This window comes from Kitasatospora sp. MAA4, assembly GCF_029893355.1.
Classification (GTDB): domain Bacteria; phylum Actinomycetota; class Actinomycetes; order Streptomycetales; family Streptomycetaceae; genus Kitasatospora.
Genome location: NZ_JARZAI010000007.1, coordinates 171,339 through 229,009 on the forward strand (window position 1 = coordinate 171,339; position 57,671 = coordinate 229,009).

Below are 57,671 nucleotides of genomic sequence, written 5' to 3' on the forward strand. Positions count from 1 at the left end.
ACCTCGCTCGACTGCACCAGCACCTGCCCCGCACCGACGAACTCGAACTGGTGCTCCTCGCCGGAGGCGCCGCCCAGCCCGGTCAGCCGGCGCAGCCCGCCCAGCACGCCGTGCAGGTACTGGTGGTCGTAGTGGTGGCAGGGGGCCGGGCAGTCGGCCCAGCCGACCAGTGCCTGCGGATCCACTCGAACGGGTGGCTCCATGAAATGCACCGGACCGTTCGACGCCGCGACGAACTTCCCCGTGCCCAGCAGGGTGAGGAAGCCCGGGATGATCGACTGCTTCAGCGCCAGGGTCGGCTCGAAGGCGAGCAGGTTGCCGGAGCGGACGGTGAGATTGCCCTGGTCCAGGTCGTAGGAGTTCAGGTCGAAGGCCCGGTCAGCCAGCACCATCTTGCCGCGCCCCTGGGCGACCACCCAGTCCGCCGCGTGCAGCGGGGAGTTGAACTGCTGCCCGAGCAGTCGGTCGAGCGCGCCGTGGCCGACGCCCTGGAAGCTGATGTCGCCGTAGTAGGCGACCATCTTGCCCTTCTGCAGGAAGTAACTGCCGTTCAGCTCGACCGAGAAGGCGTACGGGTTGACGTTGTCGTTGGCCGGGAGGCTGTACGCGTCGTACGTCTCCATCAGAGCTTCTCCTCGCTCGCCTGCACGTAGACGGTGCCCTGCCCGGACAGCTCCAGCTGGAACGCCTCGCCCGAGCCACGTCCGATCATGTCGCGCCAACCCAGCGCGCTGGACAGCCTGTTGGTGACCTCGCCGCGGTGCGCGACGTACGCCTGCGGGTCGACGTGGACCGGTCGGCCGGGCGTGATCGGCAGCTCGAAGACGCCGCCGTGCGCCATCACCGCCACCGAGCCGTGGCCGGACAGCCGGGTGGTGAAGAGCCCCTGGCCGGTCACCTGGCCCCGGACGATGCCCATCACCCCGCCCTGCGAGCCCATGAACAGGGTGGACTGCTGGAGCGTCCCGTCGAAGGCCAGCAGTCGGTCCGCCTCCACGCACAGCGTGTCGCCGACCAGGTCGACCACGTGGACGTGGTGGCCCCCGTGGCCGAACAGCACGGTGCCGCGCCCCTCGACGGTCATCAGCGGGGTGTCCTCGCCCGCCACCCGGCGCCCGATCATCGACATCACGCCGCCCTGGCCGCCGGTCAGGTTCGGCGTGAAGCTGACCTCGCCGCGGTAGCCGAGCATCGCGCCGCGCTGGCTGAACATCCGCTGGCCGGGCTGGATCGGCGCCTCGACCATCTTTCCGTTGATCTTGTGGAACGGCATCAGACGTCGCCCCCGAAGGTGATCTTCTCGGAGGGCTGGACGTAGACCAGGCCCTCGCCGGTGAACTCCGCCTGGACCGCCTCGCCGCCGCCCTCGCCCATCAGCGTGGTCCAGCCCGCGCCGGACCGCAGGCTGCGGTTGAGGTTCCCGGTGTGCGCGACGTACGCCCCCGGGTCCACCCGCAGCGGCATCCCCTGCGACACCCGCAGGATCACGGCGGGCCCGTTCGAGGTCACCGCCGCCCAGCCGGACCCCTCCACCCTGGTGGTGAACAGGCCGTCGCCGGACGCCATCCCGTTCAGGCCGGTGAAGGTGGTGCCGGTGCGCAGGCCCGCCTCGGTGCACAGCAGGTTGTCCGCCTCGACGTGCAGCGCCTCGCCGTTCAGCCGCACGAGGTTGATCTCGGTGGCCTGGGCGGCGAAGAAGCAGGTGCCGTTGCCCTGGACCTCCATCACCGTCATCTGCTCGCCGGTCAGCCTGCGCGTCACCATCCCGCGCAGGCCCTCGCCGCCGCCGGTGAGCTTCTTGAACGTCATCTGCCCGGTGTAGGCGACCATCGAGCCGTTGCGGGCCCTGACGGCGTCACCCGCCAGATCGACGGCGAGTACCCGGGAACCCTGGAGTCGGAACTGTGCCACCCGGTGAAGATACGCCAGGCGTCCGTCAGACGGTTCCGGCGGCCGTCTCGACCTCCAGGAAGGAGGCCGAGTGGCGCTCGGCCTCGAAGGCCTCGACGCCGCCGCGCAGGCCGAAGAGGCGCTTGGAGACCAGGATCCAGAGCACCGCGAGGACGTTGAGGAGCAGCGTGGCGATCTTGAACGCGCTGACCTTCTCGGTCAGTTCGTAGACCTCCAGGGGAAGGAAGGCGGCGGTGGCGATCACCGTCAGGTACTCGGCCCAGCGCCGGCCCAGCCACAGGCCCACGCCCTCGACCAGCTCGATCAGCGCGTAGGCCAGCAGGGCCGCGGCGACGATCACCAGGGTGTTGTGCCGGTAGTCGAAGGTCTTGCGGATGGTGTCGACCACGGGGGAGTGGTCGAGGTCGTAGTGGAAGTGGTCGGCGACCGGCTTGAAGGCCGTCAGGTCCTGGTCGAACAGGTCGCGCACGGCGTTCTGGCTGTTGGAGAACTTCCACACCGCCCAGGCGGCCAGGATGATCAGCACACCGCGCAGCACCCGCTCGACGGCGAGGAAGCGCAGGATGAAGAGGTCGCGCAGGGCCTTGCCGCGCGGGACCAGCGGGGCGTTCGCGGCCGGCCCCGAGCCGTCCGGGGCGCCGAGCGCGAAGTCGCCGCAGCGCAGGCACCGCCAGGCGTCGCCGAGCGCGGTGGCGGCGTGCAGCCGCTCGCGCAGGTGCGACTCGGACGGGGCGTAGGTGGTGTGGCCGCGCTTGGCGCAGGTCCGACGATCCCAGTCCCGCTTGAACATGGTGGTGCTCCCCCAGGTCGGTGCATGCGCGCCGGGCTCGGCCGCGCGGGAAGCAGGATAGCGAGGCGAACGCCGGGGAGCGCGCGGATGTGACCTCGCGCACGACCGGGCCCCCGGCGCACGCTCCGCCGGACGGGCCTGCCCATAATGGGCAGCGGTTTGTGCGTCTGTTCACAAGGCGCCGTTCCCACCCTGTCGTCCCCGCCCGCAGTGAGGTACCCGTCATGAAGAACAGCGCCGTCCACCGCCTGCGTCTCGTCTCCGGCCCGGAGGGACTGTCCTTCCTCCTGCTGCTGGTCGGCATGGTGTTCAAGTACAACACCAGCTTCAACCCGGTCCCGGTGCTCGGCATGATCCACGGGATGCTCTTCCTGGCCTACGTCGCGTTCTGGGGCCTGGCCTGGCAGAAGCAGGGCTGGGACCTCAAGCGGGCGGTGCTGCTGCTGATCCTCTCGGTGCTCCCGACCGGCGGGTTCTTCGCCGAGCGGATGCTCGCCAAGGAGGAGCGCGGCGGCGCGGTCCTCGCCGAGCCGGCCCGCGCCACCGCCTGAGTCGCAGCCTGGGCCGGTTCCACCATGCGGTCCGCCCAAGTTCCCTGGGCGGACCCGCCGGTACGGTGAGGGCGTGGCCAAACCTCTCGCTCTCGACTTCGACCCGATCGCCCGCGCCGACGAACTCTGGGCCCGCCGCTGGGGCGCCGTGCCCTCGATGGCGGCGATCACCTCGGTGATGCGCGCGCACCAGATCCTGCTGGGCCGGGTCGACGCGGTGGTCAAGCCGTACGGGCTGACCTTCGCGCGCTACGAGGCACTGGTGCTGCTGACCTTCAGCCGGACCGGCGAGCTGTCGCTGTCGAAGATCGGCGAGCGGCTGATGGTGCATCCCACCAGCGTCACCAACACGGTCGACCGGCTGGAGAAGGCCGGCCTGGTCTCCCGGCGGCCCAACCCGGACGACGGCCGGGGCGTGCTGGCCGCGATCACCCCGCTCGGCCGCAGCACGGTCGAGCAGGCCACCCGGGAGCTGATGGCCGCCGAGTTCGGCCTGGAATCGTACGACGCTGAGCAGTGCCGACAGGTGTTCGAGCTGCTCAGGCCGCTGCGGGTGGCGGCCGGTGACTTCACCGAACCCCCGGAGCAGTGATCGTCGGTAGGGCGGTTACCCTCGGATGAGCTCCAACCCCCCTGTCGAGCACGAAGGCTGCCCACTATGAAGTCCACCCCCCTGCTGGCCTGGTACCGGGCGCTGGCCATCGCGACCGGCTGTGCGCTGCTGATCTTCTGCGGCTTCATGATCGCGAAGTACGGCTTCGGCGCGGCCAAGGACGCCACGATGTACGTGGCGATGCTGCACGGCTACCTCTACATCGGCTACTTCGTGGTGACCTTCCTGCTCGGCCAGAAGCTCAAGTGGCCGATGGGCCGGCTGCTCTTCACGCTGGCCGCCGGCTGCATCCCGTTCGCCTCGTTCATCGCCGAGCGCCGGGTGGTCCGCGAGGCCACCGCGTCGGCAGCCTCCGCGGCGCCGCAGCCCGTCAGAGCCTGAGCACTCTCCGACGCAGGCCCCCACCGACAGGTGGGGGCCTTTTTGCGGTCTGCCATCATCGACAAGTAGTAGGACGTCCGAGTAAATTTCAAGGAGTCCTTCCAACGAGCGGGAGTGGGTCGCAGTGGACGCCGAAGAGATCGAGCGGGGCCGGCAGCGCTGGCAGCAGCGGTACGACAAGGCCCGCAAGCGCGACGCCGACTTCACCACCCTCTCCGGTGACGAGGTCGAGCCGGTCTACGGGCCGCCGGCCGGCGTCCCGTACGAGGGCTTCGAGCGGATCGGCTGGCCGGGCGAGTACCCGTTCACCCGCGGCCTGCACCCGACCGGCTACCGCGGCCGGACGTGGACGATCCGGCAGTTCGCCGGCTTCGGCAACGCCCAGCAGACCAACGAGCGCTACAAGATGATCCTGGAGGCCGGCGGCGGCGGCCTCTCGGTCGCCTTCGACATGCCGACCCTGATGGGGTACGACTCCGACGACCCCAAGTCGCTCGGCGAGGTCGGGCACTGCGGCGTGGCCATCGACTCGGCCGCCGACATGGAGGTGCTGTTCGACAGCATCCCGCTCGGCGACGTCACCACCTCGATGACGATCAGCGGGCCGGCCGTCCCGGTCTTCTGCATGTACCTGGTGGCGGCCGAGCGCCAGGGGATCGACCCGGCGGTGCTCAACGGGACCCTGCAGACCGACATCTTCAAGGAGTACATCGCCCAGAAGGAGTGGCTCTTCGCGCCCGAGCCGCACCTGCGCCTGATCGGCGACCTGATGGAGTACTGCGCGACCGGCATCCCGGCCTACAAGCCGCTCTCGGTCTCCGGCTACCACATCCGCGAGGCCGGCACGACGGCCGCGCAGGAGCTGGCGTACACCCTCGCCGACGGCTTCGGCTACGTCGAGCTCGGCCTCTCCCGCGGCATGGACGTGGACGTCTTCGCGCCCGGCCTGTCGTTCTTCTTCGACGCCCACCTGGACTTCTTCGAGGAGATCGCCAAGTTCCGCGCCGCGCGCCGGATCTGGGCCCGCTGGATGCGCGACACCTACGGCGCCAAGACCGACAAGGCGCAGTGGCTGCGCTTCCACACCCAGACCGCCGGCGTCTCGCTGACCGCCCAGCAGCCGTACAACAACGTGGTCCGCACCGCCGTGGAGGCGCTGTCGGCGATCCTCGGCGGCACCAACTCGCTGCACACCAACGCCCTGGACGAGACGCTGGCGCTGCCCTCCGAGCTGGCCGCCGAGATCGCGCTGCGCACCCAGCAGGTGCTGATGGAGGAGACCGGGGTGGCCAACGTGGCCGACCCGCTGGGCGGTTCCTGGTACGTCGAGGCGCTCACCGACCGGATCGAGGCGCAGGCCGAGGAGATCTTCGCCAAGATCCTGGCCAAGGGCGCCAAGGCGGCCAACGACTCCAAGGGCCACGCGATCGGCCCGATGACCGCGGGCATCCTGCGCGGCATCGAGGAGGGCTGGTTCATGAGCGAGACCGCCGAGGCGGCCTTCGCCTACCAGACGGCGCTGGAGAAGGGCGAGAAGCGGGTGGTCGGCGTCAACTGCCACCCCAAGTCGGTCACCCCGCCGCTGGAGATCCTGCGGGTCAGCCACGAGGTGGAGCGCGAGCAGGTCCGGGTGCTGGCCGCACGCAGGGCCGGCCGCGACGAGGCCGCTGTCCGGGCCGGCCTGGACGGCATGCTGGCCGCCGCCCGCGACGGCCGGAACATGATCCCGCCGATGCTGGAGGCCGTCCGGGCCGAGGCGACCCTGGGCGAGATCTGCAACACCCTGCGCGCCGAGTGGGGTATCTACCGCGAGCCCGCCGGGTTCTGAGTCGACGCGCACGGGCCCCGGAAGTCGACCGGATCGACTTCCGGGGCCCTGGGGGTTCAGGCGCGAAAGCCCGGTAGCGGGTTGAGCAGCAGGGTGGTGAAGCGGGAGATCCAGTCGGGCGTGACCGGCTCACCGCTGACCAGCATCCGGTGCTCCACGGTGCCCGCGATGGTGTCGAAGATGATGTCGATCTCCTCGGCCGCCGACGCCTCGTCGCAGTCCGGGTCGAGCTCCCCGCGGGCCTGGGCGTTGGCCCGCCCCTGGCGCACCAGGCGCTTCTGCGGGTCGACGATGGTCTGCCGGATCCGCTTGCGCAGCTGCGCGTCGCGGGTGCCCTCGGCGAACAGCGCGAGCAGAGCGGCCTGCGTCTCCGGCCGGGAGAGCAGCGCGGCGAACTGCGCCACCACGTCCTCGATGTCCGCCCGCAGACTGCCCAGATCGGTCACCTCCAGCTCCTCCAGCTGGGTGGCCACGGCGTCCATGACCAGCTCGTTCTTGGATGGCCAGCGGCGGTAGAGGGTGGTCTTGGCGACGCCGGCCCGCAGCGCGACCTGGCCGATGCTGAGCCCGCCCCAGCCGACTTCGGCCAGGGCTTCGCGGGTGGCGTCGAGGATCGCGCGGTCGGCGGCTGCGCTGCGCGGTCGGCCCTTCGCGCGGTGCGGTGCGGGTGGAGGGGTGGCCACCAGGGCTCCTTGCGATCTGTACTGATGAGTAGCTTGGGTGGGGGAGGCCACCGTATCCGCAGTTCGGCGACGGCGGAAGGCACGGCGGAAAGTGGGGGACGTCACGTCGTCCCGGGGGTGGGCGGGCTTGCGGCGGGGGGGCGGTGTCCAGATACGCTACGACTCGTAGCGAAAGAGCGGCAACCACGTGCCGGCCCTGTGGGAGGGGCGACGGCGCGGGGCGCGGGTGGGGATCCGCGTCGCAGCGAGAACGGCTACAGGGGAGACGGGCTCCAGCCGGAGCGGCGTCCGGCGCGCGCGCACCAGCCCGCGGCGGACTTTCCCGGCGGATGGTGCCCGGCATTCGCGCGGACGGGGGAGGATAGTGCCATGCAGCCACGGAACACGCATCTGAACAGCGCCGCCCTGCGCGGCGCGGTCGACCTCGCCGCGGTGAAGGCGGCCGGCGAGGCCGCGCAGAAGGCCGAGCAGGCCCGCGCCGAACGCGCCCGGCAGGCGGCCGCCGCCGAGGCGTCCGGCGTCGAGGTCCCCGGCCCGGCCTACCCGCTCGTCATCGACGTCGACGAGGCCACCTTCGAGGACGAGGTGGTCCAGCGGTCCGCCGAGGTCCCGGTCGTCGTCGACTTCTGGGCCGAGTGGTGCGGCCCGTGCAAGCAGCTCAGCCCGATCCTGGAGCGTCTGGCCGAGGAGTACGCCGGCCGGATCGTGCTCGCCAAGATCGACGTGGACCGCAACCAGCTGATCGCCGAGCAGTTCGGCATCCAGGGCATCCCGGCCGTGATGGCCGTGGTGGCCGGCCAGTTGGTCCCGCTCTTCCAGGGCGCGGAGAACGAGGCGAACGTCCGCAAGATCCTCGACCAGCTGATCGCGGTGGCCGAGCAGCGCTTCGGCATCGTCGGCGCCTCGGGGGCGGCCCCCGCTGAGGGCGACGGCGAGTCGGCGCGTCCGCAGGCCATGTCCCCCGAGGACCTGGCGCTCTCCGCCGCGCACGACGCGCTGGACCAGGGTGACCTGGGCGGCGCGATCCAGGCGTACCAGAACGTGCTGGCCGACCAGCCCGGCAACGTCGAGGCCCAGCTCGGTCTGGCCCAGGCGCAGTTGCTGCGCCGGGTGGAGACGCTGGACCCGCAGGCCGTCCGGGCCGCCGCCGCGGCCGACCCGGCCTCGGTGCCGGCCCAGCTGGACGCCGCGGACCTGGACCTGGTGGGCGGTCATGTCGAGGACGCCTTCGGGCGCCTGGTGCAGACCGTCGGACGCACCTTCGGCGCGGACCGGGACACCGTGCGGCTGCGCCTGCTGGAGCTCTTCGAGGTGATCGGTCCGGACGACCCGCGGGTGACCGCGGCCCGCAGCGCACTGGCCCGCGTGCTCTTCTGACGGGCCTCCGGTGGCACGGCAGGTGACCTGCGGTGTCGTCGGTGATTTGACGACAATCTGATGAATCGGCGTAGGTTTATCAAATCTTGACAACACCGCCGGGTGGTCACCTCAGGTGACCGCCCGGCGGTGTTTCCGCCGTGTTTCCACGAGATTTCCCCGGTGCTGACTCCGCATATGATCACTCTGCGTTGATGTCATGGCCAGCTCAGATGCAAACCACTTGGCTGTTGGATTACCCGTCAGTAATGCACCTCTTGTGCTTCGGCCGGGATTCCAGCACGATCGGCCACGCCTGGTCCCTCACTTCACCCTCCGGCAGCCTGTCGGACACGTGCGGTGCGGGATCCCCACCGGGTAGTCGTCGGAGCAGTCCGGCGGCTGGGAGGACAGGGGGGTATCCGCACCCACGGCGGATCCTGTGCTTCCTCCGGTCGCGCACTCCGCGCGGTCGTTTGGTTGTCGCTCGGGGGTGATCGCCGGTCGTTCGGCTCTGCCCGCGATGGCGCTCTCCGTTACCGAGGACGTAGTTCGTCTCCCATCCCAGGACGGGACCAGCGCTCCCCGCGCCGGACCTGCCCGGAGATGTACGTCCGAGAAGGAGGACACGCATGTCCCAGACTTTTGGCAAGACCCGCTGGAAGCGCTTCGCCCTGGTGATGCTGCCCAGCATCGCCGCGACCGCCGCGATCGGCATCAGCCTCGCAGACAGCGCGCTGGCCGCGTCGTTCAGCGTTTCCGGCCAGAGCTTCAAGGTCACCACCTCTGACCTCAAGGGCACGAACTTCGCCCAGTTCGGCTCGGTCGACGTGGAGACCAACGGCACCCCGCACGTGGTCGCCGTCTCCGCCTTCGACAAGGCCACCATCCAGAACCTCTGCCAGTCCGTGGTCACCGACCTCGGCCCGCTCGGCAAGTGGACCCTGGTGCTGAACGCGGGTCAGGACGCCGCCAAGCCGGTTCAGGCCAGCAACCTGCTGATCGACCTGAACCAGCTGAAGGCCGACGCCACGTTCACCAACATCAACATCGGCCAGGACGCCTCCACCCTCAGTGGCTCCGCCACCGCGGGCTGGAAGGACAAGATGGGCCACGGCCTGCCCACCGGTGCCCAGGGCTTCGCCCAGGCCGCCGACGCGGCCGAGCTCAGCAACGTCCAGCAGACGGCCTACGCCACCTCGGCGGGCACCTTCGTGCTCAACGGCCTGAACCTGAACATCAAGCAGGGCTCCGGCGCGGGCGTCGAGTGCTACTGAGCCGTCACTGACGATCCGTCAGGCCGCACGCCGGCCCAGGGGATCCGTGGGGACGGCCCGAGGCCGGCGAGAGCCGGTCCGGGCGGTCGGGGGGCGGCGCGTACGAGCCGCCCCCTGCCGCACATCCAGACTTCTTCACCTCGGACAGACCATCGAGGAGTTCCATCGTGACCAGCGCAACCGCCCAGGCTTGGCCCGAGCCCGCAGACGGCTTCTCCAGACTGCGGCTGCGGTTCCGGGCCTGGCGCCGCACCCGGCCCTTCTGGGGTGGCCTCCTGGCCGTAATCGGTGGCCTCCCGATCCTCTACTTCCCGTACGCGCACCTGACGCTCGGCGGCCTGACCGTCGCGATGTCGACGACCGCGGGCGCCGGCTCGATGATCATCGGCCTGCTGATGATGGTGCTCGGGATCAGCGCGTGGTTCCAGCCGCTGGTCCGGGTGTTCTGCGGCGTGGGTGTCACCATCCTCGCGCTGATCTCCATCCCGGTCTCCAACCTGGGCGGCTTCGGGATGGGCCTGATCCTGGGCCTCCTCGCCGGTGGGCTGCTCTGCTCCTGGGCCCCGCTGAAGGAGCAGCCGGCCGTCGCCGCCGCCGCCGTCGCCGCCGCCGCTGACGAGGCGGCCGCCGCTTCGGTCGCGGCCGAGGAGGAGCCGCTCGGCTACCAGGTGGTGCCGTACCAGGCCGAGGCGCCCGAGTCCGAGGCCGCGCCCGTTCAGACCACCGAGGCCGGCCCGACCTCGCAGCCGGGGGAGCTCCGGTGAGCGGCGGGGACGAGCAGCCGACCGCAGGCGCCCAGCGGCGTGCCGGCGGCCCTCGCCACGCGGCCCCGCGCGTCAGCGGACGCAACCGCGCGCGGCTGCTGGCTCTCGCTGCCGTGCCGACCGCTCTGCTGATGAGCAGCAGCGTCGTCCCGAACCTCGCGGCGGCCGCCACCACCAGCGGCAAGACCTGTGCGAGCGCTCCGGACAGCGCGCCGGTGACGGTGACCCCGGTCCCCAAGAGCCAGCTCACGCCCGTCCCCGACCCGACCCGGGCCTCGACCAGCACGACGGCGGGCGGCACGGCGGTCAGCGCGGCCTTCGTCACCCCCGTCGCCCCCGTCGCCGCCGCGAAGGTCGCCCCGACCGCGAGCACGGCGCAGAAGACCGCCGCCGCGACCCAGGTGGTCCAGGCCGCAGCCGTCGCGCCGGAACAGAGCCAGGACCTCCTCGGCGGCATCATCAACGGCATCACCGGGATCTTCGACCCCAACCACCAGAACAGCACCAACAGCACCAGCACCCCGAACACCACCAACGCGCCCACCGCGACCCCGAAGGCGACGCCCACCCCGCCGCCGGCCACCCACTCGCCGACCTCGACGCCCACCGCGGCGCCGACGACCGCGGCACCGACCACGCAGCCGACCTCCGCTGCGCCGTCCCAAGCGCCCGTCGCGCCCGCCGCTCCCTCGTCCGCCCCGGCCGCCGCCCCCTCGTCCGCGCCCACCACCGCGCCCGCCGCGGGCAGCGCGCACAGTGCTCCGGCCACGCCGGGCGCCACGCCGCTGCCGACCGGCACCGCCGCGCCCTCGGCCGCCGCCCACGAGCTGGCGGCCGGCAACGCCGCCCCGAACTGCGCCGTGGACAGCAGCCGGGTGGCCGCCGCCTCCGCGCAGTCCGGCCAGGTGGTCCCCGACCAGAACTGGACGCTCGGCACGAGCCGGCTCTCGCTCTACGGCGCGGTCTTCGGAGGTGTCTACGAGGTGAAGACGCCGACCACCACCAAGCGGGTGCTGAAGTTCACCGTCAGCTCGGTGGACATCGAGAACCTCGACATGTCGACAATCGAGAACACCGCGATCAACGGCCACGCCCAGACCTTCCACGTCCAGGGCGCCCCCGGCAGCACCTCGACCATGCGGCAGGGGCCGATCGTGATGTACGTGGAGAGCCTGAGCGGCGACCTCGCCTCGCTCTACGGCATCCCGCTGCCGGACCTCGGGGCGATCACCATCACCCCCGACACGCTGCCCACCTGGCTCTTCAACCTGATCGGCGCGGTCCCGATCCCGATCGACATGGCGCTGACCAAGGTGACGGCGATCCAGGCCGGCCAGTTCGGCGGCACGCTGCACATCCCCGGCATGCACCTCTACAACGACGACACCCCGTACGGCCATTGATCCGTCCGTACGCGAAAAGGGCCCCCGCCACGACGTGGCGGGGGCCCTTCGCGTGGGTCAGCGACCGGCGCGCTGCCCCAGGTGGTGCACCTGGACCATGTTGGTGTTGCCGGGCACGCCGGGGGGCGAGCCGGCGGTGACGATGACGGTGTCGCCCTCGTTCAGCTGCTTGAGGGCCAGCAGCTCCTGGTCGACCTGGAGCACCATCGCGTCGGTCGAGCCCACCTGCTCGGTCACGTACGCCTCGACGCCCCAGCTCAGCGCGAGCTGGTTGCGGGTGGCGACGTCCGGCGTGAACGCGATCACCGGGATCGGCGAGCGGTAGCGGGAGAGCCGGCGGGCGGTGTCACCGGACTTGGTGAAGGCCACCAGCGCCTCGGCGTTCAGGAAGTCGCCCAGCTCGCAGGCGGCGCGGGCGATCGAGCCGCCCTGGGTGCGCGGCTTGCGGCCCGGGTTGAGCGGCTGCAGGCCCTGGCTGACCATCTCCTCCTCGGCCGTCTCGCAGATCCGGCTCATGGTCTTGACCGTCTCGACCGGGAACTTGCCGACGCTGGACTCGGCGGAGAGCATCACCGCGTCCGCGCCGTCCAGGATGGCGTTGGCGACGTCCGAGGCCTCGGCGCGGGTCGGCCGCGAGGCGTGGATCATCGACTCCATCATCTGGGTGGCGACGATGACCGGCTTGGCGTTGCGGCGGGCCAGCGTGATCAGCTGCTTCTGGACCAGCGGCACCCGCTCCAGCGGGTACTCGACGGCGAGGTCGCCACGGGCCACCATGATGGCGTCGAAGGCGAGGACGATCTCCTCCATCGCCTCGACGGCCTGCGGCTTCTCGATCTTGGCGATGACCGGGACGCGGATGCCGACCTCGTCCATCACCTTGTGCACGTCGTCGATGTCGCCGGCGTTGCGGACGAAGGAGAGCGCGACCATGTCGACGCCCAGGCGAAGCGCGAAGCGCAGGTCGTCCTTGTCCTTCTCGGAGAGCGCGGGCACGTTGACCGCGGCACCCGGCAGGTTGATGCCCTTGTTGTTCGAGAGCACGCCGCCCTCGACGACCACGGTCTTCACCCGCGGGCCGTCGACGCTGACGACCTCCAGGGCGATGACGCCGTCGTTGATCAGAACCGGGTCGCCGGGCTTCACGTCGCCGGGCAGGCCCTTGTAGGTGGTGCCGCAGATGTGCTGGTCACCGGGGACGTCCTCGGTGGTGATGGTGAACGTGTCGCCGTTGTCAACGGTCACCGGTCCGTTGGCGAAGGTCGCCAGACGGATCTTGGGGCCCTGCAGGTCGGCCAGCACACCGATGGTGCGGCCGGTGTCCTCGGACACCTGGCGGACCTTGCGGTACCGCTCCTCGTGCTCCGCGTGGGAGCCGTGGCTCATGTTGAGGCGGGCGACGTTCATGCCCGCTTCGACGATGGCCTTCAACTGTTCGTAGGAGTCCGTCGCAGGACCCAGGGTGCAGACAATTTTCGCTCGGCGCATATCGATGATCCTATCCGTACGAGTTATTCCCGGGGATTGGGAGAAACCTCCGATTCCGGACCCGCTAGGCCGTGCGGACCAGGGCGAAGGCCTGCTGGGCGATCTCCAACTCCTCGTCGGTGGGCACCACGGCGACCGTGACCCGGGCGTACGCGGGCGAGATCACCCGGGCCTCGCCGGAGCGGACCGAGTTCAGCTCGGTGTCCACCGCGATTCCCAGGCTGTCCAGGCCCGCGGTGGCAGCCTCCCGTACCGGAGCCGCGTTTTCGCCGACCCCCGCCGTGAAGGCGATCGCATCCACCCGGCCGAGCACCGCGTAGTAGGCGCCGATGTACTTGCGCAGCCGGTGCACGTACGCCCGGAACGCCAGCTCCGCCTCGGCGTCCCCCTCGGCCGCGCGGCGCAGCACCTCGCGCATGTCGTTGTCCCCGCACAGGCCCAGCAGCCCGCTGCGGCGGTTGAGCAGGTCGTCGATCTCGTCCACGCTCAGGCCGCCGACCCGGTGCAGGTGGAAGATCACGCCCGGGTCGACGTCGCCCGAGCGGGTGCCCATCACCAGGCCCTCCAGCGGGGTCAGGCCCATCGAGGTCTCCACGCAGACGCCGCCGGCCACCGCCGAGGCCGAGCCGCCGTTGCCCAGGTGCAGCACGATCACGTTCACCTCGGCGGGGTCCCTGCCGAGCAGCCGCGCGGTGGCCCGCGAGACGTACTGGTGGGAGGTGCCGTGGAAGCCGTAGCGGCGCACCCGGTGCTCGTCGGCGATCTTCCGGTCGATCGCGTAGCGGGCCGCGTACTCCGGGACGGTGGTGTGGAAGGCGGTGTCGAAGACCGCGACCTGCGGCAGGTCGGGGCGCAGCGCGCGGGCCACCTCGATGCCGATGATGTTGGCCGGATTGTGCAGCGGCGCCACCGGGACCAGTCGGCGGATCTCGGTCAGCACCTCGTCGGTGACCACGGTCGGCGCGGTGAACCGCTGCCCGCCGTGCACCACGCGGTGGCCGAAGGCGGCCAGCTGCGGGGAGTCCAGGCCGACGCCGTCCGCCGCCAGCTCCTCGGCCATCGCCTTGAGACCGCTGGAGTGGTCGGGGAAGGCCTGCACCGACTCGCGCCGCGGGCCGCCGCCGTGCGGGGTGTGCACCAGCCGCCCGGCGCTCTCGCCGATCCGCTCCACCAGCCCGGCCGCCAGCCGCTCGCCGTCGACCATGTCGATCAGCTGGTACTTGACGGACGAGGAACCGGCGTTGAGCACCAGCACCCGGGTCGCCTCACTCATGCGGACCCCTTCGAGGGCTGGGACTGGATGGCGGTGATCGCCACGGTGTTCACGATGTCCTGCACCAGGGCGCCCCGGGACAGGTCGTTGACCGGCTTGCGCAGGCCCTGCAGCACCGGGCCGACCGCCACCGCGCCGGCCGAGCGCTGGACGGCCTTGTAGGTGTTGTTGCCGGTGTTCAGGTCGGGGAAGATCAGCACGGTCGCCCGCCCGGCCACCGCGGAGCCCGGCAGCTTGGTCTGCGCCACCCGGGCGTCCACCGCCGCGTCGTACTGGATCGGGCCGTCCACCAGCAGGTCGGGGCGCAGCGCCCGGACCAGCTCGGTGGCCTTGCGGACCTTGTCCACGTCCGCGCCCGAACCGGAGGTGCCGGTGGAGTACGAGAGCATCGCGATCCGCGGCTCGACGCCGAACTGCGCGGCCGTCTCGGCGGACTGGATCGCGATGTCGGCCAGCTGCTGGGCGTCCGGGTCGGGGTTGACCGCGCAGTCGCCGTAGACCAGCACCCGGTCGGCCAGGCACATGAAGAAGACCGAGGAGACGATCGCCGCGCCCGGGGCGGTCTTGATCACCTCGAACGCCGGGCGGATGGTGGCCGCGGTGGAGTGCACGGCGCCGGAGACCATCCCGTCGGCGATGCCCTCCTGGACCATCAGGGTGCCGAAGTAGCTGACGTCGGTGACCACGTCCAGGGCCAGCTCGACGGTCATCCCCTTGTGCGCGCGCAGTTCGGCGTAGAGCTCGGCGAAGCGCTGGCGCAGCGGGCTGGTGGCCGGGTCGACGATCCGGACCCTGGACCGGTCGGCGGCCTCCTCGCCGGCGGCGTCCTCCTGGGGCAGCGCGATGCCCAGGCTCGCGGCCTTGCGGCGGACCGCGTCCACCTCGCCGAGCAGCGTGAGGTCGCAGATGTTGCGGCGCAGCAGGATCTCGGTGGCCCGCAGCACCCGCTCCTCGGCGCCCTCCGGCAGCACCACATGTTGCCTTCGCGCGCGAGCCCGCTCCAGCAACTCGTGCTCGAACATCATCGGGGTCACCCGCTCGGACCGGCTCAGCTCGATCCGGTTGGTCAACTCGGCGGTGTCGACGTGCAGTTCGAACAGGCCCAGCGCGATCTCGGCCTTCCGCGGGCTGGCCGCGGTGAGTCGGCCCTCCAAGTGCGTCAGGGTGGCGGCGGTGGGCCAGCTGCCCTCGGGGACGACGGCCACCGGCGTGCCGGGGGCGAGCCGGGCGGCCAGCGCCATGACGTTCGGACCGGGGTGCTGGCCGAGCGTCAGCAGAACGCCGGCGATCGGCGGGGCGCCGGCCGAGTGGGCGGCGAGCGAGCCGATCAGCAGGTCGGCCCGGTCCCCGGGGGTGACCACCAGCGCGCCCTCGGTCAGCGCGGGGAGGAAGCTCGGCAGCATCGCGCCGCCGAAGACGAAGCTCCGGACGTCCCGGGCCAGCCCGGCCGCGTCGCCGAGCAGCACCTCGGCGCCGGTCGCCTCGACCAGCTGGGCGACGGTCGGCGCGGCGAGCGCGGGCTCCTCGGGCAGCACGTACGCGGGGACCGGCAGCTTGGCGACGAGCCCGCGCAGCACCTGCTGCTTGGCGCTCGGCGCGACCCGGTTGGCGACCATGGCCAGCGTCGAGCAGCCGAGGTCGGTGTAGGCGCGGTGCGCGTTGCGCACCTCGGCGACCACGGCCTCCGGGTCCTGGTGGTGGCCGCCGACCACCGGCAGCACCCAGGCGCCGAACTCGTTGGCGAGCCGGGCGTTGAAGGCCAGCTCGTCGGGGATGTTGGTGTCCGCGAAGTCGGTTCCGAGCACCAGCACCGTCTGGCAGGAGCGCTCCACCGCGCGGAACCGGTCGACCAGGGTGCTGACCAGCTCGTCCTGTCCCTGCGCGGCCTGGAGCGCGGCCGCCTCCTCGTAGGTGAGGCCGTAGAGCTCGGTGGCCGGCAGGTCGAGCCGGTAGCGGGCCCGGAGCAGTTCGACCACATGGTCGGTGCCCGGCTCGCCCGGTGCCGCGGCGTGCACCAGCGGGCGGAAGATCCCGACCCGGTCCACCTGGCGGGTGAGCAGCTCCATCACGCCCAGCTCCACCGCCTGTCGGCCGTCGCCGCGGTCGATCCCGGTCACGTACACGCTGCGGGCCACGCGAGTCTCTCCGTTCGGAATGCCGGTCGGTCAGACCCGACCATACCTTTGGGGGACTTTCAGGCCGGGCGCAGCCAGAGGGTCGCCAGCGGAGGCAGGATCAGTTCGGCGCTGCGGGCCTGGCCGTTCCAGGCGACGGCCTCGGCCTTGACGGGGTGGGAGTTGCCGACGCCGCTGCCGCCGTAGGTCTCGGCGTCGGTGTTGAGCACCTCGGTCCAGAGCTGGTCGGCGGTGCCCAGGGTGGGCAGGCCGACCCGGTAGGCGTGCCGGACCACCGGCGAGAAGTTGCAGACCACGACCAGCGGTGAGCCGTCGGCGGCGTACCGGACGAAGGAGAGCAGGTTGTCGTCGGCCGCGCCGCCGTCCAGCCAGCGGAAGCCGTCCGGGGTGGTGTCCTGCTCCCAGAGCGCCGGGTTGGCGAGGTAGACCCGGTTGAGATCGCCGACCAGGCGCTGCGCGCCGCGGTGCTCCTCGGCGGCCGGCCAGCCCTCCTCCAGCACCCACCACTGCGGGCCGCTCTCGTGGTCCCACTCGGCTCCCTGGGCGAACTCCTGTCCCATGAAGAGCAGTTGCTTGCCCGGGTGGGACCACATGAAGCCCAGGTACGCCCGGTGGTTGGCGCGCTGCTGCCACCAGTCGCCGGGCATCTTGGAGACCAGCGCCTGCTTGCCGTGCACCACCTCGTCGTGCGAGATCGGCAGCACGTAGTTCTCCGAGTAGGCGTACACCATCGAGAAGGTGATCTCGTTGTGGTGGAACTTGCGGTGCACCGGCTCCTTGGAGATGTAGACCAGCGAGTCGTGCATCCAGCCCATGTTCCATTTCAGGCCGAAGCCCAGGCCGCCGCTGTTGGTGGGCCGGGTGACGCCGTCCCAGGCGGTGGACTCCTCGGCGATGGTGACCACGCCGGGGCAGCGCCGGTAGACGGTGGCGTTCATCTCCTGGAGGAACGAGGCGGCGTCCAGGTTCTCCCGGCCGCCGTACTGGTTGGGCGTCCAGGCGCCGCCCTCGCGCGAGTAGTCTAGGTAGAGCATCGAGGCGACGGCGTCGACCCGCAGGCCGTCGATGTGGAACTCCTCGCACCAGTACACCGCGTTGGCGACCAGGAAGTTGCGGACCTCGGTGCGGCCGTAGTCGAACTCCAGGGTGCCCCAGTCGGGGTGTTCGGCGCGCAGCGGGTCGGCCGGCTCGTAGAGCGGCTCGCCGTCGAAGCGGGCCAGCGCGAAGTCGTCCTTGGGGAAGTGCGCGGGCACCCAGTCGACGATCACCCCGATGCCGGCCCGGTGCAGCGTGTCGATCAGGTACTTGAAGTCGTCCGGGCTGCCGAGCCGGGCGGTCGGGGCGTAGAAGCCGGAGACCTGGTAGCCCCAGGAGCCGCCGAAGGGGTGCTCCATCACCGGCATGAACTCCACGTGGGTGAAGTTCAACGACCGCAGGTACTCGGGCAGTTGTTCGGCGAGCTGGCGGTAGCCCAGGCCCGGCCGCCAGGAGGCGAGGTGCAGCTCGTAGACCGACATCGGCGCCCGGTGGTGGTGCATCCGGGAGCGGCGGTCCAGCCAGTCGCCGTCCTCCCAGTGGTAGTCGGAGGTGTAGACCCGGGAGGCGGTCTCCGGCGGGCACTGGGCGGCCCGCGCCATCGGGTCGGCCTTCTGGATCAACCGGCCGTCCCGGGTGCGCAGTTCGTACTTGTACACGGCGCCGTCGAGGACCCCGGGCAGGAACAGCTCCCAGACGCCCGAGGAGCCGAGCGAGCGCATCGGGCAGCCGGTGCCGTCCCAGTGGTTGAAGTCGCCGACCAGCCGCACCCCGACCGCGTTCGGCGCCCAGACGGCGAACGCGGTTCCGGTGACGCCGTCGACGGTGCGCACGTGCGAGCCGAGCGCCTGCCAGAGCTGCTCGTGCCGGCCCTCGCGGATCAGGTGCAGGTCCAACTCGCCCAGCGTGGGCGGCATCCGGTAGCCGTCGTCCTGGGTGAGCGGCTCGCAGCCGGGGTAGCTGACCCGCAGCCGGTAGGCCGGGATCGCCGAGCCGGGCAGCATGCCGGTGAAGAGGCCGGCCTGCTGGTGCGTCAACTCCGCCGGTCCGTACGCCGTTTCGAGCGTGACCCGGTCGGCCAGCGGGCGCAGCACCCGGATCGCGGTGCCGCCGGTGACGGGGTGCGCGCCGAGCAGGGCGTGCGGGTCGTGATGCGAGCCGCTGACCAGGCGGTCGATCTCGGCGGGCGGCAGCGGGGCCTCGGCCAGCCGCAGCGGGCGTACGGCGGCCGCGACCGCCGGACCCTCGGGCTCCGGTACGGCGGGCGCGGGCAGCACGGGCGCGGGCGGCGTCGGCGTGGGTGCGCTCTGCCGGGGGCTCTGCGCGCGCGGCCGGGAACCGCCCTCTGGGAGGAAGGTGGCGGGCACGGTCGGGTTGGTGCGGTCGAGCGGAGCCACGGCGGGGTCCTCCAGGCAGGGGGCGGGTTTCCGGTGGTTGGGCAGGTCAGGGTGCGGTGGCGAGCCGGTGGATCGCGGTGAGCGGGATCGGCAGCCAGCCCGGCCGGTGCCGCGCCTCGTACACCACCTCGTACACCGCCTTGTCGATCTCCAGCGCCCGCAGCAGCTCCGGGGAGCTCGCCGGATCGGTCCCCCCGGCGGCGGTGTAGCCGGCGCAGTACGCCGTCCGGTTGCGCGCCGCCCAGCTGGCCGCGAGGTGCGCCAGCTCCGGATCCGGCTCGGCCCCGGCCAGCAGGTGCGCCGCCGCGTAGTCGAACGAGCGCAGCATCGCCGCGACGTCCCGCAGCGCGGGTTGCGGCAGCCGACGCTCGGCCACCGACTTGGCCGGCTCGCCCTCGAAGTCGAGCAGGACCCAGCCGTGCGGGGTGCGCATCGCCTGGCCGAGGTGCAGGTCGCCGTGGATCCGCTGGACCGTCAGCCCGGTCAGATGATCGGCCGTCAGCTGGCGGAAGGCGGTGTGCAGGGCGGGCCGGTAGCGGCGCAGGGCCGGGACGGCCGCCGCCGCCACGTCCAGGCGCTCGGCCATCGCGGTGGCCAGCCGGACGGTCTCCTCGCGGTCCAGCCGGGCGACCGGCAGCGCGCGGGCCAGCACCCGGTGCACCTCGGCGGTGGCCCGCCCGAGCCGGTGCGCCTCGACCGCGAAGTTGCCCGGGCTCGGATCGCCCTTGAGCCTGGCCACCTGGTCGAGTGCCAGCTCCCAGCCGTCCTCCGCGTCCGGCAGGAACCGCTGCAGCAGGCCCAGGGTGGCCGGTTCGGTGGCCTCCATCCGGCTCTCGAACCAGGCCGCCACCCGGGGGATCCGGGTGCTGCCGGCCCGCGACAGGGCGAGCGAGAGTTCGAGGTCCGGATTGGTGCCCGGGCTGATCCGGCGGAAGAGCTTGAGGATGAAGGAGGTGCCGAAGATGACCGAGGTGTTGCTCTGTTCGGCGGTGCCCGCGCGGCCCGGCAGGTCGCTGGGCAGGCCGGGGCCCGGGGTGCGGCGGAACGCCAGTGGGCCGAAGCGGTCGGCGGTGGCCAGATGGCCGAGCAGCCGTCCGGTCAGCTCCGGGTCGTGCACCGCGTCGTACAGCGCGGCGCCGTCGTACGGTCCGTGCGTGAGGCCGCCGAGCAGCGCGTCCGGACCGAGTCCGGCCGGGGCCTCGGCGCGCAGGCCGAGCAGCAGTTGGTAGATGTCCGCGTTGCTGCCGTGCTCGACGCGCAGCAGCAGGTGGACCATCGCCGGGTCGCCGGTGAGCAGCGGCGTGGCGGAGAGCGGGCGCAGCCCGGTGATCGCCTGCCCCTTCCCGGCGTACCACCGCTGTCCGGGCAGCCAGGCGGCGATCAGTGGCAGAGCGGCTTGAACCAGTTCTCCGACCGCGAGCGAGCTGCTGCTGCGCGGTCTGCTGCCGTACGTACCGGGGGCATATGCCCCGGCACCGCGGGGCGCGGCACCGTGCGGCCCGCCCGGACCGCGTGGCGCGGTACCCGCGTCGCGGTGGACGTGGGCTTGAGAACGGGAGATTTCCGACATGGCTCCCTTTCCCCGGAAACGGGCTGACGACCCGACGGGTCTGGCCGGGCCCGCCAGTCTTCCGGATTTCGGCGGTGCTGCTGCGGCGGCACGCGAGGGAGACTCGGGTGTCACGCCTGAGAGTGGGTACTCGTTGGGCTGTTCTCCGTACCTGCTGGCGCGCGGCCCGTTTGGGGGCGTGCGACGGAACTCGCGCGCCCCCACGGTGAACCAGGAGCCAGCTGGATCGTTACTGCGCTCCGGGCTTGCGCAGCTGGAACCAGTAGAAGCCGTGGCCCGCGAGAGTGAGCAGGTACGGCCACTCACCGATCGACGGGAAACGCACCCCGCCGATCAGCTCGACCGGGTAGCGGCCTCCGTACTGCCGCAGGTCGAGCTCGGTCGGCTGAGCGAACCGGGAGAAGTTGTTCACGCACATCACGAGATCCCCCTCGTGCTCGCGCACGAAGGCCAGCACGGCCGGGTTGCTCGACGGGAGTTCCGTGTAACTGCCCAGGCCGAAGGCCGGGTTGAGCTTGCGGATCTCGATCATCCGACGCGTCCAGTGCAGCAGCGAGGACGAACTGCTCTGCTGCGCTTCGACGTTGGTCACCTGGTAGCCGTACACCGGATCCATGATGGGCGGCAGACTGAGCCTGCCCGGGTCGGCGGAGGAGAAACCCGCGTTGCGGTCGGGCGTCCACTGCATGGGAGTTCGAACGCCGTCCCGGTCGCCCAGCCAGATGTTGTCGCCCATCCCGATCTCGTCCCCGTAGTAGAGGACCGGCGAGCCGGGCAGTGACAGCAGCAGGGCGGTGAAGAGCTCGATCTGGTTGCGGTCGTTCTCCAGCAGCGGCGCGAGCCGGCGGCGGATGCCCACGTTGGCCCGCATCCGTGGGTCCTTCGCGTACTCCGCGTACATGTAGTCGCGCTCCTCGTCGGTGACCATCTCCAGGGTCAGCTCGTCGTGGTTGCGCAGGAAGATGCCCCACTGGCAGCCGGACGGGATGGTCGGCGTCTTGGCGAGGATTTCCGACACCGGGTAGCGGCTCTCGCGCCGCACCGCCATGAAGATCCGCGGCATCACCGGGAAGTGGAACGCCATGTGGCACTCGTCGCCGCCGGAGCCGAAGTCGCCGAAGTAGTCGACCACGTCCTCCGGCCACTGGTTGGCCTCGGCGAGCAGCACGGTGTCCGGGTAGTCCGCGTCGATCTCCTTGCGGACCCGGGCCAGGAACTCGTGGGTCTCCGGGAGGTTCTCGCAGTTGGTGCCCTCGCGCGCGAAGAGGTACGGCACCGCGTCCAGCCGGAACCCGTCGATGCCCAGGTCCAGCCAGAACCGCAGGCCGCCGATCATCTCCTCCTGGACCCGCGGGTTGTCGTAGTTCAGGTCCGGCTGGTGGGAGAAGAACCGGTGCCAGAAGTACTGCTTGCGGACCGGGTCGTAGGTCCAGTTGGAGGTCTCGGTGTCGACGAAGATGATCCGCGCGTCCGGGTACTGCTTGTCGTCGTCGGCCCACATGTAGAAGTCGCCGTACGGGCCGTCCGGGTCGTTGCGCGAGGCCTGGAACCACGGGTGCTGGTCGCTGGTGTGGTTCATCACGAAGTCGATGATCACGCGCATGCCGCGCTTGTGGGCGGCGTCCACGAACTCCACGAAGTCGGCCAGGTCGCCGAACTCGGGCAGCACCGATTTGTAGTCGGACACGTCGTAGCCGCCGTCGCGCAGCGGGGAGGCGAAGAAGGGGGGGATCCAGAGGCAGTCGACTCCCAGCCACTGCAGGTAGTCGAGCTTCGAGGTGAGCCCCTTGAGGTCGCCGACACCGTCGCCGTTGCTGTCCTGGAAGGACCGCACCAGCACCTCGTAGAAGACCGCACGCTTGAACCACTCCGGGTCCAGGTCCTTCTTCTCGGTGTCCGCGAAGGTGTCGTGGACGGGCTCATTCACAATCACTGAGGGTTCCTCCGAACCGTGAGGAGGTGGGCCGGCGCCGTCGAGGGGTCGAGCCGGACGTAGTTGTGGCGGTGCCAGATGTAGGTCGCGCCTGTCAGTTCGTCGTGCACGGAGAGGGGGTCGTCGCCGTCGAGGGTGACGGTCGCCTCCTGCGCGGTGTTCGGGTCGAGGTTGACCACGCAGATCACGTGGTCCTCGCCGGTGCGCTTGGAATAGGCGATCACCTGGTCGTTGTCGGTCGCGTGGAAGCGCAGGTTGCGCAGTTCCTGGAGGGCCGGATGGCGGCGGCGGAGCCGGTTGAGCGTGGTCAGCAGCGGGGCGAGGGAGCCGGTGCGGCTCCAGTCGCGCGGGCGCAGCTCGTACTTCTCGGAGCGGGCGTACTCCTCCGAGCCCTCGCACGCGGGGGCGTTCTCGCACAGCTCGTAACCGGCGTAGACGCCGTAGCTGGGCGAGAGGGTGGCGGCCAGCACGGCACGCAGCGCGAAGGCGGCGGGCCCGGCGTGCTGGAGGTGGCGGGGCAGGATGTCGGGGGTGTTGGCGAAGAAGTTGGGCCGCATGTAGGCCGCGCTCTCGCCGGACAGCTCGGTCAGGTACTCCGTCAGCTCCTGCTTGCCGGTGCGCCAGGTGAAGTAGGTGTAGGACTGCTGGAAGCCGACCTTGGCCAGCGTGCGCATCATCGCCGGGCGGGTGAACGCCTCGGCCAGGAAGATCACGTCCGGATCGGTGCGGTTGACGTCGGCGATCACCTTCTCCCAGAAGACCACCGGCTTGGTGTGCGGGTTGTCGACCCGGAAGATCCGCACGCCGTGGTCCATCCAGTACCGCAGCAGCCGCAGGGTCTCCTTGACGATCCCGTCGAAGTCCTGGTCGAAGTTGATCGGATAGATGTCCTGGTACTTCTTCGGCGGGTTCTCGGCGTAGGCGATGCTGCCGTCGGCGCGGTGGCTGAACCATTCGGGGTGCTTGTTGACCCAGGGGTGGTCGGGGGAGGCCTGGAGGGCGAAGTCCAGGGCGATCTCCAGGCGCAGCTCGGCGGCGCGGGCGACGAAGGCGTCGAAGTCCTCGATGGTGCCGAGGTCCGGGTGGATCGCGTCGTGGCCGCCCTCGGGCGAGCCGATCGCCCACGGGGAGCCGACGTCCTGCGGACCCGCCGTCAGGGTGTTCTCCGGGCCCTTGCGGTAGGCCAGCCCGATCGGGTGAATCGGCGGCAGGTAGACCACGTCGAAGCCCATCGCGGCCACCGCCGGGAGGCGTTCGGCTGCGGTTCGGAAGGTACCGGAGCGTGGGGGATCCAGGGTCGCGCCCTCCGAACGGGGGAAGAACTCGTACCAGGAGCCGAACAGCGCCCGCTGCCGCTCTACCTGCAGGGCCAGTGGGCGGGAGGCGCTGACCAGTTCGCGCAGCGGGTGGCGCGCGAGCACGTCGGTGACCTCGGGTGCCAGCGCGACCGCCAGCCGGGAGAGCGGGGGCAGCGCCGGGTCGCGCAGCGCGTCCACGGCGGCCAGTACGTGCGCCCGGCCGTCCTTCTTGGGCACGCCGGCCGCCGCGCGCTCCAGCAGCAGGGCGCCCTCCTCCAGGACGAGCGAGGTGTCCAGGCCGGTCGGCAGCTTGACGCAGGCGGTGTGCCGCCAGGTGGCCACCGGGTCGCTCCAGGCCTCGACGGTGTACGTCCAGCGGCCTGTGGCGGTGGGGGTGACGTCCGCGCCCCAGCGGTCGCTGCCCGCGGACAGCTCGTGCATGGGGGTCCACTGGCCGCCGCGTCCCTTGGGGTCGCGCAGCACCACGTTGGCGTTGACCGCGTCGTGGCCCTCGCGGAAGACGGTCGCGCTGACCTGGAACGTCTCGCCGACCACCGCACGGGCGGGGCGGCGGCCGGCGTCCACCACCGGGGCGACGTCCAGGACGGGGATGCGGCCGATCATCGTGTCGCTCTCTTTCGTCCGGCGCGGGGCGGCGGTCCTGCGCGGGGCGGCGGTTTTTGTCGTGCTGGTCGCGCGCGTAGCGGCAGCGCGCGTGCGGGCGGGAGTGGGAGTGGACGGTTTCGTCGATTTCTTCGGCGCGGATTCGGCCGTCCGGGGGGCGCGAAGCGCAGACGCCCCCGTTATGGCCGAATCTGACAGGTAGGCGCCGGACGGCTCCAACCCCTCGGTTACCAGTGCGGACTGATCCCGTGTGTCGCCGTGCATGCCAAACTCCTGCCCGAGATCGGCGGCAGCTCCCACGACGGTTCCAGGGCCGGGGAGTACCGGGAGGACTGCTGGGTGGGGGACTGACAAGCGATCGGAGCCTGCCCGTACCACCGTGTCCGGGGGACCGGTCGACTCCGGGCGCCCACGATGGTCCGGAACGTGCGAGACGGCGCACGTCCCGGCGCGCGGCCTCGCGGCCCGCCCGGAGGGCGATCCGACCCACCCCGGGAACGATCCGGGCAGGTTTGAGGACACGCATTGGCACACGCGGGAGGACGCCGCGTCGGCCGAGTGGGCTAATGGGGGGTCAGGGGGAGGTGTTGCGCACAGAGCACCGGCCGCGCCGCACGAGTTTCGCCACCCATGCCGCACCCGCTTCGACAGCGGCCTGTGCACATCCTCGCACTGTTCGTAGCTCTTACCACTCGGTCGGGGCTCAGTTCCGGGAGGAGCGGGGGAGCAGACAGGCCATCATCGGCCGTGAAAGCACGGGGGTGGCGCGCGCCGGTGGTGCGCGGGCGGGAGTGCGCGCGCCTTATGCGCCCCCCGTGCATCCACATGCGCCGGTTGCGATCTTTCCCATCGCCCGAATGGCGCTCAGATACGAGAGTTGACGCCCCATCATCGCTGTGGGGCGGTCTACGCTTCGGGCCGTGAAGGCCATCCGCAGATTCACCGTCCGCACCGTCCTGCCCGAACAACTCCAACCGCTGCACGAGCTCGCGCTCAACCTGCGCTGGTCCTGGCACCCCGAGACCCGGGAGCTGTTCCGCTCGGTCGATCCCGGTGTGTGGGAGGCCGTCGGCGAGGACCCGGTCCGGTTGCTGGGCGAAGTCCCGGCGGCCCGCCTCGCGGCGCTCGCCGCCGACCGGCGGTTCCTGCGCAGGCTCGGCGACCTCGCCGACGACCTGCACGACTACCTGAGCGCCCCGCGCTGGTACCAGAGCGCGCAGCCCCTGGGCGAGGGAGTCGGCCCGCTGCCGAGCGCCATCGCCTACTTCTCGCCCGAGTACGGCATCACCGCGGCCCTGCCGCAGTACTCCGGCGGCCTGGGCATCCTGGCCGGCGACCACCTGAAGGCCGCCAGCGACCTCGGCGTCCCGATCATCGGCGTCGGGCTCTTCTACCGGCACGGCTACTTCCGCCAGTCGCTCAACCGGGACGGCTGGCAGCAGGAGCGCTACCCGCTGCTCGACCCCGACGAACTCGCCGTCAGCCTGCTGCGCGAGCCGGACGGCACGCCGTGCCGGGTCGACCTCGCGCTGCCCGCAGGCCGCACGCTGGCCGCCCAGATCTGGAAGGCCCAGGTCGGGCGGGTCCCGCTGCTGCTGCTCGACTCCGACGTCGAGGCCAACGCCGCCGCCGAACGCGACGTCACCGACCGCCTCTACGGCGGCGGCAGCGAGCACCGGCTGCTGCAGGAGATGCTGCTGGGCATCGGCGGGGTGCGCGCGGTGCGCACGTTCTGCCGGCTCACCGGCCACCCGGCCCCCGAGGTGTTCCACAGCAACGAGGGCCACGCCGGGTTCCTCGGCATCGAGCGGATCCGCGAGCTGGTCGCTCCCGGTTCCGACACCCCGGACTTCGCCGCCGCGCTGGAGGCCGTCCGGGCGGGCACCCTCTTCACCACCCACACCCCCGTCCCCGCCGGCATCGACCGCTTCGACCGCGAGCTGGTGTCCCGGCACTTCACCGGCGACGCGGCGCTGCCCGGCGTCCCGGTCGACCAGGTGCTCGCGCTGGGCGTGGAGACCTGGCCGGGCGGCGACCCCAAGCTCTTCAACATGGCCGCGATGGGCCTGCGGCTCGCCCAGCGCGCCAACGGCGTGAGCACGCTGCACGGCGAGGTCAGCCGTTCCATGTTCAGCGCGCTGTGGCCGGGCTTCGACGCCGCCGAGGTGCCGATCACCTCGATCACCAACGGCGTGCACGCCCCGACCTGGATCGACCCGGCCGTGGTCCGGCTCGCCGCCGCCCAGGTCGGCGCCGAGCGGGCCGACAACGCCATGATCACCGGCACCGACCAGCGCTGGACCGGTGTCGAGACAATCGGCGACGCCGAGATCTGGGAGGTCCGGCGGGCGCTGCGCGCCCAGCTGGTCGACGAGGCCCGCCGCCGGGTCCGCGCCTCCTGGCGCCAGCGCGGCGCCGGCGACGCCGAACTCGGCTGGACCGAGTCGGTGCTCGACCCCGACGTGCTGACCATCGGCTTCGCCCGCCGGGTGCCCTCCTACAAGCGGCTCACCCTGATGCTGCGCGACCAGGACCGGCTGCGCTCGCTGCTGCTGCACCCGACCCGGCCGGTGCAGATCGTGGTGGCCGGCAAGGCCCACCCGGCGGACGACGGCGGCAAGCGGCTGATCCAGCAGCTGGTGGCCTTCGCGGACGACCCGGCGGTGCGCCACCGGATCGTCTTCCTGCCGGACTACGACATGGCGATGGCCAAGCACCTCTACCCCGGCTGCGACGTCTGGCTCAACAACCCGCTGCGCCCGCTGGAGGCGTGCGGCACCTCCGGGATGAAGGCCGCGCTCAACGGCTGCCTCAACCTCTCGGTGCTGGACGGCTGGTGGGACGAGTGGTACGACGGCCGCAACGGCTGGGCGATCCCCACCGCGGACGGCGCGGGCTTCGACGAGGACCACCGGGACGACGTCGAGGCCGCCGCGCTCTACGACCTGATCGAGCACCAGGTGGCGGCCCGCTACTACGACCGCGGCCCGGACGACCTGCCGCACGGCTGGATCTCGATGGTCCGGCACACCCTGGTCACCCTCGGCCCCAAGGTGCTGGCGGGCCGGATGGTGCGCGAGTACGTGCAGAAGCTCTACGCCCCGGCGGCGCTCGCCCAGCGCGAACTGGCCGACGACGGCGCGCAGGTGCTGGCCCGTTGGAAGGCCAAGGTCCGCGAGGCCTGGCCGGCCGTCCGGGTCGAGCACGTTGACGCGGCCTGCCCCGCCGAGACCCAGGAACTCGGCAGCGCGCTGGCGCTGCGGGTCCAGGTGGCCCTGGGCACCCTGGAGGCGGTGGACGTGGACGTCCAGGTGGTCTCCGGCGCGGTGGACGAGACCGACCGGATCGGCGCGGCCGAGGTGCAGACCCTCAAGCCGGTCGGCGGACCGGACCTGGACGGCCGCCAGCGCTACGAGGGCACCCTGGAACTGAGCCGCACCGGCCCGTTCGGCTACACCGTCCGCATCCTGCCGACCCACCCCCTGCTGGCCTCGGCAGCCGAACTCGGCCTGGTCGCCCTCCCCCAGGAGACCCCCGGAATGGACGCGGGCCTACTGCGCTGAGGCTGTCACCCTGCTGCCCGGGAAGTCGGTTCGGCCGACTTCCCGGGCAGAGCGCTGCCTGGGGCTGATGATTCTCGGTGGACAGTTGTTCACCCTGGGTAGTTATAATCCGCCAATCATCAGGATCAATGGCTCGTGGGGGGCTCGATGACTGACCTGGACTTCGAACGCAGGATGAACCCGTGGCTCTTCGACGGCTCCGGAAATCTCACCGCGCAGGCGAGGACGCAGTTCCCCGACCTCGCCTCGGACCCCGCGCCGATCGCCTTCGCGGCGTCCGGCGGCGTCCTGTCGGTGCAGCCCGCGGTGCTGGTGCAGGCGAGTCAGAAGGCGCTCGACCTCCAGGGCAGGGTGCGCACCGAGTGCGATCAGCCCGAGCTGAACGCCACGGCGGCGGTCACCGCACTGACCGGTTGGGACACCAGCGCCGCACTGAACACCGCGTGGAGCGTGTGGTCGCAGCAGGTCCAGAACCTCGCCGGCGCCGTCGGCCAGATAGGCCAGAACCTGCAGGGGAACGCCACCAACTACACCAACGGCGAGCAGCGCAACCAGCGTCGCTTCGCGGGGGAGTGAGGAGTCGGCCATGGTGACTTTCGATCAACTCCGCAGCGTCGACCTCAGCAGCCTGGGGGCGGTGGCCACCGACTTCGAGCAGCTGGTGCAGAAGTGGGACCTGTCGTCCGCGCTGGCCACCGACGTGATCACGCCGCTACAGGGCTCCGGCTGGACCGGCCCGGCCTCGGATGCCGCCGCTGGTGTGCTCACCCGCACCCGGACCCAACTTGACCTGGGTTTCGACGAGGCCAGTGCGCTGGCCCGCGCCCTGCGCGACGCGCACACCCAATTCGCCGCCGCCCAGCAGGCGTTGCAGGCTGTCCTGGACGACGCCGGCAAGCAGAGCCTGACCGTGGACGCGGCTGGCGCCGTCCACTGGCCGCCGGCAGTGGCCCAGGCGGACAAGCACGATCCGGACTACGCCAGTACCTACCAGGACAAGGCGCAGGCGATCGCGCAGCGGATCACCGCCGTGCTCGCGACGGCCACCGAGGCCGACGCCGCCGCGGCGGCTGCCCTCGCGGCCGACACCGGCAGCGGCACCAGCGCCTTCAACAGCACACCGCTGGGCGGCATACCCGAGGAGGAGGCGAAGCAGGCCACCGACCTGCTGAGCCTGGGCAGTAAGGCCACGGATGCCCAAGTCGCGCAACTCGACCAGCTGTTGAAGGATCACGCGGGTGATCCCCGGTTCACCACCGCCTTCTACGGTTCGCAGGACCCGAGCACCTTCCTCAGCAACTACGCGGCAATGGCCCAGAGCGCCGACTACGCGGGCAGCGCCGCCCGTTCGGCCTCGGTCAAGGACCTGGAGGCCAACCTCGGCCTCGCCCTGGCGAACGCCACCAACACCCAGAACCAGCCGCACGTTACCGACGCCTGGGAAGCCGCCCTGCGCAAGGCCGGCGCGAGCCACCTGTCGATGTACCCGGGGCAGCCGGCGGAGGGCCAGCCGTACGGCTACCAGATCCTCTCCAACCTTCTGCGCACCGGGAACTACGACCCGCACTTCCTCGACCCGGTCGCCGAGCACATCACCCAACTCAGCATGGCCAACCCGACCATGTGGGACTCGGTGGTCGTCCACCACGCTTACCCCTTCCAGGACATCCAGTTCCTGGGCCAGGACGGCACCGGCTTCAACCCGATGAGCGGCGTCCTGGACGCCCTGGGCCACAGCCCCGACGCCGCAACGCACTTCTTCCACGACCCGGCTACGCACTACGCCCCCGACGGGACTGCGCAGGGGCCGGCGGACCCGCCGATCAAGTACCTCGACGTCCTGACCAACAACGGCCCGGGAAACCTGGACAGCGGCTCGGCGTCTGTGCTGATGGATCGGGACTCCAGCATCAACCAGCACCCGAGCACCGGCCTGCCATTCCCCGGCGAGACGACGGCGCTTGGCCACGCCCTGGAGGCGGCCACCGTCGGCATCCCGTACGACGCGACGAACGCCGCACTGCCGCCGCACACCGCGGCGATGAGTTCGGTGATGAGTGACGTGGTGAGCAAGTTCGGGCACGGAGACGGTCCGAAGATGCTGAGCGGGCCCGGCGCGCTGTTCACGAACCTGAACGGCAGCCTGGGGAACATGACGGCGGCCTACATCGGAGACGTTCAGACGGCCGTGGTGGGAGGAGTGGCCCCGATGCCCAGCTTCGGCGCCCCGGCCAACCTGGAGAACGGCGACACCGTCAAGCTGCTGGCCACCCTGGGCCGCGACCCGGACGCCTACGGCAGCATCGTCCAGGCCCAGGAGGCGTACACCCGGGCCCAGGTCCAGGACGTCATGCTGCACAGCGCGAACCATCACGACCTGACGGCGGCGGTCGGCAATGCCGCACAGCCGGGCGGGACGGTCGAGGGCATCATGAGCGGTGCACGGGCGAACGAGGTCTTCCAAAACCAGCAGGTCAAGGACGCCGCCTACAACGCAAAGATCGATCAGAAGGCCGCCTGGGGGACCAAGGTCTGGGATCTGACGGGTGGCAATGAACTCGGCAAGGTGCCAGGCGGAAGCTACGTCAGCGGTCAGATCGACGGCTCGATCCAGAGCTACGCGGACCGCTTCAAGTCGGATCACGGGGGGTCGGCCCAGGACGAGTCTCTCCAGGACCTGCTGAAGGCCGGCTCGGGAGGCTCCGCTTCCGATTCGGTATTCGCTTCCGCAGGAACGACTCTGAGCCCGACGGATGTGAGCGACCTGGCGGCCTCGGCGTCGTCCAGGTCCACAGCGGGCTTCGACCACGGCCTCCTGATGTTCAACAACGGTGTCAACGGCGGTACTGGGACCGGACTCGGTGGCCCTGGCGCCGGAAGCAAGGGGTGACGGGATGTCGGAAGCCAGCGTTTCCGCCGGGACTGCGGAGAAGCCACGCCCATGGTGGCAACGGCGGTCTGTGATCGGACTCGTGGTTGCTGTGCTGGCCGCCGGTGGTGTGGTCACCGGGGTTTGGTGGAAGCCGTGGCAGTCGGTGGATCTGCCGGACAGCGCTTGCTGGGGCTCACTCTCGACCGCCGACTACAAGGCGCTTGCAGGATCCAGCGGCAAGGTCGGTGTCGCGCAGGACGGTGAGATCGACGGGCCGGTCGCGTATGCGGCGTTCATGGGCGATTGCAGGCTCTATGAGGTCGGTCGGGCGCCTGGCTACGACATCGTCGACGTCCAAGTGGACTCGGCGGAGACCGACGCAGGGCAGGCGTACTTGGCGCCGTTCGGTGACGGAACCGCCAAGGCGGTGAGTTTCGGTGCCGATGCCGACGGATGGATCACCCCCAGCGGGTCTGCCGTTGACGCCTACCTTCGCTGTGACTACCAGGCGGCCATCGCCACGAAGGAGACAGCCAATCCCTTTGTCCGAGTACTGGTCTCCGGGACACTTGGACTCTCAGCGTCGTCGGCGGCCCAGGTCCGGCAGGCTCGCGTCGACATCGCGTGGAAGATGGCCAAGGCGGTGGCGCATCGGCTGCCCTGTTCCAACGCCGTGCGGTTCGCGGACGCACCGCCGACCGTTCCGACCGCGTAACGCTGACGGGGAAGTCGGCGTGGCCGACTTCCCCTGCCGGCTACCACCTGGCTTTCGCGCCAGGTGGCCTCAGATGGTCCAGTTGACGGGGTAGTTGACGATCGGGGCGAACGTCACGCCGGCTGCCTCCGACTCCCCGCGTGCGTCGACGACCATCTCCTTCAGCTGACCCATCTGCGCCGCGTGCTCGTCGGACTCCCAGACGCTGATGTTCACGGCCGAGCCCTCCGGCGAGACGCCCGCGTAGTAGTGGATGAGCCCCGGTAGCCGCTTGATGGCCGGGATCAGGTACTCCGAGGTCCTCGTGTTCATGGCGTCGACCTCGTCGAACCGGCTCGGGTCGAAGGTGCCGCGCGAGACGCGGACAACTGCGGTCGCGGGCAACGACTCTGTCATGGCGATCCTCCCCCTGGATGAATTACGTTCCGATGGTCTATCGTAATGTAATGAGCAATCCGCAGGCAAGGGTCGGACGGCCGAGGAACCCGGCCGTGGACCGAGCGATCCTGTCGGCCGCTGCCCACCAGCTCGGCGAGTTCGGCTACGCCCGTATGTCGATGGAATCCGTGGCGACCGCCGCAGGCACCACCACGCCCAGCCTCCGACGCCGGTACCGGAACAAGGCGGAGCTGGTCGCCGCAGTGATCGGCTCGCTACGGGTCGAGGAACCGCCCTCCGGCGCCCCGACCCCCCGTGCCCACGCGCTGGCGATCCTGGAGAACTTCCACAGCAACCTGCGGGCCATCCCCGCGCTGGCCATCCTCGGATCGTTGCTGGCCGAGGAAGAGCGCCACCCGGAACTGCTTCACCTCTTCAAGACCCGCATCGTCGAACCGCGACGGGAGTTGCTCCGGCAAGCACTGGCGGCCGGCGACCTCCCGTACTCCGCCGACCTCGACGCGCTCACCAGCATGCTCATCGGCTCCTTCTACGGCCGCTACGTCACCATCGACGGCATCCCCGACGACTGGCCGAACCGCGTGCTGTGCGCCGTATGGCCAGCCGACACCAGCCCCGCGTCACCGCACCACGACGACAGTCTGTGACCGACATAGGCAGGCCCGAACCCAGAAATGATGCTGTGGGGGAAGTCGGCGTGGCCGACTTCCCCTTGCGGCTACCGGCGGCTGAGGGCGAGCAGGATGGCCGTCACGGTCAACACGCCGGTGGCGGAGACCGCGTAGGCCAGGGCGCGGGTGGGTGGTTCGGGGGGTGTGGGTGGGGGTTGGTTGGCGGGGTCGGGGTTCACTGGCGGTCGGCCGATGACCGTAGGGCGTTCGCGAGTTGGGTGATCTCGGCGGGGTGGAGGGGGCGGAGCTGGATGAGGAGGGTTCCGGTCTCGGTCAGGTGCCAGCCGGCGCCGAGGTCGGTGGCGTCGAGGTCCGCATGAGTGAAGGCTTCCGTCAACTCTGCGAGGGAGGCGGCGGCTTGGCGGCGGATGCTGGTCATGACGCGTCCGGGGCGGGCGGCTGGGCCAGCCAGCGCTGGTCGACCTCCCACTCGAAGCCGCCGCCCGGCGGGCGGAGGTAGATGAGGGTGCCGATGCGACCCATGAAGGTGCCGGTTCGGTGGTTGAGGGTGTCGTGGACCAACTCGCCGCGCCGGGTGGGGGTGTAGGGCGTGGCGGGCGGCTTGATGCCCATCTCGCTGACCTGCGAGTAGGCCGCTGCCAGGCGAAGTAGGGCTTCGGGTCTGCCGCCGCAGTCGGCCGGGCACTGGCACTCGGGGAAGGTGCGGTCGGAGGTCGGCTGAGGGGGGTGGTGGTGGGGGGCTTCTGCGATGACCTGATTGTCCGTCATGGTCTGCACTCCGTGCGTTCGCTGCCCATCGCACGGGGGTGGCGGTGGGTCCTTGCGGGCTGCGGCGGGAGTCGTTGACGCGGGTGCGGGCATGGCAGAGCACGCCCTTCGCGTCGGCCGGCTCGGCCGCTGCGCATGCTGTTACGGTAGCCCTACGCAGCGTGAGGTGGCAAGAGTGAAGGGTGCACGAATGTAGGGGTCTGCTGACGCGGGCGGCCCCGCCGGGCGACGGGAGGGGCCGCAGGCTGCGTCAGATGCCGAAGTGGTCGAATTCCCCGCGCTTGACGCCTTCGATCCACAGGGCGAATTTCTTGGGAGAGGTGACGATGATCGAGTCCGGCTCGTCGGACTCCCGGATCTCGATCATTCCGGCACTGTTCACCGTAACCTCAACGGAGTCTCCGCCGTCCTGGGTGCTGGTCGACGACTTCTGCCATCGCTGAATCGGCATTCCTTACCTTCCCATTTCAAGGCTGTGCTTGACGTGCTGAACTACTGCCCACGAATCCCGTGTCGAGTTGGGTTGCGTGGAGATCTGTGCGCTGCCGGATTGGAGTGCCAGCCGACTGAGATCGGCAAACCTGCTCCGGTATTTCTCCAGAACCTCTGGCGAGTCTGTGAATTCAGATGCACCGGGGTGGTCGATCACTACGGTTGAAAGCTCTCGCGACCCTGGATCAGTCATCATGAACGGACCGCTGTATGGCGGTGTGGCTTGGACGCTGAACGGGTAGATCTGAATCTCAATGTTCGGCAGTTCCCACAAGTGGAGAAGGTGTGCGAGTTGGCGATGCATTGCTCCCGGCCCGGCAAATGACATCAGCAGCGCGGCCTCATGGATCACGAAAGAGAACTTGGTCTGATTCGAATCGGTGAGGATGGCCTGCCGATCCAGTCGGAACCTGACGGAGTTCTCGATCTGCTCAGAAGGGAGGGAGGTCTCGCCATTCTCGAAGAGGCGCCGAATGTACTCTTCGGTCTGAAGAAGTCCCGGCATGAAAAATGTTTGGTAGCTGAGATATTGAGAGAGTCCGCCTCCCTCCAGCTCTGCCAGGTCGAGTGCAAAGTCTGGAACCTTGCGCTTGTAGGCGCTCCACCAGCCTTTTCCATCGCTCGCACCCATCGCCACAAGCAGGTCGAGATGGGTTTCATCTGTGCAGCCGTAAGCCGCTGCCAGGGCGCGAAGCCTGATCTCGTCCAATCCCGTCCGGGCGGCCTCGATGTGGTTGAGCTGTGGGCCGCGCATGTTGATGTGTGCCGCCGCATCCTGCACTGCCAGGCCGGCGGCGAGGCGAAGTCGGCGGAGCTCGATGCCGAATCGCCGCTGACGCTCGCTGATGTGGGCTCGCAGTGCCAAGGCTGGGTCCTTCCTTTCGAGGGCAGGGGAAGTCTTGCGCGGTGGAGCGCGTCGGCGCCACTCGCTCGAAAGGTTCAACTTAGCCGCTTGCCGCGAGCGGGTTGCACGAATGAAACGGAGCCGCCGACCAGTTAGGTCGGCGGCTCCGGCAGTTGTCCCTGCTGGGTTACACCAGGCTCTCGCGCCAGGCGGTGTGGAGGGTGGCGAAGCGGCCCGTGCCGGTGATGAGGTCGGCGGGGGTGCCGTCCTCCACGATGCGGCCGGACTCCATGACCAGGACGCGGTCGGCGATCTCCACGGTGGAGAGGCGGTGGGCGATGATGACGGCGGTGCGGCCGGAGAGGACGGTCTGCATGGCGCGCTGGACGGCCTGTTCGCCGGGGATGTCCAGGGAGGAGGTCGCCTCGTCCAGGATCAGGACGGCGGGGTCGGCCAGCAACGCGCGGGCGAAGGCGACGAGTTGGCGCTGGCCGGCCGAGATGCGGCCGCCGCGCTTGCGGACGTCGGTGTCGAAGCCGTCCGGTAGGGCGGCGATGAACTCGTAGGCGCCGATCGCGCGGGCGGCCTCCTCCACCTCGGCGCGGGAGGCGCCGGGGCGGCCGATGGCGATGTTCTCGGCCACCGTGCCGGAGAAGAGGAACGACTCCTGGGTGACCATCACCACGCCGCGCCGCAGTTCCGCGCCGGTCAGGTCGCGCAGGTCCACGCCGTCCAGGGTGATCCGGCCGGACGTCGGGTCGTAGAACCGGGCGAGCAGCTTGGCCAGAGTGGACTTGCCGGCGCCGGTGGCGCCGACCACGGCGGTGGTCCGTCCGGAGGCGAGCACCAGGTCGAAGGGCGGCAGCACCTCCTTTCCCGTCCGGTAGGCGAAGCGGACGTCGTCGAAGACCACCTCGCGCCCCTTGCCGGTGGCGGCCGGCAGCGCGACCGGGGTGGTGGGTTCGGCGATCGAGGGCTGGTGGGCGAGCAGGCCGGCGATCTTCTCCAGGGCGGCGTGCGCGGACTGGTAGCTGTTGAGGAACATCGCCAGCTGGTCGATCGGGTCGTACAGCCGGCGCAGGTAGAGCACGAAGCCGGTGAGGATGCCCAGTTCGAGGCTGCCGTCGGTCACCAGGTAGGCGCCGACCAGCACCACGCCCGTGATCCACACGTTGGCGGCGGCCCGGGAGAACGCGACATAGCGGGCCATCTCCAGCAGGCCGTCCGCGTTGGAGACCGCGTACTGCCGGTTGACCTCGTCGAAGGCGGCGGTGTTGGCGGCCTCGCGGCGGAAGGCCTGCACCGGGCGGATGCCGTTCATCGTCTCGGTGAAGCGGACGATCACCGAGGCGACCGCCGTGCGCCCGCGCCGGTAGACCCGGCCGCTGCGGCGGCGGAACATCCGAACCAGCAGGTACATCGGCAAGAAGGAGGCGAGCGAGATCAGGCCCAGCCGCCAGTCCATCACCAGCAGGATGACGGCGATGTAGAAGACCGACAGGACGACCGAGAGCAGCTCCTGAAGACCCTCGTTGAGCAGCTCGCGCAGCGCGTCCACGTCGCTGGTCGCCCGCGAGATGATCCGGCCCGAGGTGTAGCGCTCGTGGAAGTCCAGGCCGAGCAGCTGGGCGTGCCGGAAGATCCGGGTGCGCAGCTCCAGCAGGATGTCCTGGTTGAGCAGGCCGGTGACCCGGATGAACGAGCGTTGCAGCAGCGTGCTGAGCGCCGCGCAGCCGAGGTATCCGGCGGTGACGGCGATCAGCGGGCCGCTGTCGTGGTGGCGCAGCGCGGGGATGCCCCGGTCGATGGCGACGGCGACCAGCAGCGGGCCGGACTGCAGCGCGGCCTGCTGGACCAGGATCATCAGCATCGCGACGATCACCCGGCGCCGGTGCGGCCCGAGCAGCGAGCGCAGCAGCACGCGGGCGGCGCCGGGTGGGACGGGGATGTCCTCGCCGTCGGCCGTGGTCGGCTCCTCCAGTACGGCGGTGGCGGTGGTCATCGGGCCACGCTCTCTTCCAGGGCACTGTGACCCGACATCAGCTCCCGGTAGGCGGGGCAGGATTCCAGCAGATCGTGGTGGGTGCCGACGGCCAGGATCCGGCCCTCGTCCAGTACGGCCACCCGGTCGGCGAGCATGACGGTGCTCGGCCGGTGCGCCACCACCAGGGCGGTGGTGGTGCCCAGCACCTCGCGCAGCGCCTGCTCGACCAGCGCCTCGGTGTGCACGTCCAGCGCGGAGAGCGGGTCGTCCAGCACCAGGAACTCCGGGTCGCCGACGACCGCCCGGGCCAGCGCCAGGCGCTGGCGCTGGCCGCCGGACAGGCTCAGGCCCTGCTCGCCGACCTCGGTGTCCACGCCGTGCGGCAGCTGCTGGACGAAGCCGGCCTGCGCGGTGCTCAGCGCCCGGTCCAGCGCGGCCTGCGGGGCGTCGGGCGCGCCCATCAGGACGTTCTCGCGGACCGTGGCCGAGAACAGCGTGGGCTCCTCGAAGGCCACCGCGACCACCTCGCGCAGCCGGGCGCGGGAGAGCGTGCGGATGTCCCGGCCGTCCACCGTGATGGTGCCCTCGGTCGCGTCGTAGAGCCGGGGGATCAGCGCGGTCAGCGTGGTCTTGCCGCTGCCGGTCGCGCCGACCAGGGCCATCGTCTCGCCGCGCCGGATGTGCAGGTCGATGCCCTGAAGCAGGTCGGGGCTGTCGGCCGGGGCGTCGGGGTAGCGGAACCGCACGCCGGTGAAGCGGATGCCGTCGCCGTTCGGCTCGGCGGCCGTGCCGTGGCCGTCCTCCTCCTCGGGGGTGTCCATCACCTCGAAGAAGCGGTCGGCCGCGGTGCCGGCCTCGTTGCTGTACGCGAGCAGCCAGCCCATCGACTCGACCGGCCAGCGCAGCGCCAGCGCGGTGGAGAGGAAGGCGACGAGCGTTCCCGCGGTCATCTCGTCGTGGGCGACCAGGACGGCGCCGACCGCCAGCGAGCAGCCGAGCGCCACCTCGGGCAGGCCGACGATCACCGCCCAGAGGTTGGCGAGCATCCGGGCCTTGTGCAGCTCGGTGCCGCGCAGCCGCTCGGCCTGCGCGCCGAAGCGCTGCGCCATGGTGCGCTGGCGGCCGAAGGACTTGAGGATCCGGATGCCGAGCACCGACTCCTCGAGGACGGTGGCCAGGTCGCCGTTCTGGTCCTGCGCGGTGCGGGCGGCCGAGGAGTAGCGCGACTCGAAGTAGTGGCACAGCACGATCAGCGGCACGGCCGGTCCCATCGCGATCAGCCCCAGCCGCCAGTCCAGCGCGAACATCAGCGCCGTACCGGCCAGGAACATCAGCGAGTTGACGACCAGGAAGACCAGCGGGAAGGCCAGGAAGAGCCGCAGGGTGTACATGTCCGAGGTGGCCCGGGAGAGCAGCTGCCCGGACGGCCAGCGGTCGTGGAAGGAGACCGGCAGCCGCTGCAGCTTGCCGTACAGGTCGCCGCGCATGGTGGCCTCGACCCGGGAGAGCGGACGGGCGACCAGGACCCGGCGCAGCCCGAAGAGGCCGGCCTCGGCCAGGCCGAGCACCAGCAGCAGCGCGACCAGCGGCCACAGCGCGCCGAGGTCGTGGTGGGCGATCGGCCCGTCCACGATCCGCCCCAGCACCAGCGGGACCACCAGCACGGTGGAGGAGGCCACCATCGCGCTGGCGACCGAGCCCGTCAGGTACCAGCGGATCGGGCGCGCGTACGTCCGGAGCCTGAGCAGCGACCGGACCGTGGACCTTGTGGGTGCGACGGCGGGCGCGGGCGAGCGGGGGTTCTGGTTCTCGTCCATCGCCGTGAGGGTAGGCCGGGGCACCGACATTTCTCACCAGGTTTTTGGCCCCTGGACGCCCCGGACGCACAGAACCGGCCACTCCCGCCCGTCACTCGCCCCCGGACATCCGCAGCAGTCTCAGCGAACGGGCCGCCAGCGCACCGGTTTCCTGGCCCGCGGTGTCCAGCAGGGTCTCGTACGGGCCGCCCTGCGGCAGCACGAACTCGACTGCGCCGGCCGAGGCGTTGAGCAGTAGCAGGAAGCTGTCGTCGCGCAGCGGGCAGCCGTGCTGGTCGCGCTCCGACATCGCGCTGCCGGCCAGCAGCATGCCGAGCACCGCGGTCGGCGTGAACCAGTCGCGCTCGGTCATCTCCGCGCCCTGCGGCGTGAACCAGGTCAGGTCGCGCCGCCCGCCGGGCACCGCGGCGCGTCCGGAGAAGAACGCGCGCTGGCGCAGTACGGGGTGCTCGCGGCGCAGCCGGATCAGCCGGGCGGTCAGCTCCCGCAGCTCGCGCCAGTCGGGCTGCTCCAGCAGCGACCAGTCCACCCAACTGGTCTCGTTGTCCTGGCAGTAGGCGTTGTTGTTGCCGCCCTGGGTCCGGCCGAACTCGTCGCCGGCGGTGATCATCGGGACGCCGGAGGCCAGCAGCAGGGTCGCCATCAGGTTGCGCAGCTGACGGTGCCGCAGCTCCAGCACGGCGGGGTCGGTGCTCTCGCCCTCGGCGCCGCAGTTCCAGGACCGGTTGTCGCCGGTGCCGTCCCGGCCGTCCTCGCCGTTGGCGTCGTTGTGCTTCTCGTTGTACGAGACCAGGTCGCGCAGTGTGAAACCGTCGTGCGCGGTGACGAAGTTGACCGAGGCGTAGGGGCGGCGGCCGGCCTGCTGGTAGAGGTCGGACGATCCGGAGAGCCGGTAGCCGAGCTCGCGCACGTCGGGCCTGGCGCCGCGCCAGAAGTCGCGGACGGTGTCGCGGAACTTGTCGTTCCACTCGGCCCAGAGCGGCGGGAAACCGCCGACCTGGTAGCCGCCGTACCCGACGTCCCAGGGCTCGGCGATCAGCTTCACCCGGCTGAGCAGCGGGTCCTGGGAGACCGCGGACAGGAACGGGTGGTTCATCTCGACGCCGTCGCTGCCGCGGGCCAGCGCCGCGGCCAGGTCGAAGCGGAAGCCGTCCACGCCCATCTCGGTGACCCAGTAGCGCAGTGAGTCGGTGATCAGCCGGACCACCTGCGGCTGCCGGGTGTCCAGGGTGTTGCCGCAGCCGGTGAAGTCGGAGTAGCCGCGGTTGCCGCGGCCCAGCCGGTAGTAGCCGGCGTTGTCGATGCCGCGCAGCGAGAGGCTGGGGCCGTTCTCGTTGCCCTCGGCGGTGTGGTTGTAGACCACGTCGAGGATCACCTCGATGCCGGCCCGGTGCAGCGCGCGGACCATCCGCTTGAACTCGCCGACCTGCTGGCCGCGGGTGCCGGAGGAGGAGTAGCCGCCGTGCGGGGCGAAGTAGCCGATCGAGTTGTAGCCCCAGTAGTTGGTCAGACCGTTGCGGCTGAGGTGGTCCTCGTGGGCGAACTGGTGGACCGGCAGCAGCTCGACGGCGGTGACGCCGAGCCCGCGCAGGTACTCGACGGCGGCCGGGTGGGCCAGGCCCGCGTACGTGCCGCGCAGCGCGGGCGGGATGCCGGGGTGGCGCATGGTGAAACCCCGCACGTGCAGCTCGTAGATGACGGTCTCGGCCCACGGGGTCTTCGGGCGCCGGTCGTCGGACCAGTCGTCGTCGTCGTGCACCACCACGCTCTTGGCGACGTACGGCGCGGAGTCGCGGTTGTCCCGGACGGTGTCGGCGACCTCCGGCTCGGGCCAGTCGCGCACCGAGCCGCCGCAGGCGTCGTGCCCGGTGAACACGCCGTCCACCGCGCGGGCGTACGGGTCGAGCAGCAGCTTGGCCGGGTTCCAGCGGGCGCCGGTCCACGGGTCCCAGCGGCCGTGCACCCGGTAGCCGTAGCGCTGGCCGGGGCGGACGCCGGGCAGGTAGCCGTGCCAGGTCTGGAAGGTCTGCTCGGTGAGCGGGTGTCTGGTCTCGCGGCCGTCCTCGTCGAAGAGACAGAGCTCGACCGCCTCGGCGCCGCCGGCCCAGAGCGCGAAGTTGGTGCCGTCGGTGCCCGAGGGGTCGTGTCGGTAGCGGGCGCCGAGCGGTTGCCAGCTGCCCGGCCAGGGGGCTTCGGGGGGCAGGTGGGCGGCGGCGCCGGCGGGCGCCGGGGAGTGACCCGGGCCGATCCTCAGTTCCTGCCCTGCCGTCATGGGCGCATCCTCCGATGGCTTCTGCGCGCTGCCCGGCTCGGCAGTCGCGACGTGCTGGTGTCCGCTGGGTGAAATCGTTCCCTCGTGTCCCAGTCGGAATCCGATGCGCCCTCGCCTTCGTTGAGCCGTCACCGAAACCCGCACCGGACCCTGCACGGAACCCCGCACTGAACCCTTCACTGAACCGGCACTCCCCTCCCGCCGAGGATTCACTCATTCGGCCCCGTTATCCTGACGCTCGCGCGGGCCCCCGAGGTGCCCGCGGAGAGCTGTCCGGCCGCTGCAACCGAGCCGGACGACCACGCGTGTAAGCAGCGTGGGCAACGGGAGGGGAGCAGCCGAGTGAAGTCGGTGGAGGCGGCCGACGCCGCGAGACGCATCGGGGCGAGACCCGAGGTGCCGTACGCCACGCGAGCGCGAGCGGCTGGATGACGAGCTGGAGCGCCTGGTAGCTCCGCGGCGACGCGGTGGCTCGGTCCCTTGGGCGGCAGGGGGCCTTCGTTCAAGGTGCAACCAATCAGCCGTCACAACGCGTTTATGAGCTGGGTACGAGAAGGCGGAGGCGACTCATGAAGTCGATACGGGTGGTTATGGCGGTCGGCGGTCTCCTGCTGGCGACCGCGTGCAGCAGTGGCGGCACCGGGGGCACCACCGGCGCGGGCGGGAGCGGGGGCGGCGGCGCGTCCGGTCAGCCCGGGACGGTGGCGTCCTCGTCGCAGGCCAAGACCTCGGCGGCGGTGGTCGACATCGAGCCCAAGGACGGCAGCACCGGTGTCGCGCCGAGCGGCGCGCTGAAGGTGTCGGTGGCCAGCGGCAAGCTGACCCAGGTGGCCGTGACGGCCCCGGACGGCAGCGCGGTGGCCGGCACGCTCGCGCCCGACGGGTCGAGCTGGACGCCGGCCGCAGGCCTGTCGGTGAGCTCGACCTACAAGGTGGCCGCGCAGGCGACCGACGCCAACGGCGTGGCGTCGACCACCAACAGCACCTTCACCACGCTGACCCCGAAGAAGACCGCGGGCAGCCAGGACAACATCACCACCGGTGCCACCTACGGCGTCGGCATGATCATCCAGATCCAGTTCGGCCAGATGGTCAAGAACAAGGCGGCGGTGGAGAAGGCGGTCACCGTCGAGGCCTCCGACGGCTCGGTGGTCAAGGGCCACTGGTTCAACGAGGACAACTGGTTCGAGCTGCGCCCGCAGGCGTACTGGAAGCCGGGCACCACCGTCAAGGTGCACCTGCGGCTGAAGAGCGTCGAGATCTCGCCCGGCGTCTACGGCGGTGCGGCCTCCGACCGCGACGAGTCCTTCACCATCGGCCGCTCGCAGGTCAGCACGGTTGACGCGGCCACCCACCAGATGACGGTGGTCACCGACGGCCGGGCCAACCGGGTCATCCCGATCACCTCGGGCGCCTCCAGCCCGGCGAACTGGGCGACCTACAACGGCACCATGGTGATCGAGCGCAAGGAGGGGACGGTCGAGATGAAGTCGGCCTCCGTTCCGAACCTCGGAGGTACGCCGTACGACGAGAAGGTGCCGGACTCGATGCGGCTGACCGACACCGGCACGTACGTGCACGGCAACTACTGGGCGGGCGGCGCCTTCGGGCACGAGAACGTCAGCCACGGCTGCGTCGGCCTGCAGGACGTCGAGGGCGGCAGCCCCGACTCGGTCGCGGGCAAGATGTACGCGGACTCGATCGTCGGCGACGTGGTGATCGTCAAGAACTCGGTCGGCACGCAGGTCGACCCGGGCAACGGTCTGAGCGGTTGGAACATCAACTGGAACAACTGGTAGCCATTCTGTGACGTTAAAAGTGTGACAATCGGTTCGGCCCAATGCGTTTTCGGGTCGGACCGATTTGTCGTTCCGGCACAGTGCAGCGCAGTGGGAACGAGCAGGCACGGACGGGACAGGGGCAGGGGCAGATGAGAATGCGCTCGATACGCGTGGGAGCGGCACTGGCAGTGGGCGGCACGCTGCTGCTGGCCACGGCGTGCGGAGGTAACGGCGGCGGGACCTCCGCCTCCGCTGACGGAAAGCCGGCCGCAGGGGGTGGCGCGGGCACCCCGTCCGCCGCGCCGGCCTCCTCGGCCGCACCGAAGACCTCGGCGGCCGTGGTCGACATCGAGCCCAAGGACGGCGCGCAGGACGTCGCCCCGACCGGCGCTCTGAAGGTCTCGGTGTCCAGCGGCAAGCTCACCCAGGTCGCGGTGACGGACAAGGACGGCAACGCGGTCGCCGGAACCCTCGCCGCGGACGGCCTCAGCTGGCTCCCGGCCGCCGGCCTCGCGGTCTCCTCGCAGTACAAGGTCAGCGCCCAGGCGGCCGACGCCAAGGGCGTGGTGGCCACCTCCAACAGCACGTTCAGCACGCTGACCCCCGCCAGGACCTCCCGCAGCCAGGACAACATCACCACCGGCGCCACCTACGGCGTCGGGATGATCATCTCGATCAACTTCGGTCAGCCGGTGAAGAACCAGGACGCGGTGGAGAAGGCGATCACCGTCGACGCGGGCGGCACCGAGGTCAAGGGCCACTGGTTCGGCAACCAGCGCCTGGACCTGCGCCCGCAGGAGTTCTGGAAGCCCGGCACCAAGGTCGCCCTGCACTTCCGGCTGAAGAGCGTCGAGACCTCACCCGGTGTCTACGGCAACTCGGACCGCGACGAGTCCTTCACCATCGGCCGCTCGCAGATCAGCACAGTGGACGACGCCGCCCACGAGATGACCGTCCAGCGCGACGGCCAGCCGGCCCAGACCATCGAGATCAGCGCCGGATCCGCCCAGCACCCGACCTACAACGGCACGATGGTGATCGAGGCCAAGGAGGGCACCGCCCGGATGACCTCCGCCTCGGTCCCTGGCCTCAAGCCGGGCGAGTACGACATCCAGGCGCCGCACTCGATGCGGCTCACCGACTCGGGCACCTACGTGCACGGCAACAACTGGTCCTCGCACGGCACCTTCGGCTCCGCGAACGTCAGCCACGGCTGCGTCGGCCTGGAGGACACCGCGGGCGACGGCAGCTCCAACTCCTCCGCGGGGAAGTTCTATGACGCCTCGCTGGTGGGAGATGTCGTGAAGGTCGTCAACTCCAAGGGCGCCGCAGTTGTCCCCGACAACGGCCTGAGCGGCTGGAACATGTCCTGGGCCACCTGGTAGAGCGACGCCCATTGCTCGGGTCATATGCCAATTGAATAGTGATCGTTTCGTCATTGTCCGTACGCGCCCGCTTGCAAGCCGCAATGATGGGCGCATGGCGGGATGGGGCGAAGTGGATCAGTCATCACATCTCGGGCCCGGTCCGGTTGTCGACGCCCTCGCGGGCGGCGGACAGCCGGCACTGAGGGCCCTGGAACGACTCTCCTCGCGGGAGCTGGAACGGGTGGTGCTGCCCCGGCTCAGCGACCCGGCGTCCGAGGAGGAGGTGAGGCTTCCGTCCCGCCGCTCCTCGGCGCCGGTGGCGCGCCGGCTGGTGCTCTCCGTCCTGCAGTCCTGGGGACTCCACCCGCTCCTGGAGGTCGGCGAGTTACTCACCGGCGAGCTGGTCGCCAACGCCGTCCGGCACACCGGCGGCCGCACCATCGGCCTGCGCCTGCTGCGCCGCCCCGGCTGGCTGCGCGTCGAGGTCCGCGACTCCTCCCGCGCCCTGCCCTGCCGCATCGTCGCCGAACCCGGCGCCGACTGCGGCAACGGCCTCCTCATCGTGGACACCCTCGCCGACCGCTGGGGCGCCGACCTCCTGCCGCGCGGCAAGGGCGTCTGGTTCGAACTCAAGGTCCGCGAAAGAGCCTAGGTGCCCGGCTGGCGATCGTGCGGAAGGGCGGGGCGGGTGACCGGCACGACGGTCAGGAGTGTCTCCAAACCCTTGAAGTCGTCGGGGTTGGTGGTGAACAGAGGAAGGTCCTCGGCGACGGCGATGGCGGCGATCATCAGGTCGGCCACGCGCCTTCGCGGTTTCCGCCCCGCGCCGATCACGGCGGCGCAGATCCGGCCGTAGATGCGTGCGGCCTCCGTATCGAAGGGGATGGGGTCGAACTCGTTCTCGGCACGTTGGAGGACGTCGAGTCGGCGGGCTCGCTCCGCGTATTCGTCGTAGTCGGCCTGCTCCTCGTTCCGCCGGACCTCGTGCGGTCCGGCGGACAGCTCAGCCAGGGTGATCGCGCTGATGGCCATCTCGATCGGGAGCTCGGCCGGGTCCACCCAGCGACGCAGGATCATGATGTTGGTGTCGAGCAGACCTCGGTCATGTTCAACGGGCATAGGGATCGTCCGTCTCCTGTGCCGCCGTGGCGTCCTGATCCGCCCGGAAGGCATCCAGGGAGATGCCGGGTGCGCTGCGTGACATCGCGGCGAACTCCGCCCGAGGAACGAAGCGCCTGCGGCGCTTAAGTGGGATCAACTCGCCGATGCGGTGGCCGTCACGGGTGACGGTGAACGACTGGCCGGCCTCGACGGCATCCATGATCTCTCTCGACCTGCTGCGCAGGTCCCGCTGGGTGATCTCCGGTTGCGCTGTCATGCCACCAGCCTAGCGAGGTGTGCTACGTGGTGCTACGGGGTTGCACTCCCGCGGAAGGCTCGGCAGGTGACGTACGGCGAGGCTCCGATGGGATGACCGCCTAGCACTCGATGACGTTGACCGCCAGGCCGCCGCGGGAGGTCTCCTTGTACTTGACCTTCATGTCGGCGCCGGTCTCCTTCATCGTCTTGATCGCCTTGTCCAGCGAGACGTGGTGGCGGCCGTCGCCGCGCAGGGCCATCCGGGCCGCGGTGATCGCCTTGACGGAGGCCATGCCGTTGCGCTCGATGCAGGGGATCTGGACCAGGCCGCCGACCGGGTCGCAGGTGAGCCCGAGGTTGTGCTCGATGCCGATCTCGGCGGCGTTCTCGACCTGCTCGGGGGTGCCGCCGAGAACCTCGGCGAGACCGCCGGCGGCCATCGAGCAGGCCGAGCCGACCTCGCCCTGGCAGCCGACCTCGGCGCCGGAGATGGAGGCGTTCTCCTTGAAGAGCATGCCGATGGCGCCGGCGGCGAGGAGGAAGCGGACGATGCCCTCGTCGTCGGCGCCGGGGATGAAGTTCTGGAAGTAGTGCAGCACGGCGGGGATGATGCCGGCGGCGCCGTTGGTGGGGGCGGTGACGACGCGCTGGCCGGAGGCGTTCTCCTCGTTGACGGCCATCGCGTAGAGGGTGACCCACTCCATCGCGTTGGCCGGGCCGATGCCCTCGGCGCGCATCGCGCGGGCGCCCGCGGCGGCGCGGCGGCGGACCTTCAGGCCGCCCGGCAGGATGCCCTCGCGTGACATGCCGGCGCTGACGCACTCCTTCATCACGCCCCAGATCTCCAGCAGGCCGGCGTGGATCTCGGCCTCGGTGCGCCAGGCCTTCTCGTTCTCCAGCATCAGGCCGGAGATGGACAGGCCGGTCTCCCGGGTGAGCCGCAGCAGCTCCTCGCCGGTGCGGAAGGGGTAGCGCAGCGCGGTGTCGTCCGGGACGACGCGGTCGGCGCCGATGGCGTCCTCGTCCACCACGAAGCCGCCGCCGACCGAGTAGTAGGTCTTCTCCAGCACCACCGCGCCGGCCGCGTCGTGCGCGACCAGCGTCATGCCGTTGGCGTGGTAGGGCAGCGAGCGGCGGCGGTGCAGCACCAGCTGGGTGTCGAAGTCGAAGGCGATCAGGTGGGTGCCGAGCAGGCTGAGCTGCTTGGTCTCCTTGATCCGCTCGACGTCCAGGTCCGCCTTGGCGACGTCGACCGTGCGCGGCGAGTTGCCCTCCAGGCCCAGCAGGACGGCCTTCGGCGTGCCGTGGCCGTGTCCGGTGGCGCCGAGCGAGCCGAACAGCTCGGCCTTGACGGCGGTCACCCGGTCCAGCAGTTCCTCGGACCGCAGCCGGCGGGCGAACATCCGGGCCGCGCGCATCGGGCCGACCGTGTGCGAGCTGGAGGGGCCGATGCCGATGGAGAAGAGGTCGAAGACGCTGAGGGCCACGGGGGTGACGTCCTTGTCTGGCTCGTGGAGTTCCCGCCCGGAGGTCGGGGGCAGGGCGTGCAAGTGCATGGGACGGGGCACCGGCTCACGTTCCAGTGTGCGCGGTGCCCCGTGGAATCGGGCCGGGTCGGCGGGGGTGACGCCGACCACGTCCGAACCGGACTGCTACAGCTCCGGGTAGAGCGGGTACTTCTCGGCGAGCGCGGTGACCCGGGCCTTCAGCGTGGCGGACTTGGCCTCGTCGAAGGAGGGCAGCAGCGCCTCGGCGATGACGTCGGCGACCTCGCGGAAGTCCTCGGCCTGGAAGCCGCGGGTGGCCAGCGCGGGGGTGCCGATGCGCAGGCCGGAGGTGACCATCGGGGGCCGCGGGTCGTTCGGGACGGCGTTGCGGTTGACCGTGATGCCGACCTCGTGCAGCCGGTCCTCGGCCTGCTGGCCGTCGAGCTGGCTGTTGCGCAGGTCGACCAGGACCAGGTGCACGTCGGTGCCGCCGGAGAGCACCGAGATGCCGGCCGCGGTGGCGTCGTCCTGCAGGAGGCGGGCGGCCAGGATCTTGGAGCCCTCCAGGGTGCGCTCCTGGCGCTCCTTGAACTCCGGCGAGGCCGCGACCTTGAACGAGACGGCCTTGGCGGCGATCACGTGCTCCAGCGGGCCGCCCTGCTGGCCGGGGAAGACCGCGGAGTTGATCTTCTTGGCCAGCGAGGCCTTGGAGAGGATCACGCCACCGCGCGGACCGCCCAGGGTCTTGTGGGTGGTGGTGGTGACGACGTCCGCGTAGGGCACCGGGTTGGGGTGCAGGCCCGCGGCCACCAGGCCGGCGAAGTGGGCCATGTCCACCATCAGGTAGGCACCGACCTCGTCGGCGATCCGGCGGAAGGCGGCGAAGTCCAGCTGGCGCGGGTAGGCGGACCAGCCGGCGATGATCAGCTTGGGCTGGTGCTCCTTGGCGAGGCGCTCGACCTCCTCCATGTCGACCAGGTTGGTCGCCTCGTCGACGTGGTAGGCCACCACGTTGTAGAGCTTGCCGGAGAAGTTGATCTTCATGCCGTGGGTCAGGTGACCGCCGTGGGCCAGGTTCAGGCCCAGGATGGTGTCGCCCGGCTGGATCAGCGCGAACATCGCGGCGGCGTTGGCCTGCGCGCCGGAGTGCGGCTGCACGTTGGCGGCCTCGGCGCCGAACAGCTCCTTGATCCGGTCGATGGCGATCTGCTCGACCACGTCGACGTGCTCGCAGCCGCCGTAGTAGCGGCGGCCCGGGTAGCCCTCGGCGTACTTGTTGGTCAGGACCGACCCCTGGGCCTCCATGACCGCCACCGGGGCGAAGTTCTCGGAGGCGATCATTTCCAGGGTGGTCTGCTGGCGGTGCAGCTCGGCGTCGACCGCGGCGGCGATCTCGGGGTCGAGCGCGTGGAGGGACTGGTTGAGAACAGTCATGGTGTGGTCTTCCCTTGGGGGAGTGCCTGAAGGGGCCGATGGTGGGGGCGACCGCCGCGCTGCGACCGCCCCGTCAGGAGTCTCAGCCGTTGGTCAGCTTGGTGTACTCGTCCGCGCTCATCAGACCGGCCGGCTCCTCGGAGAGCTTGACCTTGAAGAGCCAGGCACCGTCGAAGGGCTCGGCGTTGACCTTGGCCGGGTCGTCGACCACGTCCGAGTTCACCTCGACGACCTCGCCGCTGGCGGGGGAGAACAGGTCGCTGACCGACTTGGTCGACTCCAGCTCGCCGCAGGTCTCACCGGCGGTCACGGTGTCACCGACCTCGGGCAGCTGCACGTAGACGATGTCCCCGAGGGCGTTCGCCGCGTGGGCGGTGATGCCGATGGTGGACACGCCGTCCTCGGGGGCCGTCAGCCACTCGTGGTCTTCGCTGTACTGCAGGTGCTGCGGGTTGCTCATGGTGCTCATTCTCCAGGATGGGAAGTGGGTGGGGCGAAGCCGTCCGCCGAGCGGACCGCGCGGGGGAGGGGCAGGCTCAGCGGGCGCGCTTGTAGAACGGCAGCGCGACGACCTCGACCGGCTCGTGCTTGCCGCGGACGTCCACCGCGACGGCCGTGCCGGGCGCGGCGTGCGCGGCGTCCACGTACGCGATCGCGATCGGCTTGCCCAGCGTCGGGGAGGGCGCGCCGGAGGTGATCCGGCCGATCGGGGTGCCGTCGGCGGAGACCACCGCGTACTCGGCGCGCGGGACGCGCTTGCCCTCGGAGACCAGGCCGACCAGCACCCGCGGCGGGTTGGTCTCGGCGTTGGCGGCTGCGGCCTCCAGCGCCTTGCGGCCGACGAAGTCGCCGTCGTTGGTGGTCTTGTCGAAGCGCACCACCCGGCCCAGGCCCGCGTCGAACGGGGTGAGGTCGGTGTTCAGCTCGTGGCCGTACAGCGGCATGCCGGCCTCCAGGCGCAGCGTGTCGCGGCAGGAGAGGCCGCACGGGACCAGGCCGGCCTCGGTGCCGGCCTCGGTCAGCGCCTGCCACAGGTGCTCGGCGACGGCCGGGGCGGAGAAGATCTCGAAGCCGTCCTCGCCGGTGTAGCCGGTGCGGGCGAGCAGCACGTCCTTGCCGGCCACCGTGGCGGGCAGGATCGCGTAGTACTTGAGGCCGGCCAGGTCGGCGTCGGTGAGCGAGCCGAGGATGCCGTTCGCCTCCGGGCCCTGGACGGCGATCAGCGCGTAGGCGTCCCGGTCGTCGCGGACCACGGCGTCGAAGCCGGCCGCGCGGGCGGTCAGCTCGTCCAGCACCAGCTGGGCGTTGGAGGCGTTGGCGACCACCATGAACTCGGACTCGGCGAGCCGGTAGACGATCAGGTCGTCCAGGATGCCGCCGTCCTCGCGGCAGATCATGGTGTAGCGGGCGCGCAGCACGCCGAGCGCGGAGACGAAGCCGACCAGCGCGTGGTCCAGCATCTCGCCGGCCTGCGGGCCGCTGACGGTGATCTCGCCCATGTGCGAGAGGTCGAAGAGGCCGGCCTTGGTGCGCACGGCGAGGTGCTCCTCGCGCTCGCTGCCGTAGCGCAGCGGCATGTCCCAGCCGGCGAAGTCGGTCATGGTCGCGCCGAGGGCGCGGTGCAGCGCGTCGAGCGCGGTCAGACGAGGGGAGGACACCGGGAGCTCCTAGGGCTTGGCACTCAGGGACGGCACACACGGGTAACGGACCTGTGTGCGGACATGCGGGGGCGCGTTCTCCCCATCTGTCGTCAAACCTGAGAGCTTCACCACACACCTGTCCTGGGACCAGGATGACGTGGCTTGCACCGTGGGTGGGCGCACGGCGCGGCCGTGTCCACTTTCCAGATGTGCCTCGCCCACGCGGTAGGGGTGCCTGAGAGATTCCGGGGAGGACTTGCTCCTTCGGCGCCGGTCGTGCCGTGACGGCATTCCGGGCTCTCCCGCGCGGGTTCGAGCGGCCAGTATGAAGTTCATATCCGGGGTGCGGACGGGCTCATCATGGCATGCCTGTCGGCCGGACGGGAGAGGGGGCAGCTGACGAGGGGCCCCGAGGGCGTTCCTCGGTAGGCTGTGCCCCGCGCGATCGACCGTGAGCCGCGCGCGAGACACGGGGCGGGCAGAGCGATGGGATTCCCTACAGAGGGTGCGCCGGGGGCGCAGTCCTGGGCTGAGCCCGGGCAGGCGCCGGACGGCGGCGGCTGGCCGGCCAACGAGCTGGAGCACGTGCTCACCGCCGCGATCGGCGATCCCGGCGCGACGCCGCGGGTGGTCGAGGTGCTGGCCCGCAGCCACGTCTGGATCCCGCTGCCGTCCGGCGGCGACCCGCGCGGGCAGGCCCTGGACCTGCCGACCATCGAGCTGGCGGGCGCGCCGTACGTACCGGTCTTCTCCTCCCAGGAGCAGTTCCTCCAGCACGGCGGCGGGCTGGCCTGCGCCGTCGCGCCCGCCTGGGAGTTCGCCCGCGGGCTGCCGCTGGGCATCGGCATCGCGGTCAACCCCGGGGCGCCGGTCGGCATCCCGGTGCCGGCCGAGGGCGTCGGCGAGGTGCGCCGCGGCCCGCAGCAGGACCGCTGGACGGGCGCGCAGGGGAGCCAGGACGGGGTCGCGCCCGGGACGGGCGCCCGGGTCGCGCTTCGGCTGCTGGAGCCGCACGAGGAGCCGGTGGCCTTCCTCACCGCGGTCTGCGCGGAACTCGCCGCACTGCCGGGGGTGCTGAGCGCCCGGCGGGCGCTGGCCTCGGTGGAGGGCGAGCCGCCGGTGCTGTTCGTGGGCGTCCAGCTGGATCCGCAGCAGCCGACCGAACCGGCCGACGCCAACGCCGCGCTCGGTCGCGCGCTGGGTGTCGCGCCGCTTCCCTGGGGCGTGCACATCGTGCTGCTGGACCTGGCGGCCGACCCGGTGGTGGACTGGATGCTCGCCCGGGTCCAGCCGTTCTACGCACGGAACTGAGACGGAAACCCGCGCCCGGGGGATGTCGGAATGACGGTTGTCGCAGAAGCCCCGTAGGGTGCTGCCGACATCCTGGCCGGATGTGAATCGGTGACCGGGGACGACGACGGAGGCACGACGTGAACGCAGGCGGTGCCCCGGGGGCGTGGGGCCCGGCGCCGGGCCCGCGCCCCGGCGCGGATCCGGGCGTGCTGGAGCGTGCCCTGCGCGAGGTCGCGCCCGAGCGCTACGACGCGTACGAGGCGCTGCTCGGCGCGCTGGCCGAGGGCCAGGTCTGGATGCTGCTCTGGCACGGCCAACCCGGCAGTCCGGACGCGCAGTACGGGAACATGGACATCGGCGGCCTCGGCTACGCGCCCGCCGTCACCTCCCCGGAGCAGCTGGCCGCCAGCGGCTGGTCGCGCGCCCACGAACTGATCAGCGGCCGGGAGATCGCCGCCGCGCTCTACCGCACCCGCTGGGGCCTGTGGTTGAACCCGCACGCTCCCGGCGGTGGCGTCGGCATCCCGTGGGCCGACCTGCGCCGGGTCGCCTCGGGTCTGGACCGGCTGCCGGCCGGGCCGTTGCAGTTGAGTGAACCCCAGGTCCAGGCCGCGCAGTTCTACTCCGTACTCGAACAGCAGGCGCCTTCGGTCAGGCCGGTGAAGTCGCTGCGGCGTGCCTGGGTGCGGCCGGTGGTGGACGAACCCTACCTGGCGATCGGCCTGGAGCTGTACGACACCTCCCCGCCGGCCGTGGAGGCGGTGCGCGCCCTGATGCAGCGGGCGATCGCCCAGGCGCCGCCCGGGCTCGCCGTCTCCACCGTGGCGATGAGCGACGAGTACGACCCGGTGGCGCTCTGGATGCGGGCGTACGCCCGGCCGTTCTACCACCGAGAGGCCACCCCGGCGCCGTACCCGGTATCCGGACCCTACCCGGTCGCGTATCCGCCGCAGCCGTCCTACGGCTACCCGATGCCCGTTCAGGGCACCCCGCCGGCCACCGGTCAGGGCTGGCCGCAGCAGCCGTGGCCGGGCCGCCCGGGCCGCTGACGTCGACGTTCGGTCAACTCCCTTGCCCGGTGGGCTCCTGGTGTCCAGATGCCCAGGTGAACGGTGGCATTCAGGTTTACCGATCATGAACGTCGACAGATCACAGTTGGGCATCCTTCGTCCGGCAGGGCTGGCGCAACGCTGCGCGCTACGTGAAGAGTTCTGCGCACCGCACCAGCCGAGCAACCCGAACGGCACTCAGCGCACGTCCTGACCAGGACCTGCCACCTGCGTGGCCCCGGGACGCCATGGGCCGACGACCGTCGGCGAGGGGACCGTACTGCCCATGACCACACCCATCGAGACCACCGCATCCGCAGCGGACGAACCCGGCGCCGTTGCGCCCGGTGCTCCCGCCGAGCGGATCGAGGGCCGCTCCCTCGGACGGATCGCCTGGACGCGCTTCAAGCGCGACAAGGCCGCCATGGCCGGCGGCGTCGTGGTGATCCTGCTGATCCTGCTGGCCGTGCTGGCCAAGCCGATCGAGTCCTGGTTCGGACTCAGCCCCGATGCCCTGCACCAGGACCTGCTGGACGCCGACCTCGGCGGCCTGCCGACCGGCAACTTCGGCGGCATGAGCGGCAGCCACCTGCTGGGCGTCGACCCGGTGCTGGGCCGCGACCTGCTCTCCCGCATCATCGAGGGCTCCTGGGTCTCCCTGCTGGTGGCCTTCGGCGCGACCGTGCTCTCCAACACCATCGGCACCGTGCTCGGCGTCGTCGCCGGCTACTACGGCGGCTGGGTGGACGCGGTGATCAGCCGGATCATGGACACCTTCCTGGCCTTCCCGCTGCTGCTCTTCGCGATCTCGATCTCGGCTTCGCTGCAGGCCGGCGCCTTCGGCCTGCACGGCCTGCCGCTGCACCTGGCCGTGCTGATCTTCGTGATCGGCTTCTTCAACTGGCCCTACATGGGCCGCATCGTGCGCGGTCAGACGCTCTCGCTGCGTGAGCGGGAGTTCGTCGACGCGGCCCGCAGCCTGGGCGCCCGCGGCCCGTTCATCCTCTTCAAGGAACTGCTGCCGAACCTGGTCGGTCCGATCATCGTTTACTCGACGCTGCTGATCCCGACCAACATCCTCTTCGAGGCCGGTCTCAGCTTCCTCGGCGTCGGCATCCAGCCCCCGCAGGCCTCCTGGGGCGGGATGATCAACGACGCGATCAAGTACTACCAGGTGGACCCCGAGTACATGGTGGTCCCCGGCCTGGCGATCTTCGTCACCGTGCTGGCCTTCAACCTGCTCGGCGACGGACTGCGCGACGCGCTCGACCCGCGCAGCAACTGACCCGAGATCAGGACCAGTTCCGGTCAGGACCAGTTCAGCCCTCCACCCACCACACCCTCAAGGGGTTGATCCAAGCAATGCGCAGATCTCGTACCCTCGCCCTGGCCGCGGTGGCCGCCACCGCCGTCCTGGTGGTGAGCGGCTGCAGCAGCACCAAGAACCCGACCGCAGGCGGCTCAGGCAGCAGCGCCGGTGGCGCCAACGCGGCCACCACCGGCATCGTGAACGCCTCGGACCACAAGGGGGGCACGGTGACCTACGAGATGAAGGGCACGCCGGACTCCTTCGACCCGGGTAACACGTACTACGCCTACATCTACAACTTCTCGCGGCTGTACGGTCGTCCGCTGATGACCTTCGCGCCGGGCTCCGGCCAGGCCGGCAACAAGCTGGTCCCGGACCTCGCCTCCGCGCCGGGCCAGGTCAGCGCCGACGGCCTGACCTGGACGTACCACCTGCGCCCCGGCCTCAAGTACGAGGACGGCACGCCGGTCAGCTCCAAGGACGTCAAGTACGCGGTCGAGCGCAGCAACTACGCGCCGGACGTGAACTCCAACGGCCCGACGTACTTCGCGGAGTACCTGGTCGACAACGCGACGCCGTACCAGGGCCCCTACAAGGACAAGACCGGCGGCCTGGACTCCATCCAGACCCCGGACGACCTCACGATCAGCTTCCACCTGAAGCAGCCGTTCGCGGACTTCGACTACCTGGTCAGCGCCCCGGAGACGGTCCCGGTGCCGCAGGCCAAGGACACCGGCGCCACGTACGTCAACCACGTGATGTCGACCGGCTCCTACATGTTCCAGTCCTACCAGGACGGCAAGCAGCTGACCCTGGTGCCGAACCCGAACTGGAGCTCGGCCACCGACCCGATCCGCAAGCAGCTCGCGGACAAGATCGTGGTCAAGATGAACATCGACCAGGCCACCGTGGACAACGACCTGCTGGCCGGCAACGCCCAGGGCGACCTGGTCGGCGGCGGTGTCGACCCGCAGACCCAGGCCAAGCTGCTGCTGGACCCGTCGTTGAAGGCGCAGACCGACAACACCTACGGCGCCCGCCTGGTCTACATGGCGCTGAACAACAAGGTCGCGCCGCTGGACAACGTCAACTGCCGCCAGGCGGTCGAGTACGCGGTCGACAAGGTCTCGGTGCAGACCGCCGAGGGCGGCCCGATCCGCGGTGAGATCGCCCACACCGTGCTGCCGCCGGACATCCCCGGCCAGCAGGCGTTCGACCTCTACGCGAGCACGGGCGACCACGGCGACGTGGCCAAGGCCAAGGCGGCGCTGGCGGCCTGCGGCCAGCCCAACGGCTTCAAGACCACCATCATCGCCCGCAGCGAGCGCGACACCGAGGTGGCCGCGGCGACCGCGATCCAGGCGGCGCTGGCGAAGGTCGGCATCACCCTGACCATCCAGCAGTACCCGCAGGGCAAGTACTTCTCGGACTACGCCGGTGTGCCGAAGTTCGACGACAGCAACAACGTCGGAATGATCATGATGCAGTGGGGCGCCGACTGGCCGACCGGCTACGGCTTCCTGCAGCAGATCGTCGACGGCCGGTCCATCAAGGACTCCGGCAACAGCAACCTGGCGCAGCTCAACGACCCGGTGATCAACAAGCTGGTCGACGACGCGGGCAGCAACACCGACAAGGCGGCCCGCGAGAAGGACTACGCGGCGATCGACAAGCAGGCCATGACGGACGCGGCCTACGTGCCGCTCACCGACTTCAAGGTCTTCTTGTACCGCCCGAAGAGCGCCACCAACGTGCAGTCCACGTCGGCGTTCAACGGTCAGTACGACTACCTCAACATCGGGACGACCAGCTAAGAGAGCCTGGCTCCACTCCACTGAAGGCAGGTGAAGGCAGCGGGGTCCGCCCCGCCCGGGGGTGTCCACAAGACACCCCCGGGCGGGGCGGGAAACCGGAAGCCGAACAACTGTGTTTGCCTACATCATCCGCAGGACGTTCGCCGCCCTGGTGCTGCTACTGGTCGTCAGTGCGGTCACCTTCGGCATCTTCTTCCTGCTGCCACGCCTGGCCGGCGAGACCACCGACCAGCTCGCGGCGCAGTACATCGGGAAGAACCCCACCCCCGACGCGATCATCGCGGTCAAGCGCAACCTCGGCTTCGACCAGCCGCTGTACATCCAGTACGGACGGTTCCTGAAGACCCTGGTCGCCGGCGCGAACTACAAGTTCGGCCCGGACCCCGTGACCTGTCACGTGCCGTGCTTCGGCTACTCGTTCAAGAACCACCTGGAGGTCTGGCCCGAGATCCGCTCGCGGATTCCGGTGACCTTCTCACTGGCGATCGGCGCGGCGGTGCTCTGGCTGCTGTCCGGTGTCGCCACCGGCGTGGTCTCCGCACTGCGGCCCAAGTCGTTCTTCGACCGGACCGCGATGGGCGTCGCGCTGGCCGGTGTCTCGCTGCCGATCTTCTTCACCGGCGCGCTGCTGCTGAGCCTCTTCAGCTACCAGTTCCCGATTCTCGACAACGTGCACTACGTCAACTTCACCGACGACCCGCTGATGTGGGCCCGCAACCTGATCCTGCCGTGGATCTCGCTGGCCTTCCTCTACTCCGCCCTCTACGCCCGGCTCACCCGCGCCGGGATGCTGGAGACGATGAGCGAGGACTACATCCGCACCGCCCGCGCCAAGGGCATGACCGAGCGCGCGGTGGTCGTCAAGCACGGCCTGCGCTCCGCGCTCACCCCGATTCTCACCATCTTCGGTATGGACCTCGGGCTGCTGCTCGGCGGCGCCGTCATCACCGAGCAGGTCTTCTCCTTCCAGGGCATCGGCTTCTTCGCGGTCTCCGCGATCTCCGACAACGACCTGCCGAAGATCCTCGGGGTGACCCTGGTCGCCGCCTTCTTCATCGTCCTCTGCAACCTCCTGGTTGACCTCCTGTACGCCGCTGTCGACCCCCGCGTGAGGCTGTCGTGACCGACCAGAAACTGATTCCGGAGCAGGACCGGAAGGCCCCCGAGGCCTTCCTGTCGGTGCGCGACCTGCGGATCCACTTCGACACCGACGACGGCCTGGTCCGCTCGGTGGACGGGGTCAGCTTCGACCTGGCGCCCGGCAAGACGCTGGGCATCGTCGGCGAGTCGGGCTCCGGCAAGTCGGTCACCTCGCTGGGCATCATGGGCCTGCACCGCTCCAAGCGGGCCCGCATCAGCGGCGAGATCTGGCTGGAGGGCGAGGAACTCGTCTCCGCCGATCCCGACCGGGTGCGCCAGCTGCGCGGCCGCAAGATGGCGATGATCTTCCAGGACCCGCTGACCGCGATGCACCCGTACTACACGGTGGGCCAGCAGATCATCGAGGCCTACCGGGTGCACCACCCGGCCGCCTCGAAGAAGGAGGCGAAGGTCCGGGCCGTCGAGATGCTCGACCGGGTCGGCATCCCGCAGCCGGACCGCCGGGTGGACGACTACCCGCACCAGTTCAGCGGCGGCATGCGCCAGCGCGCGATGATCGCGATGGCCCTGGTCAACGACCCCTCGCTGCTGATCGCCGACGAGCCGACCACCGCACTCGACGTCACCGTGCAGGCCCAGATCCTGGACCTGATCCGCGACCTCCAGCAGGAGTTCGGCTCGGCCGTCATCATCATCACCCACGACCTGGGCGTGGTGGCCGAGTTGGCCGACGACATCCTGGTGATGTACGGCGGCAAGTGCATCGAGCGGGGACCCGCGACGACGCTCTTCGACGCGCCCGAACACCCCTACACCTGGGGCCTGCTGGGCTCGATGCCGCGCCTGGACCGGGACCTCCAGGAGCGCCTGATCCCGGTCCGCGGGACGCCGCCCAGCCTGATCAACGTGCCCAGCGGCTGCGCCTTCCACCCGCGCTGCCCGTACGCCGAGCTGACCGGCGGACGCTCCTCCTCGGAGCTGCCGGTGCTGGTCGAGGCCGGACCCGGGCACCACGCCGCGTGCCACCTGCCCACCGCCGACCGGCACCGGATCTTCGCCGACGAGATCGCGCCCCGGCTGTGAACACCGTGGCCACGAACTTCCCTAAGGGCAAGGCATCATGACGGACACTCAGGCCACGGCCGCCGTTCCCTCCAAGGCTCCGTCCGCGGACCGCGAGCCGCTGCTGCGGGTCACCGACCTGAAGCGGCACTTCCCGATCACCAAGGGCGTCCTGCGCCGCCAGCACGGCGCGGTCCGCGCGGTGGACGGGATCTCCTTCTCGGTGCTGCCGGGCGAGACGCTGGGCGTGGTCGGCGAGTCCGGCTGCGGGAAGTCCACGATGGGCCGGCTGGTCACCAGGCTGGAC

At 70.6% G+C, this 57,671-nt stretch carries 50 protein-coding genes and 1 riboswitch (2 of these 51 cut by a window edge); of the genes, 23 read left to right on the plus strand and 27 right to left on the minus strand.

Annotated elements, in window-relative coordinates:
- The 4 genes in view from P3T37_RS12390 to P3T37_RS12405 are tightly spaced (at most 25 nt apart) and all read right to left on the minus strand, a layout consistent with a single transcriptional unit that may run on beyond the window.
- Positions 1 to 623, minus strand: the 5' portion of a protein-coding gene (locus P3T37_RS12390; RefSeq protein ID WP_280723593.1) for an AIM24 family protein. 175 nt of this gene lie to the left of the window's left edge; only the first 623 of its 798 coding nucleotides appear in the window; the start codon lies at positions 621 to 623; its stop codon lies off the left edge, out of view.
- The gene (locus tag P3T37_RS12395) at positions 623 to 1,273 is read right to left on the minus strand and encodes an AIM24 family protein (RefSeq protein WP_280723594.1); all 651 of its coding nucleotides are present in this window, start codon (positions 1,271 to 1,273) and stop codon (positions 623 to 625) included. Before P3T37_RS12395 ends, P3T37_RS12390 begins: the two co-directional genes overlap by 1 nt.
- Complete coding sequence (locus P3T37_RS12400; protein ID WP_280723595.1) at positions 1,273 to 1,911, minus strand: AIM24 family protein; 639 nt, start codon at positions 1,909 to 1,911, stop codon at positions 1,273 to 1,275. The genes P3T37_RS12395 and P3T37_RS12400 overlap by 1 nt, the downstream gene beginning before the upstream one ends.
- 25 nt (positions 1,912 to 1,936) lie before the next feature.
- Positions 1,937 to 2,701 (minus strand): DUF2127 domain-containing protein, encoded by a 765-nt coding sequence (locus P3T37_RS12405; protein ID WP_280723596.1) that lies wholly within the window; start codon positions 2,699 to 2,701, stop codon positions 1,937 to 1,939.
- A gap of 224 nt (positions 2,702 to 2,925) precedes the next feature.
- On the opposite strand from P3T37_RS12405, the gene P3T37_RS12410 reads away from it, so the two are divergent.
- The 4 genes from P3T37_RS12410 (at position 2,926) to P3T37_RS12425 (ending at position 6,074) form a co-directional block, all read left to right on the plus strand.
- On the plus strand, positions 2,926 to 3,252 hold the full coding sequence (locus P3T37_RS12410) for a DUF3817 domain-containing protein (protein ID WP_280723597.1): 327 nt from the start codon (positions 2,926 to 2,928) through the stop codon (positions 3,250 to 3,252).
- Between the two features lie 73 nt (positions 3,253 to 3,325).
- Complete coding sequence (locus P3T37_RS12415) at positions 3,326 to 3,844, plus strand: MarR family transcriptional regulator (protein ID WP_280723598.1); 519 nt, start codon at positions 3,326 to 3,328, stop codon at positions 3,842 to 3,844.
- Positions 3,845 to 3,910: 66 nt separating this feature from the next.
- Complete coding sequence (locus P3T37_RS12420) at positions 3,911 to 4,246, plus strand: DUF3817 domain-containing protein (RefSeq protein ID WP_280723599.1); 336 nt, start codon at positions 3,911 to 3,913, stop codon at positions 4,244 to 4,246.
- Between the two features lie 124 nt (positions 4,247 to 4,370).
- Positions 4,371 to 6,074, plus strand: a complete 1,704-nt coding sequence (locus P3T37_RS12425; protein WP_280723600.1) for a methylmalonyl-CoA mutase family protein — start codon at positions 4,371 to 4,373, stop codon at positions 6,072 to 6,074.
- A gap of 56 nt (positions 6,075 to 6,130) precedes the next feature.
- On the opposite strand, the gene P3T37_RS12430 is transcribed toward P3T37_RS12425, so the two are convergent.
- Entirely contained in the window at positions 6,131 to 6,760 is a 630-nt protein-coding gene (locus tag P3T37_RS12430) for a TetR/AcrR family transcriptional regulator (protein WP_280723673.1), read from the minus strand.
- Between the two features lie 366 nt (positions 6,761 to 7,126).
- Between P3T37_RS12430 and P3T37_RS12435 the strand changes: the two genes are divergently transcribed.
- From P3T37_RS12435 to P3T37_RS12450, 4 genes are all read left to right on the plus strand, one after another.
- Positions 7,127 to 8,134, plus strand: coding sequence for a tetratricopeptide repeat protein (locus P3T37_RS12435; protein ID WP_280723601.1), 1,008 nt, complete (start codon positions 7,127 to 7,129; stop codon positions 8,132 to 8,134).
- Between the two features lie 611 nt (positions 8,135 to 8,745).
- Complete coding sequence (locus P3T37_RS12440) at positions 8,746 to 9,390, plus strand: DUF6230 family protein (RefSeq protein WP_280723602.1); 645 nt, start codon at positions 8,746 to 8,748, stop codon at positions 9,388 to 9,390.
- 167 nt (positions 9,391 to 9,557) lie between these two features.
- Complete coding sequence (locus tag P3T37_RS12445; RefSeq protein WP_280723603.1) at positions 9,558 to 10,154, plus strand: DUF6114 domain-containing protein; 597 nt, start codon at positions 9,558 to 9,560, stop codon at positions 10,152 to 10,154.
- Complete coding sequence (locus tag P3T37_RS12450; RefSeq protein ID WP_280723604.1) at positions 10,151 to 11,557, plus strand: hypothetical protein; 1,407 nt, start codon at positions 10,151 to 10,153, stop codon at positions 11,555 to 11,557. Before P3T37_RS12445 ends, P3T37_RS12450 begins: the two co-directional genes overlap by 4 nt.
- Positions 11,558 to 11,614: 57 nt before the next feature.
- Here the strand turns inward: P3T37_RS12450 and pyk are convergent, their stop codons facing one another.
- From pyk to P3T37_RS12485, 7 genes are all read right to left on the minus strand, one after another.
- A complete protein-coding gene (gene pyk / locus P3T37_RS12455; RefSeq protein WP_280723605.1) occupies positions 11,615 to 13,045 on the minus strand; it encodes a pyruvate kinase in 1,431 nt (476 codons plus the stop codon).
- A gap of 64 nt (positions 13,046 to 13,109) precedes the next feature.
- Positions 13,110 to 14,318 (minus strand): acetate kinase, encoded by a 1,209-nt coding sequence (locus P3T37_RS12460; RefSeq protein ID WP_280723606.1) that lies wholly within the window; start codon positions 14,316 to 14,318, stop codon positions 13,110 to 13,112.
- Positions 14,315 to 16,453, minus strand: coding sequence for a phosphate acetyltransferase (gene pta / locus P3T37_RS12465; RefSeq protein ID WP_280723607.1), 2,139 nt, complete (start codon positions 16,451 to 16,453; stop codon positions 14,315 to 14,317). The genes P3T37_RS12460 and pta overlap by 4 nt, the downstream gene beginning before the upstream one ends.
- 59 nt (positions 16,454 to 16,512) lie before the next feature.
- Complete coding sequence (gene glgB / locus P3T37_RS12470; RefSeq protein WP_348533236.1) at positions 16,513 to 18,885, minus strand: 1,4-alpha-glucan branching enzyme; 2,373 nt, start codon at positions 18,883 to 18,885, stop codon at positions 16,513 to 16,515.
- A 46-nt stretch (positions 18,886 to 18,931) separates the two neighbouring features.
- Positions 18,932 to 20,455, minus strand: a complete 1,524-nt coding sequence (locus P3T37_RS12475) for a maltokinase (protein WP_280723608.1) — start codon at positions 20,453 to 20,455, stop codon at positions 18,932 to 18,934.
- 229 nt (positions 20,456 to 20,684) lie between these two features.
- Positions 20,685 to 22,388 carry a maltose alpha-D-glucosyltransferase gene (treS, locus tag P3T37_RS12480; RefSeq protein WP_280723609.1) on the minus strand — a complete coding sequence of 568 codons (1,704 nt, stop codon included), beginning with the start codon at positions 22,386 to 22,388 and terminating at the stop codon, positions 20,685 to 20,687.
- Complete coding sequence (locus tag P3T37_RS12485) at positions 22,385 to 24,310, minus strand: alpha-1,4-glucan--maltose-1-phosphate maltosyltransferase (protein WP_280723610.1); 1,926 nt, start codon at positions 24,308 to 24,310, stop codon at positions 22,385 to 22,387. The genes treS and P3T37_RS12485 overlap by 4 nt, the downstream gene beginning before the upstream one ends.
- Positions 24,311 to 25,230: 920 nt before the next feature.
- Here P3T37_RS12485 and glgP point away from each other — a divergent pair.
- From glgP to P3T37_RS12505, 4 genes are all read left to right on the plus strand, one after another.
- Entirely contained in the window at positions 25,231 to 27,873 is a 2,643-nt protein-coding gene (glgP, locus tag P3T37_RS12490) for an alpha-glucan family phosphorylase (RefSeq protein WP_280723611.1), read from the plus strand.
- 147 nt (positions 27,874 to 28,020) lie between these two features.
- The gene (locus P3T37_RS12495; protein WP_280723612.1) at positions 28,021 to 28,449 is read left to right on the plus strand and encodes a type VII secretion target; all 429 of its coding nucleotides are present in this window, start codon (positions 28,021 to 28,023) and stop codon (positions 28,447 to 28,449) included.
- 10 nt (positions 28,450 to 28,459) lie between these two features.
- Positions 28,460 to 30,763 carry a DUF6571 family protein gene (locus P3T37_RS12500; protein ID WP_280723613.1) on the plus strand — a complete coding sequence of 768 codons (2,304 nt, stop codon included), beginning with the start codon at positions 28,460 to 28,462 and terminating at the stop codon, positions 30,761 to 30,763.
- Positions 30,764 to 30,845: 82 nt separating this feature from the next.
- Complete coding sequence (locus P3T37_RS12505; protein WP_280723614.1) at positions 30,846 to 31,460, plus strand: hypothetical protein; 615 nt, start codon at positions 30,846 to 30,848, stop codon at positions 31,458 to 31,460.
- 69 nt (positions 31,461 to 31,529) lie between these two features.
- Here P3T37_RS12505 and P3T37_RS12510 read toward each other — a convergent pair whose 3' ends face one another.
- Complete coding sequence (locus P3T37_RS12510) at positions 31,530 to 31,856, minus strand: hypothetical protein (RefSeq protein WP_280723615.1); 327 nt, start codon at positions 31,854 to 31,856, stop codon at positions 31,530 to 31,532.
- A gap of 95 nt (positions 31,857 to 31,951) precedes the next feature.
- Between P3T37_RS12510 and P3T37_RS12515 the strand changes: the two genes are divergently transcribed.
- Entirely contained in the window at positions 31,952 to 32,506 is a 555-nt protein-coding gene (locus P3T37_RS12515) for a TetR/AcrR family transcriptional regulator (protein ID WP_280723616.1), read from the plus strand.
- A 71-nt stretch (positions 32,507 to 32,577) separates the two neighbouring features.
- Here the strand turns inward: P3T37_RS12515 and P3T37_RS12520 are convergent, their stop codons facing one another.
- The 8 genes from P3T37_RS12520 to glgX all read right to left on the minus strand — a co-directional run bounded on the left by P3T37_RS12520 (position 32,578) and on the right by glgX (position 40,668).
- Positions 32,578 to 32,709 (minus strand): hypothetical protein, encoded by a 132-nt coding sequence (locus tag P3T37_RS12520; protein WP_280723617.1) that lies wholly within the window; start codon positions 32,707 to 32,709, stop codon positions 32,578 to 32,580.
- The gene (locus P3T37_RS12525) at positions 32,706 to 32,909 is read right to left on the minus strand and encodes a hypothetical protein (protein WP_280723618.1); all 204 of its coding nucleotides are present in this window, start codon (positions 32,907 to 32,909) and stop codon (positions 32,706 to 32,708) included. Before P3T37_RS12525 ends, P3T37_RS12520 begins: the two co-directional genes overlap by 4 nt.
- Entirely contained in the window at positions 32,906 to 33,259 is a 354-nt protein-coding gene (locus tag P3T37_RS12530; RefSeq protein ID WP_280723619.1) for a hypothetical protein, read from the minus strand. The genes P3T37_RS12525 and P3T37_RS12530 overlap by 4 nt, the downstream gene beginning before the upstream one ends.
- A gap of 250 nt (positions 33,260 to 33,509) precedes the next feature.
- On the minus strand, positions 33,510 to 33,710 hold the full coding sequence (locus P3T37_RS12535) for a DUF397 domain-containing protein (protein ID WP_280723620.1): 201 nt from the start codon (positions 33,708 to 33,710) through the stop codon (positions 33,510 to 33,512).
- A 3-nt stretch (positions 33,711 to 33,713) separates the two neighbouring features.
- On the minus strand, positions 33,714 to 34,616 hold the full coding sequence (locus tag P3T37_RS12540) for a helix-turn-helix transcriptional regulator (RefSeq protein WP_280723621.1): 903 nt from the start codon (positions 34,614 to 34,616) through the stop codon (positions 33,714 to 33,716).
- 166 nt (positions 34,617 to 34,782) lie between these two features.
- Positions 34,783 to 36,597 carry an ABC transporter ATP-binding protein gene (locus P3T37_RS12545; RefSeq protein WP_280723622.1) on the minus strand — a complete coding sequence of 605 codons (1,815 nt, stop codon included), beginning with the start codon at positions 36,595 to 36,597 and terminating at the stop codon, positions 34,783 to 34,785.
- A complete protein-coding gene (locus tag P3T37_RS12550) occupies positions 36,594 to 38,396 on the minus strand; it encodes an ABC transporter ATP-binding protein (protein WP_280723623.1) in 1,803 nt (600 codons plus the stop codon). The genes P3T37_RS12545 and P3T37_RS12550 overlap by 4 nt, the downstream gene beginning before the upstream one ends.
- A gap of 91 nt (positions 38,397 to 38,487) precedes the next feature.
- The gene (glgX, locus tag P3T37_RS12555; RefSeq protein ID WP_280723624.1) at positions 38,488 to 40,668 is read right to left on the minus strand and encodes a glycogen debranching protein GlgX; all 2,181 of its coding nucleotides are present in this window, start codon (positions 40,666 to 40,668) and stop codon (positions 38,488 to 38,490) included.
- A gap of 569 nt (positions 40,669 to 41,237) precedes the next feature.
- Between glgX and P3T37_RS12560 the strand changes: the two genes are divergently transcribed.
- The 3 genes from P3T37_RS12560 to P3T37_RS12570 all read left to right on the plus strand — a co-directional run bounded on the left by P3T37_RS12560 (position 41,238) and on the right by P3T37_RS12570 (position 44,468).
- Positions 41,238 to 42,467, plus strand: a complete 1,230-nt coding sequence (locus P3T37_RS12560) for an Ig-like domain-containing protein (RefSeq protein WP_280723625.1) — start codon at positions 41,238 to 41,240, stop codon at positions 42,465 to 42,467.
- Between the two features lie 137 nt (positions 42,468 to 42,604).
- Complete coding sequence (locus P3T37_RS12565; protein WP_280723626.1) at positions 42,605 to 43,834, plus strand: Ig-like domain-containing protein; 1,230 nt, start codon at positions 42,605 to 42,607, stop codon at positions 43,832 to 43,834.
- A 112-nt stretch (positions 43,835 to 43,946) separates the two neighbouring features.
- Positions 43,947 to 44,468: an ATP-binding protein gene (locus P3T37_RS12570; RefSeq protein WP_280723627.1), complete on the plus strand. Its 522-nt coding sequence runs from the start codon at positions 43,947 to 43,949 to the stop codon at positions 44,466 to 44,468.
- Here P3T37_RS12570 and P3T37_RS12575 read toward each other — a convergent pair.
- From P3T37_RS12575 to gcvT, 6 genes are all read right to left on the minus strand, one after another.
- On the minus strand, positions 44,465 to 44,935 hold the full coding sequence (locus tag P3T37_RS12575) for a type II toxin-antitoxin system VapC family toxin (RefSeq protein ID WP_280723628.1): 471 nt from the start codon (positions 44,933 to 44,935) through the stop codon (positions 44,465 to 44,467). The genes P3T37_RS12570 and P3T37_RS12575 overlap by 4 nt on opposite strands.
- Entirely contained in the window at positions 44,925 to 45,194 is a 270-nt protein-coding gene (locus P3T37_RS12580) for a type II toxin-antitoxin system prevent-host-death family antitoxin (RefSeq protein ID WP_184935462.1), read from the minus strand. Before P3T37_RS12580 ends, P3T37_RS12575 begins: the two co-directional genes overlap by 11 nt.
- Positions 45,195 to 45,294: 100 nt before the next feature.
- On the minus strand, positions 45,295 to 46,662 hold the full coding sequence (locus P3T37_RS12585) for an L-serine ammonia-lyase (RefSeq protein ID WP_280723675.1): 1,368 nt from the start codon (positions 46,660 to 46,662) through the stop codon (positions 45,295 to 45,297).
- 165 nt (positions 46,663 to 46,827) lie between these two features.
- On the minus strand, positions 46,828 to 48,096 hold the full coding sequence (gene glyA, locus P3T37_RS12590) for a serine hydroxymethyltransferase (protein WP_280723629.1): 1,269 nt from the start codon (positions 48,094 to 48,096) through the stop codon (positions 46,828 to 46,830).
- Positions 48,097 to 48,178: 82 nt separating this feature from the next.
- Entirely contained in the window at positions 48,179 to 48,556 is a 378-nt protein-coding gene (gene gcvH, locus P3T37_RS12595; RefSeq protein WP_280723630.1) for a glycine cleavage system protein GcvH, read from the minus strand.
- Positions 48,557 to 48,632: 76 nt separating this feature from the next.
- A complete protein-coding gene (gcvT, locus tag P3T37_RS12600) occupies positions 48,633 to 49,754 on the minus strand; it encodes a glycine cleavage system aminomethyltransferase GcvT (protein WP_280723631.1) in 1,122 nt (373 codons plus the stop codon).
- 195 nt (positions 49,755 to 49,949) lie between these two features.
- A riboswitch (glycine riboswitch) is annotated at positions 49,950 to 50,051 on the minus strand.
- A gap of 171 nt (positions 50,052 to 50,222) precedes the next feature.
- Here gcvT and P3T37_RS12605 point away from each other — a divergent pair.
- From P3T37_RS12605 to P3T37_RS12635, 7 genes are all read left to right on the plus strand, one after another.
- Positions 50,223 to 51,047 carry an enhanced serine sensitivity protein SseB gene (locus P3T37_RS12605; protein ID WP_280723632.1) on the plus strand — a complete coding sequence of 275 codons (825 nt, stop codon included), beginning with the start codon at positions 50,223 to 50,225 and terminating at the stop codon, positions 51,045 to 51,047.
- 188 nt (positions 51,048 to 51,235) lie between these two features.
- On the plus strand, positions 51,236 to 52,078 hold the full coding sequence (locus P3T37_RS12610) for an enhanced serine sensitivity protein SseB C-terminal domain-containing protein (protein ID WP_280723676.1): 843 nt from the start codon (positions 51,236 to 51,238) through the stop codon (positions 52,076 to 52,078).
- A 286-nt stretch (positions 52,079 to 52,364) separates the two neighbouring features.
- Positions 52,365 to 53,363 (plus strand): ABC transporter permease, encoded by a 999-nt coding sequence (locus P3T37_RS12615; RefSeq protein ID WP_280723633.1) that lies wholly within the window; start codon positions 52,365 to 52,367, stop codon positions 53,361 to 53,363.
- 77 nt (positions 53,364 to 53,440) lie between these two features.
- Positions 53,441 to 55,201, plus strand: coding sequence for an ABC transporter substrate-binding protein (locus tag P3T37_RS12620; protein ID WP_280723634.1), 1,761 nt, complete (start codon positions 53,441 to 53,443; stop codon positions 55,199 to 55,201).
- A 112-nt stretch (positions 55,202 to 55,313) separates the two neighbouring features.
- Positions 55,314 to 56,324: an ABC transporter permease gene (locus P3T37_RS12625; protein ID WP_280723635.1), complete on the plus strand. Its 1,011-nt coding sequence runs from the start codon at positions 55,314 to 55,316 to the stop codon at positions 56,322 to 56,324.
- Positions 56,321 to 57,385: an ABC transporter ATP-binding protein gene (locus tag P3T37_RS12630; protein WP_280723636.1), complete on the plus strand. Its 1,065-nt coding sequence runs from the start codon at positions 56,321 to 56,323 to the stop codon at positions 57,383 to 57,385. The genes P3T37_RS12625 and P3T37_RS12630 overlap by 4 nt, the downstream gene beginning before the upstream one ends.
- Positions 57,386 to 57,422: 37 nt before the next feature.
- Positions 57,423 to 57,671, plus strand: partial view of a dipeptide ABC transporter ATP-binding protein gene (locus P3T37_RS12635; RefSeq protein WP_280723637.1) — the beginning only. 789 nt of this gene lie beyond the right edge of the window; the window shows 249 of its 1,038 coding nt (coding positions 1-249); the start codon lies at positions 57,423 to 57,425; its stop codon lies beyond the right edge, outside the window.

Bases quoted from the DNA above. Each gene is read 5' to 3' on its own strand.
- P3T37_RS12410 (WP_280723597.1), top strand. From the start codon at position 2,926: ATGAAGAACAGCGCCGTCCACCGCCTGCGTCTCGTCTCCGGCCCGGAG.
- P3T37_RS12495 (WP_280723612.1), top strand. From the start codon at position 28,021: ATGACTGACCTGGACTTCGAACGCAGGATGAACCCGTGGCTCTTCGAC.
- P3T37_RS12460 (WP_280723606.1), bottom strand. From the start codon at position 14,318: ATGAGTGAGGCGACCCGGGTGCTGGTGCTCAACGCCGGTTCCTCGTCC.
- P3T37_RS12545 (WP_280723622.1), bottom strand. From the start codon at position 36,597: ATGACCACCGCCACCGCCGTACTGGAGGAGCCGACCACGGCCGACGGC.
- P3T37_RS12615 (WP_280723633.1), top strand. From the start codon at position 52,365: ATGACCACACCCATCGAGACCACCGCATCCGCAGCGGACGAACCCGGC.
- P3T37_RS12605 (WP_280723632.1), top strand. From the start codon at position 50,223: ATGGGATTCCCTACAGAGGGTGCGCCGGGGGCGCAGTCCTGGGCTGAG.
- P3T37_RS12420 (WP_280723599.1), top strand. From the start codon at position 3,911: ATGAAGTCCACCCCCCTGCTGGCCTGGTACCGGGCGCTGGCCATCGCG.
- P3T37_RS12560 (WP_280723625.1), top strand. From the start codon at position 41,238: ATGAAGTCGATACGGGTGGTTATGGCGGTCGGCGGTCTCCTGCTGGCG.
- P3T37_RS12550 (WP_280723623.1), bottom strand. From the start codon at position 38,396: ATGGACGAGAACCAGAACCCCCGCTCGCCCGCGCCCGCCGTCGCACCC.
- P3T37_RS12475 (WP_280723608.1), bottom strand. From the start codon at position 20,455: ATGTCGGAAATCTCCCGTTCTCAAGCCCACGTCCACCGCGACGCGGGT.
- P3T37_RS12405 (WP_280723596.1), bottom strand. From the start codon at position 2,701: ATGTTCAAGCGGGACTGGGATCGTCGGACCTGCGCCAAGCGCGGCCAC.
- pyk (WP_280723605.1), bottom strand. From the start codon at position 13,045: ATGCGCCGAGCGAAAATTGTCTGCACCCTGGGTCCTGCGACGGACTCC.
- P3T37_RS12535 (WP_280723620.1), bottom strand. From the start codon at position 33,710: ATGCCGATTCAGCGATGGCAGAAGTCGTCGACCAGCACCCAGGACGGC.
- P3T37_RS12525 (WP_280723618.1), bottom strand. From the start codon at position 32,909: ATGACCAGCATCCGCCGCCAAGCCGCCGCCTCCCTCGCAGAGTTGACG.
- P3T37_RS12530 (WP_280723619.1), bottom strand. From the start codon at position 33,259: ATGACGGACAATCAGGTCATCGCAGAAGCCCCCCACCACCACCCCCCT.
- P3T37_RS12435 (WP_280723601.1), top strand. From the start codon at position 7,127: ATGCAGCCACGGAACACGCATCTGAACAGCGCCGCCCTGCGCGGCGCG.
- P3T37_RS12485 (WP_280723610.1), bottom strand. From the start codon at position 24,310: ATGATCGGCCGCATCCCCGTCCTGGACGTCGCCCCGGTGGTGGACGCC.
- P3T37_RS12500 (WP_280723613.1), top strand. From the start codon at position 28,460: ATGGTGACTTTCGATCAACTCCGCAGCGTCGACCTCAGCAGCCTGGGG.
- P3T37_RS12565 (WP_280723626.1), top strand. From the start codon at position 42,605: ATGCGCTCGATACGCGTGGGAGCGGCACTGGCAGTGGGCGGCACGCTG.
- P3T37_RS12575 (WP_280723628.1), bottom strand. From the start codon at position 44,935: ATGCCCGTTGAACATGACCGAGGTCTGCTCGACACCAACATCATGATC.
- P3T37_RS12620 (WP_280723634.1), top strand. From the start codon at position 53,441: ATGCGCAGATCTCGTACCCTCGCCCTGGCCGCGGTGGCCGCCACCGCC.
- gcvH (WP_280723630.1), bottom strand. From the start codon at position 48,556: ATGAGCAACCCGCAGCACCTGCAGTACAGCGAAGACCACGAGTGGCTG.
- P3T37_RS12580 (WP_184935462.1), bottom strand. From the start codon at position 45,194: ATGACAGCGCAACCGGAGATCACCCAGCGGGACCTGCGCAGCAGGTCG.
- P3T37_RS12440 (WP_280723602.1), top strand. From the start codon at position 8,746: ATGTCCCAGACTTTTGGCAAGACCCGCTGGAAGCGCTTCGCCCTGGTG.
- glgX (WP_280723624.1), bottom strand. From the start codon at position 40,668: ATGACGGCAGGGCAGGAACTGAGGATCGGCCCGGGTCACTCCCCGGCG.
- P3T37_RS12395 (WP_280723594.1), bottom strand. From the start codon at position 1,273: ATGCCGTTCCACAAGATCAACGGAAAGATGGTCGAGGCGCCGATCCAG.
- P3T37_RS12510 (WP_280723615.1), bottom strand. From the start codon at position 31,856: ATGACAGAGTCGTTGCCCGCGACCGCAGTTGTCCGCGTCTCGCGCGGC.
- glyA (WP_280723629.1), bottom strand. From the start codon at position 48,096: ATGACTGTTCTCAACCAGTCCCTCCACGCGCTCGACCCCGAGATCGCC.